Origin of the sequence: Streptomyces odontotermitis (genome assembly GCF_050510915.1) — a bacterium.
Taxonomy (GTDB): Bacteria; Actinomycetota; Actinomycetes; order Streptomycetales; family Streptomycetaceae; genus Streptomyces.
In genome coordinates, this window is record NZ_JBNJLS010000008.1 from 277777 (window position 1) to 321090 (window position 43314).

The 43314-nt window shown below is 72.5% G+C and carries 41 protein-coding genes (1 of these 41 only partly in view); 22 read left to right on the forward strand and 19 right to left on the reverse strand.

Features of this window, described 5'->3' with window-relative positions; translation table 11 throughout:
* Positions 1-202, reverse strand: the start of a protein-coding gene (locus tag ACQB60_RS24310; RefSeq protein WP_496928211.1) for a CBS domain-containing protein. The gene continues 539 nt to the left of window position 1, outside the view; the window shows 202 of its 741 coding nt (coding positions 1-202); it begins with the start codon at positions 200-202; its stop codon lies off the left edge, out of view.
* Positions 203-473: 271 nt separating this feature from the next.
* Between ACQB60_RS24310 and ACQB60_RS24315 the strand changes: the two genes are divergently transcribed.
* Complete coding sequence (locus ACQB60_RS24315) at positions 474-1337, forward strand: universal stress protein (RefSeq protein ID WP_496928212.1); 864 nt, start codon at positions 474-476, stop codon at positions 1335-1337.
* A gap of 19 nt (positions 1338-1356) precedes the next feature.
* On the opposite strand, the gene ACQB60_RS24320 is transcribed toward ACQB60_RS24315, so the two are convergent.
* Positions 1357-2796, reverse strand: a complete 1440-nt coding sequence (locus tag ACQB60_RS24320; RefSeq protein WP_496928213.1) for a HAMP domain-containing sensor histidine kinase — start codon at positions 2794-2796, stop codon at positions 1357-1359.
* Positions 2793-3527 carry a response regulator transcription factor gene (locus ACQB60_RS24325; protein ID WP_496928214.1) on the reverse strand — a complete coding sequence of 245 codons (735 nt, stop codon included), beginning with the start codon at positions 3525-3527 and terminating at the stop codon, positions 2793-2795. Before ACQB60_RS24325 ends, ACQB60_RS24320 begins: the two co-directional genes overlap by 4 nt.
* Before the next feature lie 177 nt (positions 3528-3704).
* On the opposite strand from ACQB60_RS24325, the gene ACQB60_RS24330 reads away from it, so the two are divergent.
* On the forward strand, positions 3705-4217 hold the full coding sequence (locus ACQB60_RS24330; RefSeq protein ID WP_496928215.1) for a DUF2231 domain-containing protein: 513 nt from the start codon (positions 3705-3707) through the stop codon (positions 4215-4217).
* A 39-nt stretch (positions 4218-4256) separates the two neighbouring features.
* On the opposite strand, the gene ACQB60_RS24335 is transcribed toward ACQB60_RS24330, so the two are convergent.
* From ACQB60_RS24335 to ACQB60_RS24345, 3 genes are all read right to left on the reverse strand, one after another.
* Positions 4257-5162, reverse strand: a complete 906-nt coding sequence (locus ACQB60_RS24335) for a universal stress protein (RefSeq protein ID WP_496928216.1) — start codon at positions 5160-5162, stop codon at positions 4257-4259.
* 40 nt (positions 5163-5202) lie between these two features.
* On the reverse strand, positions 5203-7887 hold the full coding sequence (gene ppdK / locus ACQB60_RS24340; RefSeq protein ID WP_496928217.1) for a pyruvate, phosphate dikinase: 2685 nt from the start codon (positions 7885-7887) through the stop codon (positions 5203-5205).
* A gap of 62 nt (positions 7888-7949) precedes the next feature.
* Entirely contained in the window at positions 7950-8873 is a 924-nt protein-coding gene (locus tag ACQB60_RS24345) for a universal stress protein (protein WP_496928218.1), read from the reverse strand.
* Between the two features lie 270 nt (positions 8874-9143).
* On the opposite strand from ACQB60_RS24345, the gene ACQB60_RS24350 reads away from it, so the two are divergent.
* Positions 9144-9950 (forward strand): universal stress protein, encoded by an 807-nt coding sequence (locus ACQB60_RS24350; protein ID WP_496928219.1) that lies wholly within the window; start codon positions 9144-9146, stop codon positions 9948-9950.
* Between the two features lie 30 nt (positions 9951-9980).
* Here the strand turns inward: ACQB60_RS24350 and gap are convergent, their stop codons facing one another.
* Entirely contained in the window at positions 9981-11009 is a 1029-nt protein-coding gene (gene gap / locus ACQB60_RS24355; RefSeq protein ID WP_496928220.1) for a type I glyceraldehyde-3-phosphate dehydrogenase, read from the reverse strand.
* Positions 11010-11070: 61 nt separating this feature from the next.
* On the reverse strand, positions 11071-11955 hold the full coding sequence (locus ACQB60_RS24360) for a universal stress protein (protein ID WP_496928221.1): 885 nt from the start codon (positions 11953-11955) through the stop codon (positions 11071-11073).
* Between the two features lie 193 nt (positions 11956-12148).
* Between ACQB60_RS24360 and ACQB60_RS24365 the strand changes: the two genes are divergently transcribed.
* The 13 genes from ACQB60_RS24365 (at position 12149) to hypE (ending at position 26386) form a co-directional block, all read left to right on the forward strand.
* Positions 12149-12652, forward strand: a complete 504-nt coding sequence (locus ACQB60_RS24365) for a hydrogenase maturation protease (protein ID WP_496928222.1) — start codon at positions 12149-12151, stop codon at positions 12650-12652.
* Complete coding sequence (gene hypF, locus ACQB60_RS24370) at positions 12649-14952, forward strand: carbamoyltransferase HypF (protein WP_496928223.1); 2304 nt, start codon at positions 12649-12651, stop codon at positions 14950-14952. The genes ACQB60_RS24365 and hypF overlap by 4 nt, the downstream gene beginning before the upstream one ends.
* A gap of 5 nt (positions 14953-14957) precedes the next feature.
* Positions 14958-15233 carry a HypC/HybG/HupF family hydrogenase formation chaperone gene (locus ACQB60_RS24375; protein WP_496928224.1) on the forward strand — a complete coding sequence of 92 codons (276 nt, stop codon included), beginning with the start codon at positions 14958-14960 and terminating at the stop codon, positions 15231-15233.
* Between the two features lie 94 nt (positions 15234-15327).
* Positions 15328-18003, forward strand: a complete 2676-nt coding sequence (locus tag ACQB60_RS24380) for a bifunctional acetate--CoA ligase family protein/GNAT family N-acetyltransferase (protein WP_496928225.1) — start codon at positions 15328-15330, stop codon at positions 18001-18003.
* 56 nt (positions 18004-18059) lie between these two features.
* On the forward strand, positions 18060-18785 hold the full coding sequence (locus ACQB60_RS24385; protein ID WP_496928226.1) for a CBS domain-containing protein: 726 nt from the start codon (positions 18060-18062) through the stop codon (positions 18783-18785).
* A 125-nt stretch (positions 18786-18910) separates the two neighbouring features.
* Complete coding sequence (locus ACQB60_RS24390) at positions 18911-19417, forward strand: flavodoxin domain-containing protein (protein ID WP_496928227.1); 507 nt, start codon at positions 18911-18913, stop codon at positions 19415-19417.
* A gap of 129 nt (positions 19418-19546) precedes the next feature.
* Positions 19547-20731: a 4Fe-4S dicluster domain-containing protein gene (locus ACQB60_RS24395; RefSeq protein ID WP_496928228.1), complete on the forward strand. Its 1185-nt coding sequence runs from the start codon at positions 19547-19549 to the stop codon at positions 20729-20731.
* Positions 20728-21186 (forward strand): cyclic nucleotide-binding domain-containing protein, encoded by a 459-nt coding sequence (locus ACQB60_RS24400; RefSeq protein WP_496928229.1) that lies wholly within the window; start codon positions 20728-20730, stop codon positions 21184-21186. Before ACQB60_RS24395 ends, ACQB60_RS24400 begins: the two co-directional genes overlap by 4 nt.
* Positions 21183-22001: an FAD/NAD(P)-binding protein gene (locus ACQB60_RS24405; RefSeq protein WP_496928230.1), complete on the forward strand. Its 819-nt coding sequence runs from the start codon at positions 21183-21185 to the stop codon at positions 21999-22001. The genes ACQB60_RS24400 and ACQB60_RS24405 overlap by 4 nt, the downstream gene beginning before the upstream one ends.
* A gap of 1 nt (position 22002) precedes the next feature.
* Positions 22003-22770: an NADH-quinone oxidoreductase subunit B family protein gene (locus ACQB60_RS24410; protein ID WP_496928231.1), complete on the forward strand. Its 768-nt coding sequence runs from the start codon at positions 22003-22005 to the stop codon at positions 22768-22770.
* Complete coding sequence (locus ACQB60_RS24415; protein WP_496928232.1) at positions 22767-24086, forward strand: Ni/Fe hydrogenase subunit alpha; 1320 nt, start codon at positions 22767-22769, stop codon at positions 24084-24086. The genes ACQB60_RS24410 and ACQB60_RS24415 overlap by 4 nt, the downstream gene beginning before the upstream one ends.
* A gap of 135 nt (positions 24087-24221) precedes the next feature.
* Complete coding sequence (gene hypD, locus ACQB60_RS24420) at positions 24222-25355, forward strand: hydrogenase formation protein HypD (protein ID WP_496928233.1); 1134 nt, start codon at positions 24222-24224, stop codon at positions 25353-25355.
* Entirely contained in the window at positions 25352-26386 is a 1035-nt protein-coding gene (hypE, locus tag ACQB60_RS24425) for a hydrogenase expression/formation protein HypE (protein ID WP_496928234.1), read from the forward strand. The genes hypD and hypE overlap by 4 nt, the downstream gene beginning before the upstream one ends.
* A 79-nt stretch (positions 26387-26465) precedes the next feature.
* Here hypE and ACQB60_RS24430 read toward each other — a convergent pair whose 3' ends face one another.
* Positions 26466-27488 (reverse strand): Acg family FMN-binding oxidoreductase, encoded by a 1023-nt coding sequence (locus ACQB60_RS24430; RefSeq protein WP_496928235.1) that lies wholly within the window; start codon positions 27486-27488, stop codon positions 26466-26468.
* Between the two features lie 298 nt (positions 27489-27786).
* Between ACQB60_RS24430 and ACQB60_RS24435 the strand changes: the two genes are divergently transcribed.
* Positions 27787-28215, forward strand: a complete 429-nt coding sequence (locus ACQB60_RS24435; protein WP_496928236.1) for an Hsp20/alpha crystallin family protein — start codon at positions 27787-27789, stop codon at positions 28213-28215.
* A gap of 191 nt (positions 28216-28406) precedes the next feature.
* Here ACQB60_RS24435 and ACQB60_RS24440 read toward each other — a convergent pair whose 3' ends face one another.
* From ACQB60_RS24440 to ACQB60_RS24475, 8 genes are all read right to left on the reverse strand, one after another.
* The gene (locus tag ACQB60_RS24440; protein WP_496928237.1) at positions 28407-29006 is read right to left on the reverse strand and encodes an Rv1733c family protein; all 600 of its coding nucleotides are present in this window, start codon (positions 29004-29006) and stop codon (positions 28407-28409) included.
* Positions 29007-29117: 111 nt separating this feature from the next.
* On the reverse strand, positions 29118-29372 hold the full coding sequence (locus ACQB60_RS24445; RefSeq protein WP_496928238.1) for an acyl carrier protein: 255 nt from the start codon (positions 29370-29372) through the stop codon (positions 29118-29120).
* 4 nt (positions 29373-29376) lie between these two features.
* A complete protein-coding gene (locus ACQB60_RS24450; RefSeq protein ID WP_496928239.1) occupies positions 29377-30828 on the reverse strand; it encodes a dihydrolipoamide acetyltransferase family protein in 1452 nt (483 codons plus the stop codon).
* On the reverse strand, positions 30821-31858 hold the full coding sequence (locus ACQB60_RS24455; protein WP_496928240.1) for an alpha-ketoacid dehydrogenase subunit beta: 1038 nt from the start codon (positions 31856-31858) through the stop codon (positions 30821-30823). The genes ACQB60_RS24450 and ACQB60_RS24455 overlap by 8 nt, the downstream gene beginning before the upstream one ends.
* Positions 31855-32913: a pyruvate dehydrogenase (acetyl-transferring) E1 component subunit alpha gene (gene pdhA / locus ACQB60_RS24460; RefSeq protein ID WP_496928241.1), complete on the reverse strand. Its 1059-nt coding sequence runs from the start codon at positions 32911-32913 to the stop codon at positions 31855-31857. The genes ACQB60_RS24455 and pdhA overlap by 4 nt, the downstream gene beginning before the upstream one ends.
* Positions 32910-34718 carry an acetate--CoA ligase gene (gene acsA, locus ACQB60_RS24465; protein WP_496928242.1) on the reverse strand — a complete coding sequence of 603 codons (1809 nt, stop codon included), beginning with the start codon at positions 34716-34718 and terminating at the stop codon, positions 32910-32912. Before acsA ends, pdhA begins: the two co-directional genes overlap by 4 nt.
* Positions 34719-34834: 116 nt before the next feature.
* Positions 34835-35356 carry a universal stress protein gene (locus tag ACQB60_RS24470; RefSeq protein WP_496928243.1) on the reverse strand — a complete coding sequence of 174 codons (522 nt, stop codon included), beginning with the start codon at positions 35354-35356 and terminating at the stop codon, positions 34835-34837.
* A 90-nt stretch (positions 35357-35446) separates the two neighbouring features.
* A complete protein-coding gene (locus tag ACQB60_RS24475; protein WP_496928244.1) occupies positions 35447-35782 on the reverse strand; it encodes a hypothetical protein in 336 nt (111 codons plus the stop codon).
* Positions 35783-36170: 388 nt separating this feature from the next.
* Between ACQB60_RS24475 and ACQB60_RS24480 the strand changes: the two genes are divergently transcribed.
* The 3 genes from ACQB60_RS24480 to ACQB60_RS24490 all read left to right on the forward strand — a co-directional run bounded on the left by ACQB60_RS24480 (position 36171) and on the right by ACQB60_RS24490 (position 39950).
* Positions 36171-36686, forward strand: a complete 516-nt coding sequence (locus tag ACQB60_RS24480; RefSeq protein WP_496928245.1) for a hypothetical protein — start codon at positions 36171-36173, stop codon at positions 36684-36686.
* Between the two features lie 64 nt (positions 36687-36750).
* Positions 36751-37494 (forward strand): HAD family hydrolase, encoded by a 744-nt coding sequence (locus tag ACQB60_RS24485; protein ID WP_496928246.1) that lies wholly within the window; start codon positions 36751-36753, stop codon positions 37492-37494.
* Positions 37491-39950 carry a glycoside hydrolase family 65 protein gene (locus tag ACQB60_RS24490; protein ID WP_496928247.1) on the forward strand — a complete coding sequence of 820 codons (2460 nt, stop codon included), beginning with the start codon at positions 37491-37493 and terminating at the stop codon, positions 39948-39950. Before ACQB60_RS24485 ends, ACQB60_RS24490 begins: the two co-directional genes overlap by 4 nt.
* Here the strand turns inward: ACQB60_RS24490 and ACQB60_RS24495 are convergent.
* Positions 39944-41182 carry a serine hydrolase domain-containing protein gene (locus tag ACQB60_RS24495; protein WP_496928248.1) on the reverse strand — a complete coding sequence of 413 codons (1239 nt, stop codon included), beginning with the start codon at positions 41180-41182 and terminating at the stop codon, positions 39944-39946. The two genes, ACQB60_RS24490 and ACQB60_RS24495, sit on opposite strands and share 7 nt — an antisense overlap.
* 273 nt (positions 41183-41455) lie before the next feature.
* Between ACQB60_RS24495 and ACQB60_RS24500 the strand changes: the two genes are divergently transcribed.
* Positions 41456-41662, forward strand: a complete 207-nt coding sequence (locus ACQB60_RS24500) for a hypothetical protein (RefSeq protein WP_496928249.1) — start codon at positions 41456-41458, stop codon at positions 41660-41662.
* A 12-nt stretch (positions 41663-41674) separates the two neighbouring features.
* Here the strand turns inward: ACQB60_RS24500 and ACQB60_RS24505 are convergent, their stop codons facing one another.
* Positions 41675-42013 (reverse strand): WD40 repeat domain-containing protein, encoded by a 339-nt coding sequence (locus tag ACQB60_RS24505; protein ID WP_496928250.1) that lies wholly within the window; start codon positions 42011-42013, stop codon positions 41675-41677.
* A gap of 305 nt (positions 42014-42318) precedes the next feature.
* On the opposite strand from ACQB60_RS24505, the gene ACQB60_RS24510 reads away from it, so the two are divergent.
* Entirely contained in the window at positions 42319-42810 is a 492-nt protein-coding gene (locus tag ACQB60_RS24510; protein WP_496928251.1) for a Gmad2 immunoglobulin-like domain-containing protein, read from the forward strand.
* Positions 42811-43314: the final 504 nt, after the last annotated feature.

Here is a 43314-nt window from a genome sequence, read left to right on the forward strand (position 1 = left end):
CGGCGGGTTCCCCGGCCCGGGCCTGACGGGTGAGCAGGTCCGTCTCGGAGATCACGCCGATGACCCTGTCGTCGGCGTCCACCACCGGCAGACCGCTGATGCGGTGCAGGTTCAGCAATCGCGCGACCTCTTTGAAGGGGGTCCCGTCGTGGACGTGTACGACCTCGTCCACCATGACCGAGCCGATCTTGCTGTACTTCATCTCGCGTGCCTCCTCGCCGTGCGGGGGCCGGACGCATGCGCGCCCACCCAGTCAAGGCGCCTTCCCTCCCCTACTTGTCACCGTCGCCGCGCGCAGTGGCCGTGACACGGGGCCGAACGACCCGTACGGAAGGGCCAGTTCTCCCCTCCTCCGCGGGAGGCCGCGGTGCCAGCGTGTGCGGCGCGGCCCCACCCGGGCCGCGGCCCCACCCGGGTCCGGTCGAGGCCCTGAACCGGAAGGCGGGACAGCCTTCCGAGAGGAGGCGACCGTCATGGAAGCTCCGCTGATCGTGGGCGTCGACGGCTCCGGACCGAGCCTGCAGGCCCTGGACTGGGCGGTCGACGAGGCGGTGCGGCGCGACGTCCGCCTGCGCGTGCTGTACGCCTCGCGCTGGGAGCGGTACGAGGGCCACCGGCCGCCCTTCGGCACGGGGCGCAGCGCCATGCGTCAATACGCGGAGCACATCGTCGCCCAGGCCGTCGAACGGGCCGGCCGCCGCGCGTCCACGGCAGACGTCACCGGCCAGGTCGTGCAGGACGACCCCGCGTCGGCCCTCACCAAGGCCGCCCGTGAGGCATCGGTCGTGATCGTCGGCAGCCGCGGCCACGGCACCTTCAGCGGCCTGCTGCTCGGTTCGGTGAGTCTGCCGGTCGCCGCGCACGCCACGTCGCCGGTCGTCGTCGTGCGGGGCAGCGAGAAGAACGTGCAGGGCGGCTACGGACAGATCGTCCTGGGCGTCTCCGCCCCTGAACGGGCCGCGGCCACCGCCGAGTTCGCGCTGCGCGAGGCCGAGCTGCACGGAGCCTCCGTGCTCGCCGTGCGGGCCTGGCGCTGCCCCGTCCACGAGGTGCCCGACTGTCCGACCGACGACGTCGAGGCCCACCAGGTGCGTGCGGAGGACGAGTTGCGCGGCGCGCTGCGGCAGCCGAGGCAGGCCCACAGCGCGGTGACCGTGCGCACCCAGCCCGAAGAGGGGCGTGCCCGGGACGTCCTGGTGGCGGCTTCGGCGCTCTGCGACCTCCTGGTCGTCGGCGCCCGTCGCCGCGGGAGCGGTTTCGGCCTGCAGCTCGGCCCGGTCGGCCACGCCGCGCTGCACCACTCCGCGTGCCCGGTCGCCGTGGTCCCGCACGACTGAGCGAGCCGGTGCGGGGCGGTCACACGCGACGGTGTCGATGAGGCAGTGTCAGGCGGAAAGTGGTGTGTCCGGGGTCGCTGCTGACCGTGATGGTTCCGTGGTGCGCGGTGATGACGCCATGGACGATGGCGAGGCCGAGACCGGTGCTGCCGGTGGTGCGGGAGCGGGCGTGGTCGGCGCGGACGAAGCGGCCGAAGACCTCCTGCTGGAGTCCTTCGGGGATGCCTGGTCCGTTGTCGCTCACGCTCAGGGAGACGGTCGCCTTGTCGACGGTCAGGGCGATGGTCACGTCGGTGCCGGGCGGGGTGTGCGTCCGGGCGTTGGCGAGAAGGTTGCCGATGGCCTGCTGGAGCCGGTGGGCGTCGCCGGTGACGACGACCGGGGTTTCGGGGAGGTCGAGGATCCAGTGGTGGCCGGGGCCGGCGGCCCGTGCGTCGTCCGTGGCGTCGAGGATCAGCAGGGTGAGGTCGACCGGCTCGCGTTCGAGGGGGCGCCCGGCGTCCAGGCGGGCGAGAAGGAGCAGGTCGTCGACGAGGCGTGTCATGCGCTGTGACTCGCTGTCGATGCGCTCCAGGGCGTGGACGACCTCGGCGGGGACGGGGCCCCCGTGGCGCAGGGCGAGTTCTGCGTGGCCGCGGATGTTGGCGACGGGGGTGCGCAGCTCGTGGCTGGCGTCGGCGGCGAAGTGCCGGAGCCGTTCCTCACTGGCCTGGCGGCGGGTCAGGGCGTCCTCGACGTGGCCGAGCATGTGGTTGAGAGCGGAGCCGACCTGGCCGACCTCGGTGCGGGGTGCGGTGTCGGGCAGCGGCGCGGGCAAGGCGATCTCACCGCTGGCGAGCGGCAGTCCGGCGACCTCCGCCGCCCGCGCGGTGACCCGTCGGAGGGGGCGCAGGGAGATCCGTACCCACAGGGCCGCGGCGAGGGCGGTGGTGGCGAGGGCGGCGCCGAACAGTGCGGCCTCGACCGCTTCGAGGCGGTGCACGGTCTCCTCGACCGGGTGCAGCGGCAGGCCGGTGACGAGGACATCGCGGTCGTCGCCCGGGACCGCCACCACGCGGTACGCGCCCAGTGCGGAGAGGTCGATGCTGTGGCCGCGGCCGTCGGCGGGGAGCCGTGTCAGAGCTCGGCGGTCCGCGGCGGTGAGGGCGAGGGGGCGGTCGGTGGCGTCGTCGACGACGGCCGCCCGGGCGACGGTGCCGTTCAACACGCGGGCGCCGAGGGTGGATTCGGCCTGGCCCCGGGTGTCGGGGCGGTTGTCGGCGTCGGGCTCGGCCTCGTGTTCCAGGCTTGCGGCGAAGCGGCCCCCGGAGGCGGTGAGCTGCTCGTCCAGGCGCCCCATGAGGAATCCGCGCAGGGCGAGGGCGGTGGCGATCCCCACGGCCAGGCAGGCGAGGGCGAGCAGGGTGACGAGTCCGGCGGTCAGCTGGCCGCGCAGGGTGCGGGGCGGCAGCCGCCTCACGGGGAGCCCGGCTTGAGGACGTAGCCGACACCGCGCACCGTGTGGATCATCGGGGTGCGCCCGGCGTCGATCTTCTTGCGGAGATAGCTGATGTAGAGCTCGACGACGTGGGCGCGGCCGCCGAAGTCGTAGGCCCAGACCCGGTCCAGGATGAGGTCCTTGGACAGCACCCGGCGCGGGTTGCGCATCAGGAACCGCAGGAGTTCGAACTCGGTGCGGGACAGCTCGACGGGGTCCCCGCCGCGCCGGACCTCCCTGGCTTCCTCGTCCATGGCGAGGTCGCCGACGGTGAGCCACGTCGTGCCCGGTCCGCCGGTCATGCCCGCCCGCCGCAGCAGGCCGCGCAGCCGGGCCAGGACCTCCTCCAGGCTGTAGGGCTTGGTGACGTAGTCGTCGCCGCCCGCGGTGATGCCCGCGATGCGGTCCTCCACAGCGTCACGGGCGGTCAGGAACAGCACGCACACGGTGGGAGCCTCACGGCGCAGGGCGCGCAGGACCTGCAGGCCGTCGAGGTCGGGCAGCATCCAGTCGAGGACCACCGCATCGGGCCGGAAGCCCCGGGCGGCCGCGAGAGCGGTGGCGCCGTCCGCGGCGGTGCGCACCTGCCAGCCCTCCCCCGCCACGGCTCCGGCCAGGACGTCGGTGACGTCGGGTTCGTCGTCGACGACGAGGATCCGCACGGGTTCGCCGTCGGGGCGGTGCAGGGGGGAGGTCGTTCGCGGCTCGTCCATGATTCCTTCAGCATCCCCCGCCGCGGACCGTCGCCGGGCGGGGAGTTGCTCTGAGTTTCCTCTGAATCGGCGCTGGGGGAGGCCGCGCGGGGCGGTTTCAGAAGGTCCTCAGAGGTTCGGCGGTGAGGCTGGCCGCCCGTCGCCGGATCGGACCTGACAACTCCCAAGGAGCCCTCTGTGGCACTCGACCTGATCAACGGCATCCCTGCGCACGTCCTGCTCGTGCACGCCGTCGTGGTGCTCGTACCCCTGACCGCGCTGGCACTCGTCCTGTGCGCCGTCTGGCCGTCCGTCATGCGTCGCTTCGGTGTCGCCCTCCCCCTGGTCGCCCTGGTCACCCTGGCCAGCGTCCCCCTCACGACGAACGCCGGCGAGTGGCTCGAGGACCACGTGGAGAGCAATGCCCTGGTCCGCAGGCACGCCGAACTCGGCGACGGGCTGCTCCCCTGGGTCATCGCACTGTTCGTGATGGCCGCCGCCGTGTGGTGGTCCTACCGCCGAGCCACCAAGCACCGTCCGGAGTCCGCGAGTTCGGGTGCCACCGGCGCCGCGGTGCCCACACCCCTGCGCCTCACCGCCGCTGCCCTGTCCCTCGTCGTCGCGGTGGGCGCGGGCGTGCAGATCTACCGGATCGGCGACTCCGGGGCCCAGGCCGCCTGGCACGACGCCTACTCCACCGGGGAGAAGTAGCCTCCTTCTTTCCCGGGTGACGTGGAGTCCCCGCTCGCCTCAGGCATGCGGAACCACCACGACCGGACAGCTCACGTGATGGACCACCGCGTGCGTCACGGGCCCCGCGTGGGAGCCGATCGCGGTACGCCGGGTGCGGCGGCCGACGACCAGCAGCCCCGCTCCGCGCGCCGCCCTGATGACGTGGTGGGACGGGCGCCCTTCGACGAGGAGTTCGCGGACGAAGACGTCCGGGAACTTGTCCCGCCAGGGCCTGAGCGACACGGCGAGTTCCCGCTCGGCCGCGTCTTTGGCCACGGCCCGCTCGTCCGGTCCGACGATGCCGTGCCTCAGCGGAACATGCCACGCATGGACGATCCGCAGGGGCGCGCCACGCAACTCCGCGGCGTGGAAGGCGTATTCGAGCACCGCCTCGCAAGGCGTCCGGGGGTCCACGGCGAGTGCCACATCGCGGTATGGCGCACGGGCGGCGTCCCCGGGGCCCGTCTCGGACGCGTCCCGCAACAGTTCGCTGTCGCCGGTGCATTCGGCACGCACGAGTGCCACCGGCCGCGGCGTGTGGGCCACGGTCGTCATGGCGACCGAACCGGCGAACATCCCGCCGACGCTGCTCAGTCCCTGGTTGCCGAGCACGAGCAGTTCGGCAGACGCCGCCTCGGCCAGGAGCGCCGGGGCCGGTGGCAGCACGATCTGCTCCGTGGATATGTACAACTTGGGGTGGCGCAGGAGAAGTTCTTCGCTCGTGGAGCGCAGGACCCGCCTGGCCCAGTACTGCGGGGCCTGCAACTCGGGCAGGGTCGCATCCGTGTCCTGGGGCGGGAGACCTTCCCAGGCGTGCACCAGGCGCAGGGGCAGGTCTCGCAGCTGTGCTTCCCTGGCCGCCCATGCGGCCGCCGCGGCGCTCTCCCGGGAACCGTCGACGCCGACGACGATCGGCTTGAGCATGTCCGTCACCCCCTTGGTGAGTCGGGACTCCCGCTCGGGCTCATCGGCTGTCGCTCGCCCGGGTCGGGCCGAGCGCCGCCCGGCCCGCCTCGAGACGTGCCGCCGGAATCCGGAACGGCGAGCAGGAGACGTAGTCGAGACCGGCCCGGTGGAAGAAGTGGACGGAGGCGGGGTCGCCGCCGTGTTCGCCGCACACCCCTGTCGTCAGGCGGGGGTTGGCGGCCCGTCCGGACGTCACGGCGCGGATCACCAGGTCTCCCACTCCCTCCTCGTCGATGCTCTCGAAGGGGGAGACCGGGAAGACGCCGCGGTCCAGGTAGAGCGGGAAGAAGGAGCCCTCCGCGTCGTCGCGCGACATGCCCCAGACCGTCTGTGTGAGGTCGTTGGTGCCGAAGGAGAAGAAGTCGGCGCGGCGGGCGAGGTGGGCGGCCGTCAGGGCCGCGCGGGGCAGTTCGATCATCGTGCCGATCGGGCAGTGGATGCCGCGGCCCGCCTCGCGCGACACGTCGGCGAGGACCTGCTCCACCTCGGCGCGGGCCAGGTCGAGTTCGGCGGCGGTGGCCACCAGCGGGATCATGATCTCGGCCTGTGGGTTCCCGCCGTCCCGCAGGCGGCCGGCGACCGCCTCCGCTATCGCCCGGGTCTGCAGGGCGACCAGGCCGGGTACCGCAAGCCCCAGGCGGACGCCGCGCAGCCCCAGCATGGGGTTCTGTTCGTGCAACCGCCGTACGGCGTCGAGGAGTTCGCTGTCACGCCGGTCCGGGCGCGCCGCCTTGGCCACGCGGACCGTCAGGTCCGTCAGGTCCGGCAGGAACTCGTGCAGGGGCGGATCGAGCAGCCGGATGGTGACCGGCAGGCCGTCCATGGCCTGCAGGATTCCGGTGAAGTCGAGCCGTTGCAGGGGCAGCAGCGCCGCCAGGGCCTTCCTGCGGGCGGTGTCGTCCCGCGCGAGGATCATGTTCTCGACCAGGGCCCGGCGCTCCCCCAGGAACATGTGCTCGGTGCGGCACAGCCCGATCCCGCGCGCCCCGAGCCGCCGGGCGAGCGCGGCGTCGGCCGGGGTGTCGGCGTTGGCCCGCACCTCCAGTCGAGCCGCCTCGTCGGCATGGGCCAGGGCGCGTCGCACGGCATCTCCCAACACCCCGGTGCGGACGCCGGTCTTGAGGGACACCCCGACTTCGGACTCGACCAGCGGCAGCGCCCCGAGGTGCACGGTGCCCGCCGTGCCGTCGACGGACACGGTGTCGCCCTCGCTCACCACCACCCCGGACGGGGTGGTCAGGCGGCGGGCCGCGGTGTCGACGGTGAGAGTGTCCGCACCGCAGACGCACACGGTGCCCATGCCGCGGGCCACGACGGCGGCATGGCTGGTCTTGCCGCCACGGCTGGTGAGCACGGCCTCGGCGACGATCATTCCGGGCAGGTCGTCGGGGGTGGTCTCCCGGCGTACGAGGACGACGCGCTGGCCCGCACCGTGCCGACGTACGGCACTCTCCGAGTCGAAGACGACCGCGCCCACCGCGGCTCCCGGCGAGGCTGCCACCCCATGGGCGAGGGGCACGTCGGAGGGTCGCCTGGCGAAGCGCGGGAACATCAACCGGTTCAGGGCGGCCCCGTCGACGCGTGCCAGCGCCTCGTCCTCACTGATGCGGCCCTCGTCGACGAGGTCGTACGCGATCCGGAACGCCGCGTCCGCGGTGCGCTTGCCGATCCTGGTCTGCAGGATCCACAGCGTGCCGCGCTCGACCGTGAACTCGACGTCGCACAGGTCGCCGTAGTGCCGCTCCAACGTGTCCAGGTGCCCGGCGAGTTCGGTGTACAGGGCGGGGCGGACCGTCTTCAGCGCATCGAGAGTGAGGGCGTCGCGCACCCCGGACACGACGTCCTCACCCTGCGCGTCGGGGAGGTAGTCGCCGTACAGGCCGGGCGCGCCGGTGGCGGGGTCCCGGGTGAAGGCGACGCCGGTGCCCGAGTCGGGTCCGAGGTTGCCGAACACCATGGCCTGGACGGTGACGGCGGTGCCGAGGTCGTCGGGGATGTGCTCGCGCCTGCGGTACAGGCGGGCCCGTTCACTGTTCCAGGAGGCGAACACCGCGCGGATGGCCAGCTGGAGCTGCGCGACGGGGTCCTGGGGGAAATCCTCGCCGCTCTCCCGCCGGATCAGTGACTTGAACTCATCGATGAGGTCCTTGAGTTGACCGGTGTCCAGCTCGCTGTCGCTCTTGATGCCGTACGTCTTCTTGCGGGCCGTGATGAGGTCTTCGAAAAGGGTGGCGTCGACGCTCATCACGGTGTGCCCGAACATCTGCAGCAGTCGGCGGTACGAGTCCCAGGCGGACCGTTCCTGCCCGGTGGCCCGGGCCAGCCCCGCCACGCCAGAGTCGCCCAGGCCGATGTCGAGGATCGTCTCCATCATTCCGGGCATGGAGAACCTGCCCCCGGAGCGCACCGACACGAGCAGCGGATCGTCGGCGGCCCCCAGGGTCCGGCCCACGGCCCTTTCCAGGGCGACCAGTTGCTGTGCCACCTCGACGCCCAGCTCCGGCGGCTCCTCACCCGTGGCCAGGAAGGCCCGGCACGCCTCGGTCGTGACGGTGAAGCCAGGGGGCACGGGCAGCCCCAGACCGGTCATCTCCGCGAGGCCCGCGCCCTTGGCGCCGAGCAGGTCGGCCTGGTCCCGGTTGCCGTCGGCGAAGGCGTACACGTACTGCTTCGGCCTGCTCATCGCTGTCCTTCCTCGGGCGTGCGGGTGGGGTGACGGTCGCGGGCCGGTAGGGGGCCGGCGGGTCAGGGGTGCGGGACGACCGCGACGGGGCAGCGGGCGTGGTGCATCACCGCGTGGGCGACGGGGCCGTTGTGGTGGGCCGGACGGTGTCCTTCGTGCACGTGCCGTCCGACCACGACGAGACTGGCTTCCTCGGCGGCGGCGAGGAGCGGCGTCGCGGCCCGTCCTTCGACGACCGTCACGACGATCTCCACGTGGGGGTATTTGTCGCGCCACGACCGCAGCACGGCCTCCTGGAAGTCGTGCGCCTCCCCCTCGCGCGGCGGCCCCTCGGCGAACACGGGCATGCCCGATCCCTTCGTGAACCGGGCCGGGCTCCGCCAGGCGGACACGACGGCCAGGCGGGTGCCCCGCAACTCGGCCGCGCCGAAGGCGAATTCGAGCACCTCGTCACTCGGGTCGGCGAGGTCGAGACCAAGGACGACGTCAGGGCGGGCCGGGCCGGGTGATGTCGCCCTGTCCTCGTGTCCGGTGCCTGGCGCGCTGCCGCGCGGAGTTCCGGCGCGGACCAGCACGACGGGTACGGACGCCGCACCCGCCACGCCCAGGGCCACCGACCCCACGACGGCCCCCCTGACCGCGCCGAGCCCGCGTGAGCCGAGGACCAGCACCTCGGCGGCCTCGGCGGCCCCCAGCAGAACGGTCGCGGCGGAGCCTTCCCGCAGCTCGGCCGTCAACGGCACCGTCGGGGAGGCTGCATGGGCGCGCGCCCGCGCCGCGTCCAGCGCCGCCTGTGCCCGCACGCGTTGCCCGCCGCCGACGGCCGTGACGGCCAAGGGCAGGTCGGCCGACGGGTGCGGGCTCCAGTTCCAGGCGTGCACGAGCCGCAGCGGCCGCTCGCGCAGGAGCGCTTCTCGGGCGGCCCACTCGGCGGCTACGAGGCTTTCGGGGGATTCGTCCACTCCGGCGACCACAGGGCGCAGCATGACGGCACCTTCCGCGAGGTCTTCTTCGGCTTCTTCTCCGACTTCTTCACCGTCCGATCCCATCGTTCCGCTTGTCCCGGACGCCCACGAGGGGCCGCGGGGCCCGCGTGGTGGCCCGTCCGGCCCCTGCGCGACGCGACACCCGCCGCGGACCCTGAAGAGGACGCCTCACAAGGACGCCTCACAAGGACGAGGACGAGCCTCACGAAGGCGACGACCTTCACGGAGGCACGGGAAGCATCGAACGAGCTGCACGGGAGGCGAACCGGCATGAACCGTACGGTAGTTGTCGGAGTCGACGGGTCGGCGCGCAGCAGGGTCGCGATGGACTGGGCGGCGCAGGAGGCACGGCGGCGCGGGCTTCCGCTGCGGCCGGCTCACATCGTCGCGACGGACGGTCCGCCTGACACCGGGCGCGTCGTACCGCAGCTGATGGCGCGCTACGACGTCCCCGTCGAAGGCACTCTGTGCTCCGGCGGCATCGTGCCGCGCCTGCTGGACCTCGGCGCGAACGCCGAACTGGTCGTGGTCGGCATGCGCGGCGCCGGGGGCCACGCCGGGTTGCGCGTGGGATCGGTGGCGCTCGGCGTCGCCTCCCGGTCTCCCGTGCCCGTGGCTCTCGTGCCGTTTCTGCCGTCGAGCGGCGAGCTCCGACGCCGCGCCGACAAGGTGACCGTGGGCCTTGACGCCCGTGAACCGGCCGAAGCCGCCCTCGACTTCGCACTCGACGCGGCCTGCCGACGCACGGCACGGCTGCACGCGCTGCACATCTGGAGCTACCCGCCCTCGCCCTTGGCGTCGCTTCCCTTCGCGGTACCCGAGAAGGACCGCGCGACATGGGAGGACCAAGAGGTGCAGCTGCTGTCCGACGTCCTGCGGCCCTGGCGCGAGAAGTATCCCGACGCACGCGTGCTGCCGGACGTGTTCCTCAGCCGGATCGCGTCCGACGCCCTGGTGCGGGCCTCGGCGAGCGCCGCGGTCATCGTCGTGGGCAGGCGGCACGAGGGGCGCCTGGGCCGGACGGTGCTGAGCCTGCTCCAGCACAGCCGGTGCCCGGTGGTCGTCGTGCCCTCCTGATGCTGGGTCGTGCCCTCCCTGATGGGCGGGTCAACGGTCCGCGCTCAGAGGCGCGGCCAGGTGCGCGGTCAGATCGAGCAGCCGGTTCGCGTAGCCCCATTCGTTGTCGTACCAGCCGAAGACCTTGACGAGGCCGCCGTGCGCCTGGGTGAGGGCGGGGTCGAAGACGCAGGACGCCGGATCGCCGATCACGTCGCGGGAGACGATCGGCGCGGTGGCGACCCTCAGGATCCCGCGCAGCCGTCCGTCGGCCGCCTCGGCGAACGCGGTGTTGATCTGCTGTACGTCGGCCGTCTCGCGCAGCAGCACCGTGAGGTCGGTGAGCGAACCGTCCTCCACCGGCACCCGCACCGCCAGGCCGTCCAGCGCCCCGTCCAGTTCAGGTACCACGAGTCCGACGGCCCGGGCGGCCCCCGTACTGGTGGGGATGATGCTGAGCGCGGCGGACCGGGCCCTGCGCAGGTCCTTGTGAGGTCCGTCGAGGAGCGCCTGATCGTTGGTGTAGCCGTGGATGGTGGTCATGAGGCCCTTGTCGATGCCGAACCGCTGGTGCAGCACCGACACCATGGGCACGACGCAGTTGGTCGTGCAGGAGGCCGCTGAGACCACGTCGTGGCGCGTGGCGTCGTACGTGTCCTCGTTGACGCCCATGACGAGCGTCGCGTCGGCCTCCTTGCCCGGCGCGGAGATCAGCACCTTGCGCGCGCCGCTCTTGAGGTGGGTCGCCGCGGCCTCACGGGTCCGGAAGCGTCCCGTCGACTCGACGACCACGTCCGCCCCGCATCCGCTCCAGTCGAGCGCGGCCGGGTCCCGGTGCGCGGTGACGGCGATGCGGTGGCCGTCGACGGTGATCGACCGGTCGTCGTGGGACACCGCCCGGCCGAGCCGCCCATACGTCGAGTCGTACTCCAGCAGGTGCGCGAGCGTACCCGGCGGTGCGATGTCGTTGACCGCCACCACCTCGGTCAAGCCGCCCGTGCTGCCGGCCCGTTCGAGGGCGGCACGGAGGAAGGCGCGGCCTACCCGCCCGAAGCCGTTGATTCCTACGGGCACGTTCATGGTGTGCTCCTCCCGGTGGGTGGTGGGCCTGTCAGCAGGTTCAGGCCCCGTCCGTGGTCTCTTACCGGCCCGGCTCCGTGTCGGGCACGATCGCCACCGGGCACTGCGCCTGGTGCAGCAGGGTGTGACTCACCCTGCCGAGCTGCATCCCCAGGTGGCCGTGGCGGCGCCGGGCGCCGACGACCACGAGGTCGGCGGCCGCCGTACGGTGGGCGAGCACCTTGGGCGCCGGGCCTTCTGCGGTGCGCCGATGGACGACCACCTTCGGATGGGACGTCGCGGCGTCCGCCAGAACGTCGCCGAGCAGTCGCTCCGCCTTCTCCTCGTGCTGCCGCTCCGCCTCACCCGCGGCACCGTGGACGTCGACACTCTCGTGCGCGGGGCAGCGCCACGCCCTGACCGCATCGAGTTTGCAGCCACGCGCCTCCGCCTCCCGAAGAGCGAACCGCAACGCCTCCGAGCCGGAGGTGGTCTCCCCCACGCCCAGCAGAATCCGTTCATGCCCGCCCGAGACACCCGCGGTGTCACCACGCACGACGATCACCGGACTGTGGGCACGCGCGGCCACGGACAGACCCACGGAGCCGAGCAACAGCCCCTTCAGCCCGCCGCGTCCACGCGAGCCGGTCACCACGGCCCAGGCGACCGCCGACTCGGCGATCAGCGCGTGCGCCGCGTCCTCGGGCCGCACCTGCGTGGACAGCCTCACGTCGGGGGCGCGGCGCCGGGCGCGCTCGGCGGCCCCGCCGACGATGCTCTCGGCCAGCGCTTCCTCGGAGGAGGGCGCGAGGGAGCCGGCGAGCGCGGCGCCCTCGTAGCGGGCCCAGAGGAACGCGTACACGATCCGCAGCCCGAGGCCGTGCCGGACCGCCTCGTCCACGGCCCAGTCCAGGGCCTTCAGGGCGGCGTCCGACCCGTCCACGCCCACGACCAGAGGCGTCTCCATCGTGCCCCGCCGCCTTCCCGACTCATCAGCACCGAAGAGGAGTTGCTCTCGTCACCGTCGCACCGCGCCGCCCTGTGGCGCAGGGACGATTCGGGCCGCGTTCCGGTCCGTTCGGCCCCATGGACGCGCCCTTCTGCTCGCCGGAGGATGGGCGTGCGCCCACCGGAGGAAGGGGACCGGAGGAAGGAGACCGATGGTGAAGCACGCGGTGCAGATCGCGGTCATAGGAGTCGGCAACGCCTTCCGGCACGACGACGGCGTGGGATGGGCGGTGGTGGACCGGCTCAAGGAGCGGGCCCGGTCCCGGCCGCTGCCGCCCGGGACCGTCCTGGAGACCTGCGACGGCGACCCGGGACGGCTCCTCGGCCTGTGGGAGAACGCGGGGCTCGCCGTCGTCCTGGACGCGGCGCAGGCGCGACCCGCGCACCCGGGGCGCGTACACCGGCTGCTGCTGGACGACGCCCAGTTGGGCCAGGCCCAGGGTTCGGCGAGTTCGCACGGCCTCGGTCTCGGTGAGGCCATCGAGCTGTCACGTGTGCTCGGCCGGCTCCCCGGGCGGCTTGTCGTCTACGCGGTCGAGGGTGCCGACCGGACGGTGGGTACCGGACTCTCGGAGGCCGTCGCGGCGCAGGTCGAACCGCTCACCCTCGCAGTGGAGCACGAGATCGTCGGCTTCCGCAGCGGCGGCGGGACATGACCCGGCGGATCACGCGTCACATCGAGGTCTTCGGTCGGGTGCAAGGGGTGGGGTTTCGGCCTTACGTGCATCGGACGGCGACCGCCCTCGGCCTGGACGGGTGGGTGCGCAACGTCGACGGGCATGTGGAACTGGCCGCCTCGGGCCCCCCGGCCGACATCGCCGAACTGGTGGGCAGGTTACGCGAACGGCCTCCCGCGCTGGCCGCCGTCCGCTCCGTGCGCGTCACGCATGCGCCCTCGCCCGCCGAGCCGGTGGGCCACGGGTTCTCGGTGCGTGCCAGCCTGCACGAAGCGGCCCCGCGCACCGCCCCGCGCGAAGTCCCGCCGGACGCCGCGATCTGCGAAGCCTGCCTCCGCGAGCTCCTCGACCCGGCGGACCGCCGCTATCGCTACCCGTTCATCAACTGCACGGACTGCGGCCCCCGTGCCACCGTCATCGAGGACCTGCCCTACGACCGTGCGCGCACCACCATGCGCCACTTCCCGCTGTGCCCGGAGTGTGCCGCCGAGTACACGGACCCCGCCGACCGGCGGTTCCACGCCGAGCCGCTGGCCTGCCCGGCGTGCGGCCCGTGCCTGTCCTGGGACGGGCTGCGCGGTGAGGATGCCCTGCGGGCGGCGGTGGCGACGATCGGGGCGGGCGGCATCGTCGCGGTCAAGGGACTCGGCGGATATCAGCTGGTGTGCGACGCGACCGACCCGGCGGCCGTGGCCGAGCTGCGCCGCAGGAAGCACCGCCCCGCCAAGCCCCTCGCCGTGATGGTGCCGGACCTGGCTGCGGCCCGCCGTCTGGCGCAGGTCGGCGTGCGGGCGGCCGCCGTGCTGACCTCGGCTGAGCGTCCCGTGGTGCTGGTTCCGGCCCGAACCGGTCGCACCTGTACCGGCGTTCACCCGGGCACCGGCCGCATCGGTCTGTTCCTGCCCACCACGGGACTGCACCACCTGCTGCTCGACTCCCTGTGCCGCCCCCTCGTCGTCACCAGCGGCAACCTCTCCGGCGGTCCGATCGTCATCGACGACGCCGAGGCCCGCACCGTGCTGGCGGCGGTGGCCGACGCCTTCCTCACCCACGACCGGCCCCTGCGCGCCCGCTACGACGACTCCGTCGTCCAGGTCGCCGCAGGCGGCGTCCAGGTGATGCGGCGCGCCCGCGGCTACGCGCCCGCTCCGCTCCTCCTGCCGCGCCCCGCCCCCGTCCCCGTGCTCGGCGCCGGGGCCCAGCTCAAGCACACGTTCACCCTGGCCGAGGGCGCTCGCGCCCATGTGGCCGCACACACCGGCGACTTGACGGACGAGGCGACGTACGAGGCGTTCCTGCGCGGACACGCCGACCTGTCCCGCCTCACCGGCATCTCCCCACGAGCGGTCGCCCACGACCTGCATCCCCGCTACCGCTCCACGCTGTGGGCCCGCGCACTGCCGGTCGAACACCACATCCCCGTGCAGCATCATCACGCCCACGTCGCGGCGGTGGCGGCCGAGCACGGACTGGACACACCGTTCGTCGGCGTCGCCTACGACGGGCTCGGGCTCGGTGACGACGGCACGCTGTGGGGCGGCGAGATCCTCGTCGCCGACCTCGTCGGCCACCGCCGCGTCGGGCGGTTCGCCTACGCCCCGCTGCCCGGCGGGGAGGCCGCGGTACGACATCCGTGGCGGATGGCACTCGGATACCTGCACGGCACTGAGGAGCTCGGATTCCCGCGCCCCGGCGCGGAGTTCGGCTCCGCTCTCACCGACCGCCCCGGCTGCCGCGCGGTGCGGACCATGATCTCGCGGGACGTCAATTGCCCGCGTGCCTCCAGCGCGGGCCGCCTCTTCGACGCGGTGGCCAGTCTGCTCGGGCTCGGCGACACCGTCTCGTACGAAGGACAGGCCGCGCTCGCCCTGGAGAACGCGGCCTTCGGGGTGCGCCGGGCCGCGGCACTGCCCTGGCGCCTGGCGCGCCGGGACGGGTTGTGGGTGTATGACCCGGCTCCGACCCTGAGCGCCCTGCTGACCGCCCGTCACCACGCCGTGGACATCGCGCACTTGGCGGCGGCCTTCCACACCACCGTCGCCGAAGTGACCGCGGACCTCGTCGGTCGCGTCGTCGCCGAGGGAGCGCCGCACACCGTGTGTCTGGCAGGTGGCTGCTTCCAGAACCTCAGGCTCCTCACCGGTGTGCGCACGCGGCTGCGCGCCCAGGGGCTGCGTGTCCTGACCGGCCGCGGAGTGCCGGTCAACGACGGGGGGATCAGCTACGGGCAGGCGGCCATTGCCGCCGCCCGGCTCGCCGCATCGACCGAGAGAGGGTGAGCCCCATGTGCCTGGGCATTCCCGGCCGGATCCTCGACGTCCACGACAGCGACGGCGTGCGCATGGGCAGCGTCGACTTCGGCGGTGTCCGGCGCGAGGTCTGCCTCGCCTACTGCCCGCACGCGGACGCGGGATCGTATGTGATCGTCCACGTCGGCTTCGCCATCACCGAGGTCGACGAGGCCGAGGCCGAGCGCACGCTGACCGTCCTGCGGGCCATGGCCGACCAGGTGGCGGGCGAACTGGGGGAGCCCCTGCCCGGCCGAACGGACGGTTCTTGAAGGCCACTTGGCCCTCCCGCCGGTCCGTGCAGCCTCTGGGGGCGGCGACGCCCGGGCAGGAGGCTTGAGGCGAACCCGGACGGAGGGATCCGTGATGTCCGAGACCAAGGCGGCACCGGTGTACGCACTGCTGGCGGACGGGACGACCGTACGGATACGCACCGCGGGACCGGACGACCAGGACGCCGTCCGGCGCTTCTACCAGGAGATGTCGCCCGAGAACCTGCGGCTGCGCTTCTTCTCGGTCGGCGCCGCCAGTGCCCGGCAGGCCGCCGACCGCGTGGCCCGTCCCGCCCGTCCCGCCTACCGCGCCCTGGCCGCCGAGCACGGGGACGCGCTGATCGGCCTGGCCGAGTACGAGGCGGTGCCGGACTCCAGCGCCGCCGAGATCTCCCTGGCCGTCGGTGACGCCTGGCACCACCGTGGCATCGGCACGCTGCTCCTGGAACACCTGGCGGACGCCGCACGCACCGCGGGGATCACGGCCTTCAGCGCGGACGCGCTCGCCGAGAACCACGAGGTCCTCAAGGTCTTCACCGACCTCGGCCTGCGGGTCGACCGCCGCTGGGACGGCCCCGAGGTGCGCTGCACCGTACAACTCGCCTCCGACGAGAGCTACTTGGCCAAGCTGGACGCACGCGCCGGTGTCGCCGACGTGGCAAGTCTGCGCCCCTTGCTGCGGCCCGGCTCGGTGGTCGTCGTCGGGGCGGGGCGCAAGGCCGGGTCCGTCGGACGCGCGGTGCTCCGCAATCTGCGCACCGGCCCCTTCGCCGGGCAGCTGTTCGCCGTGCACCCCGAGCCGGTGACCATCATGGGCATCCACACCTGCCCCTCGGTGTCGGACCTTCCGCTGGTGCCCGACCTCGCGGTGATCGCCGTCCCCGCCGCGTCCGTCCCTGACGTGGCCGAGGAGTGCGGCCGGTGCGGCGTGCGGGCCCTGTGTGTCGTCTCCGCCGGGCTCGACGCCACGACGGCCGCGGCCCTCCTCGACACCTGCCGGCGCCACGGCATGCGGATGGCCGGGCCCAACTGCCTCGGTCTCGCCAACACCGAGCCCGTCGTCAACCTCGACGCCACCTTCGCCGCCCGCCACCCGGGCCCCGGCACCGCCGGTGTGGCGGTGCAGTCCGGCGGCGTCGGCATCGCCCTGCTCGCCGGCCTTCGCCGCCTGGGCATCGGCGTCTCCACCTTCGTGTCGCTCGGAGACAAGTACGACGTCAGCGGCAACGACATGCTCCAGTGGTGGGAACAGGACCAGCGTACGGATCTCGCGTTGCTGCACCTGGAGTCGTTCGGCAACCCGCGCGCGTTCGCCCGCACCGCCCGCCGCGTGGCCCGCGCCATGCCGGTGCTGACCGTGGACGCCGGACGCTCGGACGCAGGGCGGCGGGCCGCCGCCTCACACACCACGGCCGCCGCCACCCGCACCATGACCCGCCAGGCACTGTTCACCCAGGCCGGGGTGACCGCCACCCGCACGATCGGTGAACTGCTCGACACCGCGGCCCTCATGCACACACAACCGCTCCCCACCGGCACGAACGTCGCCATCGTCAGCAACGCGGGCGGCGCCGCCGTACTGGCCGCCGACGCCTGCGAGGAGGCCGGCCTCGTCGTGCCGCCACTCGGCTCGGACCTGGTCGACGAACTGCTCGGCGGGCTGCCCTCCGGAGCGAGCGCCACCAACCCCGTGGACACCACTCCCATGATCGGAGAAGAGCAACTCCGCTCCTGTGTCGAGCGCTTGGCCACGCACGGCGCGGTGGACGCGGTCCTGGTGCTCCTCGTCCCCACGGCCGTGACCTCCGCGACCGGGGACGACCTGCCGCACGCCCTCGACCGGACCGGTCCCCGGCTGCCGCGACCGGTGGTGGCCGTGCTGCCCGCGCAGGCGCCCCGCGTCAAGCTGCTCCCGGGAGCGGTGCCCGCCTACGGCGACGCACAGGAAGCCGCCCGGGCCCTGGCCCACGCCGCCGCCCGGCGACGGTGGCTGGACCGGCAGCCCGACATCCACCCGCAACTGCCCGGCATCGACACCGGCGCCGCGCACCGGATCGTGGAGGCTTTTCTCGACGAGCAGCCCGACGGGGGCTGGCTCGACCCGCGCACGACCGCCGCGCTGCTCACCGTCTACGACATCCCGCAGTCCCCGTGGGCCTGGGCCCGGGACGAGGACGAGGCCGTCACGGCGGCGGAGCGCATCGCGGGCGCCGACGGGCGCGTCGTGATGAAGGCGCACTGGCCCGGACTGCTGCACAAGAGCGAACAGCGCGCCCTCCACCTCGACCTGCGCGGTGACCAGCAAGTGCGGGCCGCGCACCGCGACTTGGTGACCCGCTTCGGCGACCGGATGACCGGCGTCGTGATCCAGCCACTGGCCGACCGCGGCACCGAACTGTTCGCCGGGGTGGTCCAGGACGAGGTGTTCGGCCCGCTCGTCGTCTTCGGCCACGGCGGCACGGCGACCGAGCTCCTCGCCGATCACGCGGCCCGCCTGGCACCGCTCAGTGACCGCGACGCACACGAGCTGATCACCGCCCCGCGGTGCGCACCGCTGCTCTTCGGCTATGCGGGCGCCCCCACGGCCGACCTCGACGGCCTCGAGCTGCTCCTGCACCGGCTGTCCCGGATGGCCTGCGATCTGCCGCAGCTGGCCGAGGCCGACCTCAATCCGGTGCTTGCCGGACCGCACGGCATCACCGCGCTGGACGTCCGGGTCCGCCTCGAGCCCCGGCAGCCCCACGACCCGTACCTGCGCCGACTGCGCTGAACAGCCGGCGCCAACACCTCTGTCTGTCAAGGCCGTTGCCACCGAGGAGGATCGCCATGAAGCACACCAGGACCGGCGAGGTGATGAACGATGACGTCGTCGTCGCCCGCTACGGGACCCCGTTCAAGGAAGTCGCCCGGCTCCTCGCCGAGCACCGCATCAGCGGTCTTCCCGTCCTCGACGAGGACGACAAGGTCATCGGCGTGATCTCGGAGACCGACCTGGTGTTCCGGCAGGCTCAGGGGCACGAACCCGGAGCGCGCCACCCGCGGTGGTCCTCGCTGAGCCGCGCCCGCCGCACGGCCGCCGCCAAGGCCACCGCCCGTACCGCCGGAGCTCTGATGTCGTCCCCCGCCGTCACGGTGCGCGCGGACGCCACGGTTCCCGCGGCGGCACGCACCATGGTCGAGCACCGGGTCGAGCGGCTGCCCGTGGTGGACGAGGAGGGCCGGCTCGTCGGCATCGTCACCCGTCGGGACCTCCTCCACGTGTTCCTCAGGACCGACACGGAAATTCGGCGCAACGTGATCGACGAAGTGCTGATGCGTGCGCTCGGGCAGCCCCCGGGACTCATCTCGGTGGACGTGCACCACGGCGTGGTGACGCTGCAAGGACGGCTGGAGAGGCGCAGCGAGAAGGCGATCGCGGCCGGCATGACCAGCCGCATGGACGGCGTCGTCGACGTCGTCGACAAGCTGACCTACCGCCTGGACGACTCCCATCTGCGCCCGTACCAGGAGTCCCTGCACGGCGTCACGGAGGAATGGCTGCGGCGGCGGTGACCTACGGGCACTGTCCCCGCTCGTGAGCCGGCACTCACGGAGCCCGGGGCGCACTCCGGTTCGCCGCCCCGGGCCCGGGTGTGGTGCCATCGCCTGCCCGCGAGGGCGAAGGAGGGTGGACGACCATGGCGGTGCTGGTCAGCTACGCGAGCGACCACGGATCCACCCGGGACGTGGCCGAGCGGATCGCGTCCCGGCTCGACGTGCGCGGCCACCGCACAGAAGTCCTGCCCGCGCACGAGATCCGCTCTTCGCTGGACTGCACGGCGGCGGTCGTCGGAAGCGCCGTGCACCACGGCGCGTGGCTGCCGGACGCCTCCGCGTTCGTGCGGCGGCACCACGACGACCTGGCCGCCCTGCCCGTGTGGATGTTCAGCGTGGGCATGGTCGCCGCCCTGCGCGGCCCACTGCGGCGCATCGCCGAACGTGCCGAACAACCGGACATCGTGCGGCTCGTCGAGTCGATCGGGCCGCGCGGGTACCGCCGCTTCTCCGGCGTGATTCGCCCCAGCCACCTGGGGCGGCTCGGTGGCATGCTGTTCAGGGTCGCGGGCGGGCGCTACGGCGACTACCGCGACTGGGGCGCGATCGACGCCTGGGCCGACGACATCGCGGACGCCCTGCGCCCATGACGTTCGCGATGCGGGCCCTACGTCAGCGCGCAGGGCCGTAGGTCCCTCCCCCAAGGCCGGGCGGCCCGTGGCACGAACAACTCCGCGAGACGAAAGTGGAGTTGAGAGACCCGAAGCCCGGAGGCGCACATGAACGACAGCGCTGCAACCGCCGTCCTGGACCGGAGCGGACTCGACTGTCTGATCAAGACGCTGGCCGCGCGCGGCCGTACCGTCGTGGGACCAACCGTACGGGACGGTGCCGTCGTCCTCGCCGAAGTGGCGGGCGCCGACGAGCTGCCCTTCGGCTGGGGCAGCGAGCTCGACGCGGGCCGCTACCGGCTCGTCCCGCGCGCCGACGGCGCGGCGTTCGCCCATACGTCGGGCCCGCACTCCTGGAAGAACTTTCTGCACCCCCAGCGCGAGCAGGTGTGGAGCGTCGACCGCTCGGCCGACGGAGCCCTTTCGGTCACCGCGGCCCGGACCGCACAGCCGTCGTACGCCTTCCTCGGCGTGCGCCCCTGCGACCTGCGGGCCATCGCCATCCAGGACCGTGTCCTGACGGGGGGACGGTACGCGGACTCCGGCTACCGCGCCCGCCGCACCGGCGCGTTCCTGATCGCCGCCGAGTGCACCGAGCCCGGGGCCACCTGCTTCTGCGTCTCGATGGGCGGCGGCCCGGCGGCCGACCCGGCGGACGCCGCCTTCGACCTCGCGCTCACCGAAGTGGTGGACGCGGCAGGGCACCGGTTCTTCGTGCGCGCGGGGAGCCGGGAAGGCACCGAGCTGCTGTCCCAACTACCGCACAGGAGTGGTGACATCAGCACGGAGACGGCGGCACGAAGTGCCGTGGAGGCGGCCCGGCACCGGATGGGCCGGAGCATGCCCCCGGTGAACCTCCATGCGCTCATGCGCGACAGCCTCGACGCCGAACGCTGGGACGACGTCGCCTCTCGCTGCCTCACCTGCGGCAACTGCACCATGGTGTGCCCCACGTGCTTCTGCACGACCACCGAAGAGGTCACGGACCTCACCGGCGACCACGCCGAGCGCTGGCAGCGCTGGGACTCCTGCTTCGACCTCGACTTCTCCCACCTGCACGGCGGGCCGGTGCGTTCGTCCCCGCGCAGCCGCTACCGCCAGTGGCTCACCCACAAACTCGGCACCTGGCACGACCAGTTCGACTCCACCGGCTGCGTGGGCTGCGGGCGCTGCGTCACCTGGTGCCCGGTCGCCATCGACATCACCGAGGAGGCGTCCGCCCTGCACGACGAGCTCGCGGCACGGCTGGACAGGGAACGGAAGCACGAAGAAGGAGAGGAGACCGGCCGATGACCCCCACCACCACCCTCCACACGGCTCTGTCGATGCACCACCGGGAACAACTGATGCGCCTCGCACGCGAAGTCGCCTTCGATGCGGGAGCCCGGCTCTTCGAGGAGGGCGGGCACGCCGACCGGTTCTGGATCGTGCGCACCGGCACCGTCACCCTCGACCTCCACGTCCCGGGCAGGCGTGCCGCGGTCATCGAGACGCTCGGGCACGAGGATCTCGTCGGCTGGTCCTGGCTGTTCACCCCGCACGTATGGCAGTTGGGCGCGGAGGCGACGAGCCCCGTACGCCTCTGGGAATTCGACGCGGCCGCGGTCCGGTCCCTGTGCGCCACCGACCCGGAGTTCGGGCAGGCCGTCACCGGCTGGGTCGGCCGGGTCCTCGCCCACCGGCTGCAGTCCGCCCGCATCCGCCTGCTCGACCTGTACGCCCCGTACGGCAGCGGCAGTCCACGGTGACGTCCGCGCCCCTGCCGTACCGCGTCACCGATGTGCGCACCGAGACGGCCGACACCGTGTCGCTCACCGTGGCACCGGCCGGGCCGTCGGCCCTCGCCGCCTTCGCGCCCGGACAGTTCGCGATGGTGTACGCCTTCGGTGTCGGCGACATCCCGGTCTCCGTCGCCCGCATCGACGAGCGCGAACTGGTGCACACCGTGCGGGCGGTCGGCGCGGGCTCGGGCGCCCTGTGCGGGCTGCGGCCCGGCCAGCAGGTCGGCCTGCGGGGACCCTTCGGCGCGGGCTGGGACATGACGCGTGCGGCCGGGCGCGACGTGCTGGTCGTGGCGGGCGGTATCGGCCTCGCGCCGCTGCGCCCCCTGATCCTGGACGTGCTGGCCGCCCCGGACACGTACGGACGCCTCAGCCTCCTGATCGGCACCCGCAGCCCCGACGAGCTGCTCTACGCGGACCAGGTACGCGCCTGGACGGCGGACTCGACGGCGTTGCACTGCGCGGTCACCGTCGACCACCCGGCTCCCTCCTGGACCGGCCGCGTCGGACTGGTCACCACGCTCCTGACCGACGCCCCGTTCCGGCCGGAGCACACCACCGCCTTCGTCTGCGGCCCCGAGGTCATGATCCGCGCCACCGCCCGAGACCTGTGCCACCGAGGGGTCCCCGCCCGGCACGTCCAGGTGTCCCTGGAACGCAACATGCGCTGCGCCACCGGGCACTGCGGTCACTGCCAGCTCGGCGGCGTCCTGCTGTGCCGGGACGGCCCCGTCGTCGACTGGGCGTCCGCCGAACCCCTCTTACACGTAAGGGAGTTGTGACATGCCCGGCGACTCCGCACCTCCCTCGCTGGCCGTATTCAAGCTGGCGTCCTGCGACGGCTGCCAGCTCACCCTGCTCGACTGCGAGGACGAACTGCTCGCACTCTCCGAGCGGGTGCGCATCGCCCACTTCCTGGAGGCGTCCAGCGCCGTCGAGCCCGGACCCTACGACCTCGCGCTCGTCGAGGGCTCGATCACGACGGCGGCGGACGCGGACCGGGTCCGTACGATCCGCGAGCAGTCCCGCTTCCTCGTGACCATCGGCGCGTGCGCGACGGCCGGGGGGATCCAGGCGCTGCGCGACTTCGCCGACGTCGAGGAGTTCCGCCGCACCGTCTACGCCCGCCCCGACTACATCGACACGCTCGCCACCTCCACCCCCGTATCGGCCCATGTGGACGTCGACTTCGAGCTGCGCGGCTGCCCCATCGACCGCGGGCAGCTCCTGGAGGTCATCACCGCCTACCTGGCCGGCCGCAAGCCCGGCATCTCCAGCCACAGCGTCTGCTTCGAGTGCAAACGGCGCGGCACCGTCTGCGTCACCGTCGCCCACGGCACCCCCTGCCTGGGCCCGGTCACCCACGCCGGATGCGGCGCGCTCTGCCCCGCGTACGGTCGCGGCTGCTACGGGTGCTTCGGCCCGTCCGGTTCGGTGAACCTGCCCGCCGAGATACCACTGCTGCGCCGCGACGGGATGAGCGACCGCGACGTCGAGCGCTTCCTGCACACCTTCAACACCGCCGCATTCGCAGAGGAGTTGAGGTCATGAGCCACCGCGGCTCGCGCGTCCTGCGGGTCGGCTCGCTCGCCCGGGTCGAGGGCGAAGGGGCCCTGCACCTCACGGTCCACGGCGGGCAGGTGAGCGAGGCCCGGCTCCAGATCTATGAACCGCCGCGCTTCTTCGAGGCGTTCCTGCGCGGCCGCGCCCACACCGAACCTCCCGACATCACCGCACGGGTCTGCGGCATCTGCCCCGTCGCCTACCAGCTGAGCGCCTGCGCGGCGATCGAGGACGCCTGCGGCGTCGACATCCCGTACGGCATACGGGAGTTGCGGCGCCTGCTGTACTGCGGCGAGTGGATCGAGAGCCAGACGCTGCACATCTATCTGCTGCACGCCCCGGACTTCCTGGGCTGCGACAGCGCGATCGATCTCGCGCGCACCGACAGGGCGGCGGTGGAGCGGGGGCTGCGCCTCAAGCAGGCGGGCAACGCGATCCTGGAGCTGCTCGGCGGGCGCGCCATCCATCCGGTGAACGTGCGCGTCGGAGGCTTCCACCGCGCGCCCGCCCGGTCCGAACTCCGGCCGCTTGCCGCCCAGTTGCGACGAGCCGCCGAGGACGCATGGGAGACGGTGCGCTGGGTGGCGGGCTTCGGCTTCCCCGAGGCACACGTCGACGCCGACCTGTTCGCGCTGACAGCCCCCGACACCTACGCCATCGAGAGCGGCACACCGACGGTGCTGCGCACCGACGGCGAGCGGCGCCCCTTCCCGGTGCGGGACTTCCTGGAACACGTACACGAGGAGCACCTGCCGCACTCCACGGCGCTGCACGCGCGGCTCGACGGGCGGCGCCATCTCACCGGATCGCTCGCCCGGTTCGCGCTCAGCAGGGACCTGCTGTCCCCCACGGCTCTCGACGCGGCCGCGGCCGCCGGGCTCGGCGAGGGCGTGTGCCGCAACCCGTTCCGGTCCATCCTGGTCCGCGCCGTCGAGGTCGTGTACGCCGTCGACGAGGCGCTGCGGATCATCGACTCCTACGAGCCGCCGCCCCACCCGTACGTCGCGGTCCCGGGCCGCGCGGGCACCGGGCACGGCGCGACCGAGGCGCCTCGCGGGCTGCTCTACCACCGCTACGTCCTGGACGGCGACGGCACCGTCCGCGACGCCCGGCTGGTCCCGCCGACCGCCCAGAACCAGGGCGCGATCGAGGCGGATCTGCGCCAGGTCGCACAGTTCGGGATGCACGAACTCGGCCTGGACGACCATGCGTTGACGCATCTGTGCGAGCGGGCCATCCGCAACCACGACCCGTGCATCTCGTGCTCCACCCACTTCCTCGACCTGACCATCGACCGCGGCTAGCCGACCGCTTGGAGGTACGGCCATGCAGGGCAGCCCGCACATCGTCAGCGACGTGATGTCGCACACCGTCGTCAGCGTCGGCCACACGGCCCAGCCGCGGAAGCCGGGAGCCGAACCCCCCGAGGGCGGCACTCCGTGAAGTACCTCGACGAATACCGGGACCCCGCGCTGGCCCGGCGCCTGCTGGCCGAACTGGAGGCCGCCGCCACCCGCCCCTGGCGGATCATGGAGGTGTGCGGCGGGCAGACCCACACCCTGGTCCGCCAGGGCATCGACGAACTGCTGCCCGCCGGTATCCGCATGATCCACGGCCCCGGCTGCCCGGTCTGCGTCACCCCGCTGGAGACCCTCGACCAGGCCATGGCCATCGCGGCCCGCCCCGGTGTCGTCTTCACCAGCTTCGGCGACATGCTGCGCGTCCCCGGCAGCCGCACAGACTTGCTCGCGCTGCGCGCACGCGGCGCCGACGTGCGGGTCGTCTACACCCCGATGGACGCCGTCCGGCTCGCGGAAGAGCACCCGGACCGTGAAGTCGTCTTCCTGGCCGTCGGGTTCGAGACGACCGCACCAGCCAACGCCATGGCCGTCCTGCACGCGGACCGGCTCGGCCTTGCCAACTTCTCCGTCCTCGTCAGCCACGTTCTCGTACCGCCTGCCATGACCGCCCTGCTGGCTGACCCCGGCTGCGAGGTCCAGGCGTTCCTCGCCGCCGGCCACGTCTGCGCGGTCATGGGCTGGACCGAGTACGAGCCGATCGCCGCGCGGTACCGCGTGCCCGTCGTGGTCACCGGTTTCGAACCGCTCGACCTTCTGGAGGGTGTCCTCCTGGCCGTCCGTCAGCTGGAGAGCGGACGGCACGAGGTGGAGAACCAGTACGTGCGCGCCGTCGTGCGCTCCGGGAACACCACGGCTCAGGACGCCGTACGCCACGTCTTCCGCGTCTGTGACCGGGCGTGGCGCGGCATCGGTGAACTGCCCGCCAGCGGCCTGGAACTCGCCCCGGAATACGCCGGGTTCGACGCCGCACGGCGCTTCGACGTCGGCACGCTGCGGCCCGTCGAGGACACCGAGTGCATCGCCGGTGCCGTCCTCACCGGCGCCCGGCTGCCCACCGACTGCACCGCGTACGGCTCCCGCTGCACACCCCGCCACCCCCTCGGCGCCCCCATGGTGTCCGCGGAGGGCACCTGCGCCGCGTTCCACTCCGCGGGGCGTGCCGGGCGTGGCGGGCGTGGCGGGCGTGGCGCGGACGTGAAGGAGATCTCATGACCCCCGACTGTCCTGTGCCCCGGCACGAGGAGGAGTGCGTCCTGCTCGGCCACGGTGCCGGTGGACGCCTCACCGCCGAGCTGCTCGACACCCTGGTGCTGCCCGCACTCGGCGGCGGGGGCGGCGCGCTGGAGGACGCCGCGCTGCTGCCCGGGCAGTCCGACCTGGTGGTCAGCACCGACAGCTTCGTGGTCAGCCCGCTGTTCTTCCCCGGCGGCGACATCGGTTGCCTGGCCGTGCACGGCACGGTCAACGACCTCGCGATGCGCGGGGCCCGGCCGCTGGCCCTGTCGGTGTCCCTCATCGTCGAGGAGGGGCTTCCCCTCGCCGAACTCGACGCCGTGCTCACCTCGTTGGGCAAGGCCGCCCGCGCCGCGGAAGTCCCCGTCGTCACCGGTGACACCAAGGTCGTCGGGCGGGGCGCCGCCGACAAGCTCTTCATCAACACCACCGGCATCGGGCGCCGCCACGACACCCTGCGCCCCTCCGCCGCCCTGGCCCGACCCGGCGACACGGTCCTCCTGTCCGGGCCCATCGGCCTGCACGGCACGACCGTCCTGTCCACCAGGGAGAGGCTCGGCTTCGAGAGCGACATCGCCTCCGACAGCAGGCCCCTGCACCGCCTCGTCCGGTCTCTGGCACCACTCGGCCCGGACGTCCACACCCTGCGCGACCCCACCCGCGGGGGCCTCGCCGCGGCCCTCAACGAGATCGCCCAAGCCTCCGCCGTGGCCGTCGAGATCGACGAGGGCTCCGTGCCGGTGCCGCCCCCCGTCGCCGCGGCCTGCGATCTGCTGGGCCTCGACCCGCTGACCGTCGCCAACGAAGGGTGCCTGGTCGCCTTCGTCGCCCCGGCGGCGGCGGAGGCGGCGCTGGCCGCCCTGCGGGCACGCCCCGAGGGATCCGCGGCCGTGCGGATCGGCGAGGTGCTGCCACACGGCGAACCGGGCCGCGTGGCGCTGCGGACCCTGGTCGGCTCGCGGCGGGTGGTGGAGATGCCGCTGGGCGAACAACTCCCCCGCATCTGCTGAGGGTTCTACTCCCGTGTCCGCCCTGCCCCAGGCCCCGTAACCGCCCTGTCCCGGCCCCCGTATCCGCCCTGTCCCGCCTTCAGGCCCGCGGCCCGCGGCCCGCGCTTGCTGTGCCTTGCGCACCTTCCGCTTCCGCGATGTCGATGACGTGCTGCGGCGCCTGGCGTGGTGTGCTCGGCGGTTCTGGCCCATACCCCAACCGGATCAGCATTTGCGTATGCCCCGTCAGGCCGGGGGACGTGCGCAGTTGAGCCCGCAGATCCGCCCACTCGAGGGCCTGGTGCAGCAGCGAGGCGCTCAGGCCGTGGACGGTGGCGATCAGCAGCACATGCTGGAGGGCCTGGCCGGAACGCAGCCAGTCCGAGCGCCGATCGTGCTCGGTGGCGAGCACCGCGATCATGGGAGAGCGCTCGAAGGTGTGCGCGGACAGCTGCTCCAGATGGCGCCGGGCGGTGAAGTCCCGCATCGGGAGCTGCTCGAAGGCATCCTGCGGCCCCAGAACCGAGGCGGGCAGCCCGAGGGCGTCGTCCCGCAACCAGTGGCGGCTCTCGGCCGCGCGATCCGGGTCGGCGTGATTGCGGCGCTCCGCGACGGAGGTCACCCGCAGCAGACGGCTGACCTCGTGCGGCCGCGGAAACGTGAGCGAGGCGCCTTCGACGTGCGCCGCCTCGGCCAGTTCACGGCGCACGACGTCCGGAACCTGCTGATCGGCGAAGGGGAGGCGGCTGCTGTGGCGGCGCCCGATGGCCTCGTACAGATCCCCGCGGCGTGCGCTTCCCCGCCGAGACGGTCCGGCGATGCGCACGGTGGCCAGCAGTTCGGGGGTGCGCGGGCTCGGCAGCACACGGACGACCGGCTCCCTGCCGAGGTGGGTCACGGCGATCGAGAGGTTCAACGCCGCGGCGCCCGCGGCCAGATGGAGGGCGCGCCCGTGCGGGTCCTCGTACGGCAGACTCCGCTCGGCGGCGGCGCGGATCTCGAGGGTCCGGGCGTCCGCCCCGAGGCGGAACCTCCAGGGCTGCGTGTTGTGCATGGAGGGTGCGGCGACGGCCGCCGAGACGAGTTCCTCCAGAGTCGGCGCGTCCAGGGTCACGGATTCCATGACGTCTCCTCCCCTGTCTTCACGGGTGCGGTGCGCGTGCGCCGGTGCACTCACGTCAAGGGTCGGGGCTCCGACGGCGGGGTGTTCAGATGCCGTTGGTCCCCGTTCCGTGCCGGACGGCACCCCAGCGCTTCACCGACCGGCACTGGCAGGCCGCCCCCGTACCGCGCGACGCTGGACGGGGAGCAAGGGAGCAAGCGAACAAGCGAAAGGGAGCAAGTAAAAGGAGAAGGAGCAGGAGAACGGCGAACGACAGGTACGACACGACCGGACGACACGACAAGCGAGGGAGGGCGAGATGACCAACATGGTGGAGCGGCTGCCCGGCTGGCCGCTGCTGCCCGACCTGTTCAGCTGGGTCGAGGGGATTTCGGGGCTCCCGGGGACGCACCCGGCTCCGGGGCTGCACGGCATCCGCGTCGAGGAGAGCTTCACGGACGGGACTTACGTCCTGCGCGCCGAGCTTCCCGGCATCGACCCGGACAAGGACGTGGAGATCAGCGTCTCGGAAGGTGTGCTGACCCTGCGGGCCGAGCGCACCGAGGAAACCAAGGACAAGCACCACACGGAGTTCCGTTACGGCACGTTCGCCCGCGCCGTCCGGCTGCCCACCGGGGCAAGCGCCGATGATGCCACCGCGGCGTACAAGGACGGGGTGCTGACCATCACGATCCCGGTTCCCGAAGCCAAGACGGGCACCAGGACCGTTCCCGTGCGGCGCGTCTGAGTGCGGCAAGGCCGAGTTCTGCACGTCTGAGTTCGGCCCGCACACGTCCGCGTGCTCCGGGATTCCGGGCACGCGGACGCCTCGCCTTGGGTGATGCTGAGGCCGCCTTGGGCGATGCCGAGGTTCGGCGCCCCTTCCACACCACGCTTGTGGGCGGCCCCGGCGACCTCACGGCCCCCCGCGGCCCCGCCTCAGCCGGCCCTGCGGCTCCACTGCGGCCCGACCCTCGCCCATTCCCGTCCCCATGCGGCCGTGCGCCGCCCCATCAGACGGCGGCGCACCACCAGCCCGCCCCGGGCGGCGACGCCGGTGACGGCGGCTGTGGCCAGAACGCCCGCCACGACAGCGCGCTGGACCGCTTCGGCCCGTTCCAAGGGCGCCAGGACCAGGGTCCCTTGGCCGTCGGTCCAGACCGTCGTCCTCGCCCCGGCTCTCGTCCCGGGCGCAACGAGCGTCGTGCCCCGGTGCGTCGCACCGTCCGGACCGGCCCAGCGCACCCGGGCCCGTACCCGGTCGAGCCCGGTCCCGTTGCGGGAGACGGCCGTGCTGCGCGGCGCGTCCTCGATGAGCCGAGCCGTGACGGCATGCCGGTGCGCCCGCTGTTCGTCCACGACCTGGACCACACTGACGGCGGTCACCGCCCCCGCGGCCGGGCCACCCACGACGGCGGCGATCCCGAAGACGAGCACGGTCCACGCCTCCACCACGTCGCTGCGGCGCCTGAGCGGGTTGGCCCGCCAGCGCCACAGCCGGACAGTGGGGCGGCGCGTTCTGTGGAAGCTCCTGGCCATCGGTCGTCGGGCCTCCTCCCACGCGCGGTCCGAAGGCATCCCTTGAGGCGGTCCCGTTCAGAGGGCAGCAGGCTCCTGAGCGATCCGGTCGGCCAGTGCGACCGGGCACGCTCACTGACCCGGGTGCCCACGCGCGACCAGGAAGTCGGCGGCGTCGGAAAGAGTGGTCAGGTCGGCGTAGTCCTCCTCGTCGATGCGGACACCGGTGCGAGTGGAGACGATCTCCACCAGGCGCACGAAGTCGAGGGAGTCCAGTTCCAGTGCGTCGCGGAATTTGTCCTCGACTCCCACGTGGTCGAAGTCGGCGTCCGGAACGATCTGGGTGATCGCATCCTTGAGGACGGCCAGTGCCTCGATACGGTTCATGACGTCAGCTCCTCAGTTCATCGGGCTGTTGCAGCAGCCGGTCGACCACGGAGAGGAAACGGGCTCCCGTGGCGGCGTCGGTGGCCCGGTGGTCGCCCGACAGGGTCGCGGTCACGAGCGGCCGTACGCCGAGCATGCCGTCCGTCGCCCAGGGGCGTTCGCGGACGGCACCGAACCCGACGAGTGCCACCTGTGGCGGGTGGATCACGCCGTAGACGGACTCGACGCCCTGGTCGCCCAGGTTGGAGACGGTGACCGTGGCGCCCGCCACCTCGCCCGCCCGCAGGCGCCCCCGGCGGGCCCGCTCGACCAAGTCCTTGAGCCGGTCCATGAGTTCATGGGGCTTCAGGGCGTCGGCGTCGTGGAGCACCGGAGTGAGCAGTCCGCCCGAGCGCAGGGACACGGCCACGCCCAGCTGGACTCCCCTGCCGGGGACGAATCCGCCGTCCTGCCAGAAGCCGTTGAGCTCGGGCACCCGGCGGGCGGCGAGGGCCGTGGCGCGCAGCAACAGGGCCGCGGGGACGAGCCGTTCACCGGCCGGGTGGTCACGGTTGTGCCTGCGCAGCCACACCGTGGCGGCCGAGAGGTCGATGGTGGTGGTCAGGTAGTAGTGGGGGATCTCCCGCTTGGAGCGGCTCATCAGCTCCGCGATGGCGCGGCGCATCGCGGCCTGCTGCCTGGCGGTCGCAGACGCCGGGGGCGGCTGTGCGGCAGTGGCCGCAGGGGATGCGGACGGCCGGACGGCGGTGGGATGCGGTGCTGGAGCAGTTCCCGCCGCGGCCTCGCGGACATCGGCCGCCCGCACGGCACCGTTCTCTCCCGTGCCGCTCAACACGGCCAGGTCGACGTGGAGTTCATCGGCCAGGCGCCGGGCGAACGGGGTGGCCCGCACCCGGGACGTGCGCGGACTCGCGGCGTGCTCGACATCGGCCCGGGTGATCCGGCCGCCGCGCCCCGTCCCGTGGACGGCGGCCAGGTCGACGGCCCGTTCGGTGGCGAGGTGCCGTACCAGAGGGCCCGTCCCGGGGATCGCCGATGGCTTTCCCGCACGCCCTGCTCGGCCCTTCGCCCCGGAACCGGCACTGGCACCAGCACCGGCACCGGCACTGGCGCGGCCTGTAGGCACGACTCGCTCCTTCGGCCGCGGCACGGGGCCGGGCGCCACCGGTTCGGGGGCCACCGGTTCGGGCGCCACCGATTTGGGCGCCACCGGTTCGGGCGCCACCGATTCGATGAGCGCCAGCGGCGTCCCGACCGGCACCACGTCTCCCGGTTTCGCCAACTGCCGTACCAGCGTGCCTGTTTCGAAGCACTCCACCTCGATGTCGGACTTGGACGTCTCGATGACCGCGACCACGTCGCCCTTGGTGACCGGGTCGCCGGGGCTCACGAGCCACTCGGTGAGCGTGCCCTCGGTCATGTCGGCCCCCAGCGCGGGCATCCGGAACTCACCCATGGCGCCCCACCACCTCACGGGCCGCCGCGGCGATCCCGGCTGCCTGGGGCAGGGCGGCCTGCTCCAGGTGCCGGGCGTACGGGATGGGGACTTCCGCGCTGCACACCCGGCCTACCGGCGCGTCGAGTTCGTAGAACGCCTGCTCGGTGACGCGGGCCGAGATCTCGGCGGCGACGCTGCCGGTGCGCCAGGCTTCGTCGATGACGACGACGTGGTGGGTGCGGGCGACGGAGGCCATGACGGTGGCGTCGTCGAGGGGGCGCAGCGAGCGCAGGTCGATCACCTCGGCACCGATGCCGTCGGCCGCGAGCAGGTCGGCCGCGTCGAGCGTCTTGGGCAGCGAACCGCCGTACGTGATGAGGGTGATGTCGTCGCCGGCGCGGCGGACGGCGGCACGGTCGATGCTCACCTCACCGTCGGATTCCGGGAGTTCGCCGGAGACGTTGTAGAGCGATCCGTGCTCGAAGATCACCACTGGGTCCGGGTCGGCGAGTGCGGGGCCGAGCATCGTGCGCGCGTCCTGGAGCGTGGCGGGGGCCAGCACGCGGATGCCGGGGATGTGCGCGTACCACCCCTCCAGGCTGTGCGAGTGCTGGGCGGCGAGCTGGCGGCCCGCTCCGCTGGTCATCCGGATGACCAGCGGCACGGAGAGCTGTCCGGCGGACATGTGCCGCAGCGTGGCGGCGTTGTTGAGGATCTGGTCCAGGGCGAGCAGGCTGAAGTTGACCGTCATGATCTCGACGATCGGGCGCAGCCCGGCGATGGCGGCTCCGATGCCCATGCCGGTGAAGGCGGACTCGGACAACGGGGTGTCCCGGACGCGCTCGGGGCCGAACTCCTCGACCAGGCCGAGGCTGACGCCGAAGGCACCGCCGTAGGTGCCGACGTCCTCGCCCATGAGGAAGACCCGTTCGTCCGTGCTCAGCGCGGAGCGGAGGGCCTCGCGCAGGGCCTCGCGGTACGTGATCTTCGAGGAACCCGACTTCTTGTCCTGTTTGCGGCCCTGCCGCATGTCCTGATCCTGCTTCATGACCGTCCCTCCGCCGGATCGGCGTGGACGTGCCGCAGGAGGTCGCTCACCGGTTCGGTGGGGGCGTCCTCGGCGGCGGCCTCCGCCCGCGCGACCTCGTCAGTCGCTCCGCGGTCCAACGCCTCGTACGCGGCGTCCTCCAACTCCGCGTGCGCGCGCATCGTTTGGGCCAGTACGGAGATGGGGTCGCGCTCGCGCCACCGCTCGATCTCGCTCTTGTCGCGGTAGCGGTCCGGGTCGTACATGGAGTGCGCGCGGAAGCGGTAGGTCCGCAGCTCCAGGAAGTGCGGGCCGTGACCGGCGCGGATGCCGTCCACGGCGCGGCGCGCGGCCGCCTCCACGGCCAGGACGTCCATCCCGTCCACGGCCCAGGCGGGCATGCCGTACGAGGCCGCGCGCATCGCCAGATCGGTCTGCGCGTGCTCGGTGGCGAGCGGCGTGCCCATGGCGTAGAGGTTGTTCTCGCAGGCGAGCAGCAGCGGAAGATTCCACAGGGCGGCCAGGTTCGCGGTCTCGTGGAACTCCCCCTCGGCGAAGGCGCCGTCGCCGAAGAAGCAGCAGACGACGCCCTCCGTGCCACGCATCCGCTCGGCGAGCGCGATCCCTGCGGCGAGCGGGAGACCACCGGCGACGATGGCGTTCCCGCCGTAGAAGCGGCGGCTCACGTCGAAGAGGTGCATGGAGCCTCCGCGGCCGCCGCTGCACCCGCTGGCCTTGCCGTACATCTCGGCCATGACGGCCTCGGCGGGCACTCCGCGGGCGAGGGCGTGGCCGTGCTCACGGTAGGTGGAGACGACGGCGTCACCGGGGTTGAGGGCCGCACCGACACCGGCCGCCACCGCTTCCTCACCGATGTAGAGGTGCACGAAGCCGCGTATCTTCGCGGCGCTGTACAGCTCGACGCAGCGCTCTTCGAAGCGGCGGATCAGCAGCATGGTGGCGAGGAGGTCGCGCCGGTGCTTGGCGGTGGCGTCGTGCACCGTGTCGGGGGGTGCCTCTGCCCTCTCGACGGGCGTGGCGGGCTTGGCGGTCGGCTTGCGGCGCGTGGTGCTCATGAGGGCTCCTCTGTCGTTTCCAGCGTGGAGACGTCTCCCTCGGGCAGCCCGAGTTCGCGGGCGCGCAGCAGCCGTCGCATGACCTTGCCGCTGCGCGTGTGCGGCAGTCGCTGCTCGAAGGCGATCTCCCGTGGGGCCACCGCAGGACCGAGACGGCGCCGGGCGAACGCCAGGAGTTCGCGTTGCAGTTGCTCGTCCGCGGACACCCCGGGCCGCAGCGAGACGTACGCCTTGACGATGGCGCCCGCCGTCTCGTCGGGCCGTCCGATCACCCCGGCCTCGGCCACCAGCGGATGCTCCAGCAGGGCACTCTCCACCTCGAAGGGGCTGATGAGGTGCCCGGCGGACTTGATGACGTCGTCGGCGCGCCCCACGAACCAGAAGAAGCCGTCCGCGTCCCGGCGCACGACGTCGCCGGTCAGGTACCAGCCGTCGGCGAAGCTCGCCCGGTACCGGTCCTCGGCGTGCAGATAGCCCCGGAACATCGAGGGCCAGCCGGGCCGCAGCACCAACTCGCCCTCCTGCTCCGGATCTTCGAGGACCCGCACCCCTCCCTCGGCGGAGCGCCAGGCACGGCCGTCCGGTCCGCGTGCCAGGACCGCGGCGTCGACACCCGGCAGCGGGCGGCCCATGGAGCCGGGCTTGACCGGACACGCCGCGAGGTTGGCGATCATGATGCAGCCGGTCTCCGTCTGCCACCAGTTGTCGTGGATCGGCAGTCCGAGCACGTCCTTCCCCCACACCACCGCTTCGGGGTTCAGGGGCTCACCGACCGACGCGATGAAGCGCAGCGCGGACAGATCGTGGGAGCGCGGCAGGTCGTACGGGCCTTCGCGGGGTGTGGCCCGCATCAACATGCGCAGGGCCGTCGGGGCGGTGTACCAGACGGTGACCCGCTCCTGGCCGAGGACCCGGTACCAGCGCCGCGCGTCGAAGTCCCCTTCGTCGACCACCAGGGTCACCCCGTGGGTGAGCGGGGCGATGATCCCGTACGACATGCCGGTGACCCAGCCCGGGTCGGCCGTGCACCAGTAGACGTCGTCCGGGTGCAGGTCGAGGGCGTGGGCGGCGGTGATGTGGTGGGCCACGACGGCCTCGTGGACGTGGACGGCTCCCTTGGGGACGTCGGTGGTGCCGCTGGTGAAGTGCAGCAGGGCCATGTCCTCGGCGTCGGTGTGCGGCACGGTGAGGTCCTCGGGCGCCGCGGTCATCAGCGCGTCGAAGGAACGGGTCCCCGGCGCCCCGTCCGCGTCCGCGTGCCCGCCGACGAGCAGCACGTGCTCCAGTTCGGGCAGCCGCTCCCGGACCGGCGCGACCTTGCGCCGGTACAGCGCCTCGGTGGTCACGAGCACCCGGGCGTTGCCCAGGCGCATGCGCTGCGCCACCGGATCCGGGCCGAAGGCGGAGAACAGCGGGCACAGCACACTGGCGTTCTTCAGGGTCCCGAGCACGACCGTGAACAGTTCCGGACAGCGGCCAAGCAGTGTGAAGACCCGGTCGCCCCGGCCCACGCCCAGGGAGCGCAGTACCTGTGCGAACCGGTTGGAGAGCAGGGCCAGTTGGGCGTACGAGACGGAGTCGACGCTCCCGTCGCGGCGGACGCAGCGCAGCGCGGTGTCCTTGCCCCGGCCCTCGGTGACGTGCCGGTCCACGGCCTCGTAGCCCATATTGAGCCCGCCACCGGGCAGTCCGGCGAGACGTCCGCGCGCCTCGGCCCAACTGAACTCCGCCCGGGCCCGGTCATAGTCGTCAAGATTCGGTGCGACGCGAGGTCGCACCGGTTTGGTCATGGTCTCGCGCGTCATCCGGATCCCTCCCTGACCCTCGCACTCCTGCTTTCACCACCCCGGCGAACCCGACCCGGGTGCCCGGCGGGCCCGAGGCCGGCTCTTCCCACCAGGGGCCAAGCGGACCGGGCCGTTCAGCCACGCCGGGCACCGGCGGCAGACATCTCCTCCTCCAACTGCCGCAAAGACGTCACCTGTCCGGCCGCCCGCACCGGCTCCGGCACGGTGACCACCGGACACACGGCGCCCCGCACGCACTCCCGCGCCACCGCGCCGAGCGCGGGCAGGGTGTCGTCGCCACGGCGCCCCCGGCCGAGAGCGAGCAAGGAGGCGTGGCGGGCGTGACGCAACAGGACCGGCACGGCCGGCCCCTCGTCGAGCACGGCGGTGATCTGCGTCAGCGGATCCGTCTCCAGCAGCCGGGACACGGAATCCTCCAGCGTCCACGCCGCCCTGCTCCTGTCCTGCTCGGGCGTCGGCAGGGCCGCGACGGACGCGTAGGGGGCGCGCAGGGCCGACCTGGGCAGCCAGGCGTGGACCGCCACCACCCGGACCCCCAGACGGGACGCCCTCGTGGCGGACCAGCGCAGTGCGGCGAGCGCCGCGGCCGAACCGTCGACGCCCACGATCACGCTGCCGTGCACCGGATCATCCATGGCCGCCTCCTGGTCACTCTCTCCGGCTCCGGAGCGCGGGACGGGAGCCGGGACTCACTACGTGCCCCCGTCCCGCCGGACAGCCGGCCGTCAGGCGACACGGCGCAGCTCTTGGGTCTTCTCCAGGGTCTTGGCCTCGTCGGTGTACTTCCGGGCCAGTCCGGCGAAGAAGTGGAGCACCTCGTACCAGAAGTAGCCCGCGCCTGCGATGAGCACCCCGGTGAGGGTGATGCCGATGGTGTCGTTGCGCACGGTGAGCCCCCAGGCGTCGAAGAGGCTGAAGTCGACGAGCCACGCCGTGCCCACGCCGAGCGCCACCAGTGCGAAGGCCCAGAGCTCCGGGGCCATGGCCAAGTAGCGCCGCGCGACCATCCCCACGACGACTACGGCCAGCCCGAGCAGGGCCAGCATCCCGAACGCGTACATGAGATCCTCCGCCTTCCTGATTGCGCCCAGGCGTCGCCGGACGCGCGACCGACGGAAGTGCGGCGGCGGGGCGACCGCCGCCGCGGGCTTCCCCTTTCCTCGACGGTCGCGCATCCGGCCGCACCGCGGCAGGGGCTGCCCGGCCCTCTCCCGGGGCCGACAGAACCCGCCGTCGGGCCCGCACGACGTCCTCAGCCCACGCCGACGCCGGTCTCGGGCGCGGTGCGCGGGGAGTTGTGCACCGTGCAGGGGCTGAGTCACCTGAGCACCGAACGGCCCCACACATCGGGCTACTTGACCCACCTCGACCGAAGGCGCACCGCGCTGTAATGGAGGTGAGGGACGCGCTCGCCCCTCCCCTCACCCACCTCCACGAATGGAGGGCGTCATGAACAGAGCGCGTACCGTCCGCCGCATCGCGCTGTGCGCCTCGGCACTGACTCTCGGACTGACCCTGCCCGCGACGTCGACCAACGCCACGGCGACCGACACCCCCGCGGCCGGCACGGCGTCCACGGTCGGCGCGACCAGGACCGCCGGACGCAGCGGCGACACGCATTCCACGGTCGACCGGGTCGCGGACTTCTACGGCGCCTACATCGACGTCGTGCACGACTCCGGCCGCGGCCCTCTCGCCAACTCCCTGCGCCACCACTACCTGACCAGCGGCCTGCGACACAGCCTGGCCGCCTGGGAGGCCGTGCACCACAGGGACGGGATGTTCCGTTCCAAGGCCACTCCCACCACATGGTCGGTCGCCTACAACGACAGCGGCATGGGCCACTGCTGGACCCGCGTGGACCTCTCGTCGAGGAGCCCTGGACACCATGCCCGGCACACGCACCTGACCGTCCAGTCCGACCTCGCCACCGGGCTCATCTCCGGTGTCAGGACAGGCTGGTGACAGCGCTGCCGAGCCGTGCGACGCCAGGGTCACCGGCTCGGAGTGACGAAGAGATGGGGAAGCCATGAGCGCGATAGCCGCTCCCTTGAAGGGTGTCCGGGCCGTGATCCTCGACGCCGATGGGGTGATCACCGACTCGGCGCGGCTGCACGCAGCGGCGTGGAAGTCCGTGTTCGACGCGTTCCTGCTCAGGCATCCGCCCCACGACCCCGCACAGCAGCGCCCGTTCGACACGGCCATCGACTATCCGCAGTTCGTGGACGGCAGGTCGCGCCCTGACGCTGCCGCGTGCTTCCTCGCCTCCCGGGGACTACGGCCGGACCCCGAGCAGGTGCACGCGGTGGCCACCGCCAAGGACAGCCTGTATGCGGAGCGGTTGCGGTGCGGGGGCGTGTCCGCCTGTCCGGGCAGCGTCGCGCTGCTGCGCACCCTGCTGTGCTCGGGGGTGCTCCTCGCCGCCGTGTCCGCGTCCCGGTACGCCCGCGACCTCCTGGTGCGATCAGGTGTGCTGAGCCTCTTCGACGCTGTCGTGGACGGTCCCGAGGCGGCACGCCTGGGCCTGCCCGGCAAGCCGGCGCCGGACCTCTTCCTGGAGGCGGCCCGCCGCCTGCGCCACGACCCCCGGCACACCGCGGTCATCGACGACGCCCTGGCCGGGGTGGAAGCCGCCGGCCGCGGAGGATTCGCGCCGGTGATCGGCGTGGACCGCACCGAGAACGGCCGCCACGCCCCCGACCTGCTGCGACACGGTGCCGACCTCGTGGTGCACGACCTCGGTGAACTGGTCGTGGAAGGCCCGACGGCATGACGGAAACGACGGACGGCGTGACGGAGACGACGGATTGGCTCTGGGAGTACGAGGGGTACGAGCCGTCCCAGGAACGGCTCCGCGAATCCCTGTGCACCCTCGGCAACGGACGCTTCGCCACCCGTGGCGCCCTGCCCGAGTGCCCGGCGGACGACATGCACTACCCCGGCACCTACGCGGCGGGGTGCTACGACCGCCTCACCTCGCGCGTGGCCGGACGCGACGTCGAGAACGAGGACATGGTCAACCTGCCCAACTGGCTGCCCCTGCGCTTCCGCGTCCACACCGACGGGCTCGCCGACGGCTCCGGGCCGTGGCTGACCCCCGAGAACACCCGCGTGCTGGAACACCGTCAGACCCTCCGTCTGCGCGCGGGAGTGCTGGAGCGGCGCACGCGCTACGAGGACGGCGCGGGACGGCGGCTGGCCGTGCGTCAGCTGCGCCTCGTGAGCATGGCCGACCCTCATCTGGCCGCGCTCCGCACCGAGTTCACCGCCGAGAACTGGGCGGGTGAACTCGACGTGGAGGCCACCCTTGACGGCACCGTCCGCAACGGTGGGGTGCCGCGCTATCACGACCTGAACGGCGAACACCTCACGCACGTCCACACCGGCACCGCCGACACCCCGGCCACGGTGTGGCTGCGCTGCCGTACCCGGACCTCCGACATCCGGCTCGGCATGGCCTGCCGCCTCACCACGTCCTCGGGAACACGCCCCCGGCCCAGCCCTCAAGGCCCCCGTGTCCACCAGGAGTTGCGTATCGCGCTCACCCCCGGCACGGCCGTCACCGTCGACAAGACGGTCACCCTGCACACCTCACGGGACCCGGCGATCAGTGATCCACTGTGGGCCGCGGTCGACCGCGTCGCCCGCGCTCCGTCCTTCGACCCGCTCCTCGAGTCCCACCTGACCGTCTGGGACCAGCTGTGGCGCAGGGCCGACCTCGACATGCCCGGCGAGGCGGGCCGCATCCTGCGTCTGCACCTCTTCCACGTGCTGCAGACCCTCTCCCCGCACACCGCCGAACTCGACGTGGGGGTCCCCGCGCGCGGCCTGCACGGCGAGGCGTACCGCGGCCACGTCTTCTGGGACGAGCTGTTCGTCCTGCCGTATCTGAACCTGCACTTCCCCGAGGTGTCCCGCGCCCTCCTCGGCTACCGCCACCGCCGCCTCGAACGGGCCCGCACCGCGGCCCAGGACGCCGGCCGCCGGGGCGCCATGTTCCCGTGGCAGAGCGGCAGCGACGGCCGCGAGGAGACCCAGGTCCTGCACCTCAACCCGCGCTCGGGCCGCTGGCTGTCCGACCGCTCCCGGCTCCAGCGGCACGTCGGCTCGGCCGTCGCCTACAACGTCTGGCGGTACTGCGAGGCAACCGGCGACACCGAGTTCCTGCACACCAAGGGAGCCGAGACGCTGCTGCAGATCGCCCGGTTCTGGGCCGACTCGGCCACGTACGACGAGAGCCTCGCCCGCTACCGCATCCGCGGCGTGGTCGGCCCCGACGAGTACCACGACGCCTACCCCGGCGCCCCGCGCCCTGGCCTCGACGACAACGCCTACACCAACGTCACGGCCGCCTGGGTGCTCACCCGGACCCTCGAACTCCTCGACGCCCTGCCTGCGCCACGCCGTGACGAGCTCGCCGAACGCGTCGGATTCGACGGCGGCGAGGCGGAGTCGTGGCGGGACGTGGCCCACTCGCTGTACGTACCCTTCCACGCCGGTGTCATCAGCCAGTTCGAGGGTTACGGAGAGCTGGCGGAGCTCGACTGGGACGCGTACCGGAAGACGTACGACGACATCCGCCGCCTCGACCGGATCCTGGAGGCCGAGGGCGACAGCGTCAACCGCTATCAGGCGTCCAAGCAGGCCGATGTGCTGATGCTCGGCTACCTCTTCTCCCCCGCCGAACTCAGCGCCCTCTTCGGCCAGTTGGGATACCGGTTCGACGACGCCCTCTGGCAGCGCACCGTCGACCACTACCTGCGTCGCACCAGCCACGGCTCCACCCTCAGCGGCCTGGTGCACGGGTGGGTGCTCGCCCGGGCGCGCCGCGCCGAGGCATGGGAGTTCGTCCACGAGGCGCTGCGCGGCGACATCGCCGACGTGCAGGGCGGCACCACGGGCGAGGGCATCCACCTGGGCGCCATGGCGGGCACCCTGGATCTGGTCCAGCGCGGACTGACCGGCCTGCAGACGCGGCACGGCGCCCTGTGGCTCGACCCGGTGCCCCTGCCGGAGCTCTCCGAGTACGGATTCACCCTCCGCTACCGAGGGCACTGGGGCATACGGCTGCAGATGCGGCCGGGACGGCTGCGCGTCGACGTGCCCGCCTCCGACAGGTCACCCATCACGCTCGAACTGCCCGGCCACACGGTCCGCGTCGAGCCCGGAGAGTCCTGCGAACTCACTCTGCCGGGCCTCGCGGACCACAAAGAGGCCGTCGGTCACTGACCGCAGAACTCGGCGTCGACCACCCGCTGCTCATGCACGTTCCAGTCACCGTTGAAGTTGAGCGACAGCGCGTGCCCGCCGTCCGCAGTCGTCAGGGTCTCCGATATGGAGCCCTGGATACCGCCGTTGTGCCCCCAGACCTCCACACCACAGGAGAGGCTGAGCTTCATGAGGCCGAGGCCGTAGGAGACGGCCGGGACTCCCTCGATCGGCACGGTGGTGGTCATCTTCTTCAGCTGGCGCGGCTCCAGGAGCCGTCCCGAGAGCAGGGCCCGGTAGAAGCGGTTGAGGTCACGAGTGGTGGAGATGATCTCGCCTGCCGCGCCCGCGAGGGAGGGATTGAGCTCGGTGACGTCGTAGGTCACGCTCCCCGGCTTGCCGGGGCCCGCGAGCTCGCCGGTCAGCTTCGAGTACGCCCGGCCGCCGGGCCCCGGCAGATGGGCCCGGGTGCCCGGCATGGTGGTGGAGTTCAGGTGCAGGGGACGCAGGATGCGCCGCTCGATCTCATGGGCGTACGAGTGGCCGGTGGCCTCCTGGATCACCATTCCGGCGAGGATGTAGTTGGTGTCGGAGTAGCGCCACGGGCCGCCGGGGTCGGAGTTCGGCCGGTGGGTCATGGCGAGCCGGACGATCCGCTCCGGCGTCCAGGTGTCGTAGCGGTGGCGCAGGAAGTCGGTGCCGAACGTCTTCCGCTTGAAGCCCTCGTCGTCGGTGTAGCTGTAGATCCCGCTGGTGTGGTTGAGGAGTTGGCGCACCGTGATCCTCCGGCCGTCGTGGCCGTTGCCCCGCACCAGGTCCGGCAGCCAGTGGTCGACGGTGTCGTCCAGGCTCAGTCGCCCCTCGGCCTCCAGTTGCAAGATCACTGTGGCCACGAAGGTCTTGGTGAGCGAGCCCGCCCGGAACCGGTCATCGGCCCGCGGCTGCCTGCCGGTGGAGAGGTCAGCGACACCCGCGCGACCGGTCCAGGAGTGGCTCCCCTGCTCGGCCAGGGCGATTCCGCCGGGCGGCCCGCCCCGGACCACCCCGTCGAGGGCCTCCTGAGTGGCCTCGTGACCGGCCCTTGCGGACGGCGCTCCCCGGCCGTCCGCAGCCGCGGCGGGCCAGGCGAAGCCGGTACTCAGCACCGCCGCCGCGAGGACGCCGACAGCGCCGGCCCGCACCCTCCGTGCCGTGTGGTCGCCCTCCCGCCCGGATGAACGCGGCCCGTCTGCTGCATGCGTGTGCTCGTACACGAAAGGGGCTCCTGTGCGGTCGGTGGGTGACAACTGATCAGCGGGACCGGGTCCGCAGGACCTGATCCACGGGACTGATTCTGTGCGGCCGGGGGCGGGACCCGATATCCCGTCACCCACCCATTCCCAGGTGGGGTTATCCCCCGATCATGTGGCGCCGTCGGGGCCGCGGCACGCTCCGGGCCGCCCGGCCTCGCGCAGGGTCGTTCGGCACCATGCGCCGCGCTCGGGTCCGACGGACCGTGGAATCAACCAGAACCGGGAGGTGCCACGATGAAGGAACACCAACTGCCCGTGCGCGCGGCGCAAACGGTGCTGTACGTGGTCGCCGGGCTGCTCGTCCTCTGGAGCCTCGGCCTGATCGGATCGCTGCTGGGGATCGTCCTGGTGCCGCCCGTGGTGCTGGCCGTCATCGGACTGATCATCCTGGCCCGCCGCCTCGGCCAGGGCCCTCACGGCCCCCACCGGACCAGGCCGTAACCTCCGTCCGGCTCACCACGTGCGCAGCTGCTTTCCCGTGTTCACGTCCCACAGCCGCACGGTCTTGTCGTCGGCGGCCGTCGCGAGACGGTGGGCGGCAGGGGCGAACGCCTCGTCGTTCACCACGGACTTGTGTCCGACGAGGGCCGCGAGGGGGCGGCCTGTGCGCGGATCCCCCAGGAGCACCGATGCCGTGACAGGACAGGTACACCAGGACGACGTCGTGACGTCGTGGGGAGCACTCCGGCGCAAGACGTCCTCGACGACCTCCTGGACGCACTGGCGCGGCGCGTCGACCACCGCTTTGGCCTCGAAAGCGCCGCGGTCCGGAGCGCGCAGGACGTCCGTCATGGCTTGCGCGCCTTCGGTCTTCGGCGGGTGCCCGGAGCCGGTGCAGCGACGCGTCGGCGTACGCGGGGAGGTGGCCACGACGACGGCGCGCCAGTGCCCCGGGCCCGCTCCTCCCACCCTCCCGGCGGCCTCCCCCTCTCACACAGGGTGGGCAATCGCCGGTGCGGTGCCAGAGGCCGAACGGCCCACCGCTGTGCCCGACAGGAGTGATTGCCCCACCACGGAAAGGAAGTTGAGTGAGGTGGAGGAGCCCATGACTCCATCCCTCTGCTCGCAGCACGCCCCCTCACCCGCAGGAGGAAACCATGACGAACCGCATCGACCAGCCCCGCAAGCTGGACATCGTCGGCAACCCCGTCCTGGTGGGCGGCGTCGGCACAGGCTTCGAAGCCACGCTGAGCTATCGCATCGGCGAGGGGCACGACGAGGTGTCCGGACACTTCGATGTCGGCGGCGGAACCGGCGAGCACGGGCAGTTCCAGGTCCAGGTCGACGTCAGCCACGCGGCGTTCAAAGCCGACCGGCTCCTCGTGCAGGTCTTCGAGGTGAGCCCCAAGGACGGCAGCGAGATCAACATCGTGACCGTGCCCGTGCTCTACGGGCCGCGCATCGTCCCCGGGTACTACGGCTTCCGCGAGCACAAGGTCGTCAAGGGCGACACCCTGGCGGCCCTCGCCAAGACGTACTACGGGGACGCCTCCCTGTACCAGCGCATCGTCCGCGCCAACCCCGACCAGATCACCGACCCCGACAGGATCGTCCCCGGCCAGGTGCTGCGCATCCCCATCGGCTCCTGACGTCGTCGTCACAGGCCAGCGGCGCCCCAGGTCGTTGACCAGGGCGGGCGGGTCGTCGGGTACCCGCCACGCGAGAAGCCGGGAGCAGCCGTGCGTAACCCGTGTTGAAGCGGTCGACGGCGTTGCGCCCGAGACTTCCCGGTCGTCGGCCCAGGCGAAGATGTGAGCGCCGACGGATGCAGCCGCGGTGAGGATCGTCCTCGCCGCTGGCGCTCGGGAGGGGGGACGTGGCCGCTTTCATGCGGGACAGTCGCGGCCGCACGCCGAGCAGGCACTTCCCGCACCCGCCATAGGGGCGCCCGACCTCGCCCAGGGAGCGTTGCGCATCGACCTCTCCCGTTCCGCACGCAGGTCAAGGAGAATCGACGGCCACCCCCAGGACGACCTTGGTCAGTCCGGGCTCATCCCAGGAAGCTCAACCGGACCTGGCGGTTGGGGTTGTCCACGTTCGTGTCCGCGAAGCTCCGCTAGGACAACCGTGAGCGTAGCCGCCGAACATCTCAT

Bases quoted from the DNA above. Each gene is read 5' to 3' on its own strand.
- ACQB60_RS24315 (WP_496928212.1), top strand. From the start codon at position 474: ATGGAAGCTCCGCTGATCGTGGGCGTCGACGGCTCCGGACCGAGCCTG.
- ACQB60_RS24325 (WP_496928214.1), bottom strand. From the start codon at position 3,527: ATGGACGAGCCGCGAACGACCTCCCCCCTGCACCGCCCCGACGGCGAA.
- ACQB60_RS24335 (WP_496928216.1), bottom strand. From the start codon at position 5,162: ATGCTCAAGCCGATCGTCGTCGGCGTCGACGGTTCCCGGGAGAGCGCC.
- ppdK (WP_496928217.1), bottom strand. From the start codon at position 7,887: ATGAGCAGGCCGAAGCAGTACGTGTACGCCTTCGCCGACGGCAACCGG.
- ACQB60_RS24345 (WP_496928218.1), bottom strand. From the start codon at position 8,873: ATGCTGCGCCCTGTGGTCGCCGGAGTGGACGAATCCCCCGAAAGCCTC.
- ACQB60_RS24350 (WP_496928219.1), top strand. From the start codon at position 9,144: ATGAACCGTACGGTAGTTGTCGGAGTCGACGGGTCGGCGCGCAGCAGG.
- gap (WP_496928220.1), bottom strand. From the start codon at position 11,009: ATGAACGTGCCCGTAGGAATCAACGGCTTCGGGCGGGTAGGCCGCGCC.
- ACQB60_RS24360 (WP_496928221.1), bottom strand. From the start codon at position 11,955: ATGGAGACGCCTCTGGTCGTGGGCGTGGACGGGTCGGACGCCGCCCTG.
- ACQB60_RS24365 (WP_496928222.1), top strand. From the start codon at position 12,149: ATGGTGAAGCACGCGGTGCAGATCGCGGTCATAGGAGTCGGCAACGCC.
- hypF (WP_496928223.1), top strand. From the start codon at position 12,649: ATGACCCGGCGGATCACGCGTCACATCGAGGTCTTCGGTCGGGTGCAA.
- ACQB60_RS24375 (WP_496928224.1), top strand. From the start codon at position 14,958: ATGTGCCTGGGCATTCCCGGCCGGATCCTCGACGTCCACGACAGCGAC.
- ACQB60_RS24380 (WP_496928225.1), top strand. From the start codon at position 15,328: ATGTCCGAGACCAAGGCGGCACCGGTGTACGCACTGCTGGCGGACGGG.
- ACQB60_RS24385 (WP_496928226.1), top strand. From the start codon at position 18,060: ATGAAGCACACCAGGACCGGCGAGGTGATGAACGATGACGTCGTCGTC.
- ACQB60_RS24390 (WP_496928227.1), top strand. From the start codon at position 18,911: ATGGCGGTGCTGGTCAGCTACGCGAGCGACCACGGATCCACCCGGGAC.
- ACQB60_RS24395 (WP_496928228.1), top strand. From the start codon at position 19,547: ATGAACGACAGCGCTGCAACCGCCGTCCTGGACCGGAGCGGACTCGAC.
- ACQB60_RS24400 (WP_496928229.1), top strand. From the start codon at position 20,728: ATGACCCCCACCACCACCCTCCACACGGCTCTGTCGATGCACCACCGG.
- ACQB60_RS24410 (WP_496928231.1), top strand. From the start codon at position 22,003: ATGCCCGGCGACTCCGCACCTCCCTCGCTGGCCGTATTCAAGCTGGCG.
- ACQB60_RS24415 (WP_496928232.1), top strand. From the start codon at position 22,767: ATGAGCCACCGCGGCTCGCGCGTCCTGCGGGTCGGCTCGCTCGCCCGG.
- hypE (WP_496928234.1), top strand. From the start codon at position 25,352: ATGACCCCCGACTGTCCTGTGCCCCGGCACGAGGAGGAGTGCGTCCTG.
- ACQB60_RS24430 (WP_496928235.1), bottom strand. From the start codon at position 27,488: ATGGAATCCGTGACCCTGGACGCGCCGACTCTGGAGGAACTCGTCTCG.
- ACQB60_RS24435 (WP_496928236.1), top strand. From the start codon at position 27,787: ATGACCAACATGGTGGAGCGGCTGCCCGGCTGGCCGCTGCTGCCCGAC.
- ACQB60_RS24440 (WP_496928237.1), bottom strand. From the start codon at position 29,006: ATGGCCAGGAGCTTCCACAGAACGCGCCGCCCCACTGTCCGGCTGTGG.
- ACQB60_RS24445 (WP_496928238.1), bottom strand. From the start codon at position 29,372: ATGAACCGTATCGAGGCACTGGCCGTCCTCAAGGATGCGATCACCCAG.
- ACQB60_RS24450 (WP_496928239.1), bottom strand. From the start codon at position 30,828: ATGGGTGAGTTCCGGATGCCCGCGCTGGGGGCCGACATGACCGAGGGC.
- ACQB60_RS24455 (WP_496928240.1), bottom strand. From the start codon at position 31,858: ATGAAGCAGGATCAGGACATGCGGCAGGGCCGCAAACAGGACAAGAAG.
- pdhA (WP_496928241.1), bottom strand. From the start codon at position 32,913: ATGAGCACCACGCGCCGCAAGCCGACCGCCAAGCCCGCCACGCCCGTC.
- acsA (WP_496928242.1), bottom strand. From the start codon at position 34,718: ATGACGCGCGAGACCATGACCAAACCGGTGCGACCTCGCGTCGCACCG.
- ACQB60_RS24470 (WP_496928243.1), bottom strand. From the start codon at position 35,356: ATGGATGATCCGGTGCACGGCAGCGTGATCGTGGGCGTCGACGGTTCG.
- ACQB60_RS24475 (WP_496928244.1), bottom strand. From the start codon at position 35,782: ATGTACGCGTTCGGGATGCTGGCCCTGCTCGGGCTGGCCGTAGTCGTC.
- ACQB60_RS24480 (WP_496928245.1), top strand. From the start codon at position 36,171: ATGAACAGAGCGCGTACCGTCCGCCGCATCGCGCTGTGCGCCTCGGCA.
- ACQB60_RS24485 (WP_496928246.1), top strand. From the start codon at position 36,751: ATGAGCGCGATAGCCGCTCCCTTGAAGGGTGTCCGGGCCGTGATCCTC.
- ACQB60_RS24490 (WP_496928247.1), top strand. From the start codon at position 37,491: ATGACGGAAACGACGGACGGCGTGACGGAGACGACGGATTGGCTCTGG.
- ACQB60_RS24500 (WP_496928249.1), top strand. From the start codon at position 41,456: ATGAAGGAACACCAACTGCCCGTGCGCGCGGCGCAAACGGTGCTGTAC.
- ACQB60_RS24505 (WP_496928250.1), bottom strand. From the start codon at position 42,013: ATGACGGACGTCCTGCGCGCTCCGGACCGCGGCGCTTTCGAGGCCAAA.
- ACQB60_RS24510 (WP_496928251.1), top strand. From the start codon at position 42,319: ATGACGAACCGCATCGACCAGCCCCGCAAGCTGGACATCGTCGGCAAC.